Below are 55304 nucleotides of genomic sequence, written 5' to 3' on the forward strand. Positions count from 1 at the left end.
CAGAAGGTCCTCTCCGTCTTCTCCACCATCACCGCACCCGTCTCCGCAGGCGCCTCCCTCTACGCAACCGCGCGGTAAACCCGCGAGCGCAATGAATAAGAGGGGCGCCGATCGCGGCGCCCCTCTTCCTTCGAACGACGGTCGAGACCGTCCTAGAAATACGACTTCAGCGTGCCCCGCCGACGGACGTCGAGGGTGGCGCAGTGGAACGAGCCGCCGAACGGACCGTAGGACAGGAACGGCGCCGGGATGGGATCGAAGCCCCAATCCTTGAGCGCCTTGATCAGGGTCGGCTGGCTCGCGTCGACGACGATCTTCTTCTCGTCGAGCGCCAGCACGTTGATCGAGGTCCAGGGCGAGCACATCGAGATCTTGCTCATGAAGCCCTCGACGGGGTCGGGACGGGGGGCGATCAACACGTCCCACTTCTTCAGCACGGCGGGAAGCTTCTCGACGTCGATGTAGTCCGGGTTCACCAGGACCTTGCCCGGGGCCAGGGGCATGAACGACGAGTCGATGTGCATCGGCTGCGGGCAGCGGCTCTCGATCTCATGGACCCGGAAGCCGGAGCCCAGGTGGCGGCGCAGCCATTCGATGCCCATCAGGTTCGTCACGTTGGAGCGCGTCACGAAGATGTCGCGTCCGCACCGGACGAAGTCGGCGGCATCGAAGACCGGCTCGAACTCGTTGACGGTGAACTGCATCGGCTCGCCGGCCTTCAGGTTCGGCACCCGGTAGTCGTAGTTGTAGAGCTCGTCCGTGAGCTGCGGCCGCGGCGCCGACGTCCAGCGCGCACCGTTGCGGAAATATTCCTTGAACAGCGAGCGGTAGGCGTCGCCCTCGAAGTAGCGCGAGCGCCAGCACATCGGGCTCTCGATGATCTCGTCGCCGATCACGAGGTACGGATCGCGGGGGCAGGCGACGCAGAAGCCGCGCGAGGACCAGCGCGGCGCCTTGTACTTGCGCGAGAAGTCCAGGGAATCGGGACGGCGGATCTTCACACCCTCGCCGGCCAGGATCGAGATGAAGTTGTCGAGCTCCTTCTGCGCGAGCTTCTTCATGAACTGCGGGTAGCGAAAACCCGAAGCGAAGCGATAGAACGGCTGCGCCGCTCGCGGAAGGTTGAAGATCACCGTCAGGTGGTGTGTCGGAATGGTCGCACCGTCGAGACTTCCGACGATGACCTCCTCCAGCGGATCCCACTCGTTCCAGGCCATGACCGGGGAGCTCGGGGCGGGATCCCGGGTCGCTCCGTAGACGCTCCCGGCATAGCGCTCCGCCTGCGCGTCATCGTGCACGACCTCGCCGGCCGTGATGTGTGATTCGCGGTCCATCTAAATCCGTTCCCCTGTCCGCCCCGACGGCTGATTCGCGGGCCTTCCGCCCTGTGCCGCTTTGGTTCTGACTGTGTCTCCGGGGTGATAGACAACGGTTCCCAAAGCTGCAACTTCCGGAGACGTTCACCGTTTCCGACGGTTTTTTCCGGTCGGAAACACGGCGGATCTAAGCTCAGACCCGCTGTGCTGTCGGCCGAAAGGGGCCCATGAAACGTCTCACGACACTGGCCCTGATCGTCGGCCTCTGCACGGTCGTCGGCCTGTTCCTGTCCTCGGGACTGGAAGACGTCGCGGCTGCCGTGGTCAGCGCCGGTTGGGGTGCCCTGATCGTGGTCGTGGCCCGTGGCTTCGCCGTGGCCTGGGCCGGCCTCGGCTGGTACGTGATCTTCCCGAAGATGGCGCGTCCGACCCTGTGGGACTGCATGACGCTGCGCTTCGTGCGGGAGGGCATCAACACGCTCCTGCCGGTCGCCCAGGTCGGCGGCGATTTCGTCGGTGCCCGCCTGCTGACCAAGCGCGGCGTCCCGGGTGGCGTCGCCGGAGCCAGCATGTTCGTCGACTTGATGACCCAGGCGGTCACCCAGTTCCTGTTCACCGTGGCGGGCGTGCTGCTCCTCGTCTGGATCGCCGGCGACGGCCCCATCGTCCGGACCGTCGCGGGCGGCCTCGCCTTGGCGGCCCCTGCCCTCGGCGCCTTCTACCTCATCCAGCGCCGCAGCGGACACAAGGTCATCCAGGCTCTCGTCAGCCGCTTCGCCGGCTCGCGCGAGTGGCGGGCGCTCGGCGCCATCGACGTGCTCTACGACAGCCTGAAGCGCCTCTACGGCCATCGCGGCCGCGTCGCCGGCGGCCTCGGCATCCATCTCGTCGGCTGGTTCATCGGCACGATCGAGGTCTACGTCGCCCTGCACTTCATGGGATACCCTGTCAGCATCGTCGAGGCGGTGGTGATCGAGAGCCTGGCCCAGGCGGTTCGCGGAGCGGCCTTCGCCGTCCCGGGCGCCCTCGGGGCCCAGGAGGGCGGGTTGATCGCGCTCTGCGCCATCTTCGGCATCCCGGCCGAGGCGGCCCTGGCTCTCTCGCTGGTCAAGCGTCTGGCCGATCTCCTCGTCGGTGTCCCCGGGCTCTTCGCGTGGCACGCTCTCGAGGGCAGCGATGCCGCGGCGCCCGTGGTGGCGCCCGAAATCCGAAACGAGCCCGTTCTGCGCCACGACCTTCTCGTTCCGGTGCTCGCCAACGATTTCGGCGGCCGCGCCCGGGTCGAGACCGATCTGGGAGACCTCAAGAAGTGCGCCTGAATCGCGTCGTTCTCGCCGGCCTCGTCATCGGGCTGCTGCACCTGAGCCCGGCCGCTCGCGCGGCGGACGATCCGGCCGTGGATTCCGTCACGAAGGTCTACACGATCTTCGAGTCGGCCCTGAAGGAGGCTCCGAAGGATGTCGGAGCCCGCGCGGCGAGCATCGGCTCGACCCTGAGCGAGACCTTCGATTTCCCTGCCATGATCCGCCTCGCCGCCGGACTGAAGTGGAAGACCTTCACGCCCGAGCAGCAGGGCGCCCTGACGGAGGCCTTCGGTCGCTACTTCACCGCGACCTACGCCACGCGCCTCGCCCAGGCGTCCGGCGGCAAGTTCACCGTGAAGCCGCAGAGCGAGGCCCGCGGCCCCAACCGCGTCGTCCAGACGGAAGTCGCCAACAAGGATGGCGACACCTCCCAGGTCGACTTCCTGGTGGGTCCCGGCAACCGCGTGCAAGACGTCTATCTGAACGGCAATGTCAGCGAGGTGGCGAGCCTGCGCGGCAGCTTCGCCGAACCGCTGAAGACCGGCGGCGCGGACGGCCTGCTGACATTCATGCGCGATCGCACCACGGGGATGCTCGCCGCCAAACCAGCGCCTTAGAGTCCGGCCAGACACCCCGGACTTTGTTCCTCTTCCGACCCGTTGCGATTCGCGCCGCTCGCTACCGCGGCACTCTCACGAGACCCGTGACCGAGCGATGCCCTTCATGGACCTGACCTGGCTCTCGCACCTCCTGCCACTGATCGCCCTGGTCGGCTGCCTCTACGGCCTGACCGCAGCGGCCCTCGCGAGCCGCTTCGCGCGGAAAGCTGAGCCGGTGCTCGGGGCCGAGGCGCCGTCGGTGACGATCCTGAAGCCGCTCTGCGGTATCGAATCGAACCTCTACGAGAACCTCGAGACCTTCTGCCAGCAGGCCTATCCGGGTCCGGTGCAGATCGTCTTCGGCGTCCAGAACGCCGCCGACCCGGCGATCGCCGTGGTCCGCCGCCTCCAAAAGGCCTATCCGGCCGCGCGGCTCGACCTCGTGATCGATGCACGCCAGCACGGTTCGAACCGAAAGGTCTCGAACCTCATCAACATGTCGGCCCGCATCGCCCATGAGGTGATCGTGCTCGCCGACAGCGACATGGTGGTGAAGCCCGACTATCTCGGGCGCGTGGTCGCCACCCTGAGCCAGCCCGGCGTCAACGGCGTCACCTGCCTCTACCACGGCGTGCCGGCGCATCGGGGCATCTGGGCTCATCTCTCGGCGCTCGCCATCGACGTCCAGTTCCTGCCGAACGTGGTGATGGGCACCTCCCTCGGCCTCGCCAATCCCTGCTTCGGCTCGACCATCGCGTTCAGCGCGACTGCCCTCGCCGCGATCGGCGGCTTCGAGACGTTCCGGGACGATCTCGCCGATGACTATGCGATCGGCGAGGCCCTGCGCGCCCAGGGTGGACTCGTGGCGATCCCGAGCTTCACCATCGGCCACACCTGCGTCGACACCGACCTGGCCAGCCTCTGGACTCACGAACTGCGCTGGAACCGCACCATCCGCAACGTCGATCCGGCGGGCTATGCCGGGTCCTTCGTCACGCATGCCTTTCCGCTCGCCCTGATCGGCGCCCTGATTCCCGGCGCAGGCACCACGGCCCTGGCTGTGGCGGCCTTCGCGCTGGCCTGTCGCATCGTCCTGTGTGTCCGCCTGGAGCGGGCCTTCGGTCTCGCCCCGCACCCCTACTGGCTGTTGCCGATTCGCGACATCCTCTCCTTCATGAACTTCACCTGGAGCTTCGTCTCAGGTGCGGTGACATGGAAGGGCCATGATTATCGCGTGGTTGCGGACGGTACCTTGATCCCCGAGACGACCCTCGGCCGCGATGCTGGTGCATCGTCGCTCTGATCTTCGCCTCGACCCTCGCTTCACCTTTCCCCTGATCTCGCTGAGGCCTTGAACCCCATGCGCACCCTTTTCCTGCAGGCTCCCACCTTCGACGGCTTCGACGGCGGCGCCGGCTCCCGCTACCAGGCGAAGCGCGAGATCAAGTCGTTCTGGTACCCGACCTGGCTCGCCCAGCCGGCCGCGCTCGTGCCGAACTCTAAGCTCATCGACGCGCCTCCGCACAACATCAAGCTCGATGAGATCGTCGCCCAGGCGCACGATTTCGACCTCGTCGTGCTCCACACCTCGGTGCCGTCGTTCAAGTCCGACGTGAAGACCGTCGAGGCACTCAAGGCCGCCAACCCGAAGCTCATCGCCGGTCTGATCGGCGCGAAGGTCGCGGTGGATGCCGCCGGCTCCATGGCGCAGGCCCCATGCATCGATTTCTGCGCCCGCAACGAGTTCGACTTCACTGTCAAGGAAGTTGCCGACGGCACCCCGATGTCCGAGATCAAGGGGCTGTCCTATCGTGATGCCAACGGCGTCGTGGTCCATAACGAGGACCGCGAGATCATGACGGACATGGACCAGCTTCCGTTCGTGACGTCCGTCTACAAGCGCGACCTCGAGATGGAGAAGTACTTCATCGGCTACCTGAAGCACCCCTACATCTCGTTCTACTCGGGCCGTGGCTGCAAGTCGCGCTGCACCTTCTGCCTCTGGCCGCAGACGGTCGGCGGTCACACCTACCGCACCCGCTCGGTCGCGCACGTGATCGAGGAGATCAAGTACTGCCTGAAGGAGTTCCCGCAGACGAAGGAGTTCTTCTTCGACGACGACACCTTCACGGACAACCTGCCGCGCGCCGAGGAGATCGCCCGCGAGCTCGGCAAGCTCGGCGTGACCTGGTCGTGCAACGCCAAGGCGAACGTGCCCCGCGAGACGCTGAAGGTCCTCAAGGACAACGGCCTGCGCCTGCTCCTGGTCGGCTACGAGTCCGGCAACCAGAAGATCCTCAACAACATCAAGAAGGGCATGCGCGTCGAGGTTGCCGAGAAGTTCACCAAGGACTGCCACGAGCTCGGTATCGCCATCCACGGGACCTTCATCGTCGGCCTCCCAGGCGAGACGAAGGAGACGATCCAGGAGACGATCGCCTTCGCCAAGCGCATCAACCCGCACACGATCCAGGTCTCGCTGGCTGCGCCCTATCCCGGCACGTTCCTCTACAAGCAGGCCGTCGAGAACGGCTGGCTCGACGTCGAGAATGCCGAACTGGTGGATGAGAACGGCGTTCAGATCGCGCCGCTGCACTACCCGCACCTGTCGCACACGGAAATCTTCGCGGCCGTCGAGGAGTTCTACAAGAAGTTCTACTTCCGCGCGCCGAAGATCGCCTCGATCGTCTCCGAGATGGTCCGGTCGCCCGACATGATGAAGCGCCGCCTGCGCGAGGGCGTGGAGTTCTATCGCTTCCTCAAGGAGCGCCAGACCAGCGCCGCCGCCTGAGCGCGACGTCAAGTCCCTGTGAGGCGGCCGGGCTGGAAAGCCCGGCCGTTTCGCGTTTCGGGAGAGAAATCTCTTTCAAGGGGACAGGATCCCCCCGCCAGCCGGAGCCGCGACGTGAAGCGATTGGTTGTCACGGCCGATGATTTCGGTGTGAGCTTCGAGGTCAACGAGGCGGTGGAGCAGGCTCACCGCTACGGTATCCTCACCGCCGCGAGCCTGATGGTCTCGGCGCCGGCCGCCGCCGATGCGGTGGCACGGGCCAAGCGCCTGCCGTCCCTGCGGGTGGGCCTACACCTCGTGATGGTGGAGGCTTGGCCGACCTTGCCGCCGGCCGAGCTGCCGGATCTCGTCGGGCCGGACGGTCTCATCCGCAGCGACATGGGACGCCTCGGCCTCGACCTCGCCCTGAAGGGCTCGGCGCGGCGCCAGCTCGCCGCCGAGATCGAGGCGCAGTTCCGGGCCTATGGGGCGACGGGGCTGCCCCTCGACCATGTCAACGCCCACAAGCATTTCCACGTGCACCCGCTGATCGCCGGACTGGTCCTCGCCGCCGGCGCGCGGTACGGCATGCGAGCGATCCGCGTGCCCCGCGAAACCCGCGCGGTGCTGCGTGCGGCCGAACCGAGCACCCGTGCGAAGGCGGCCTTGGACACGGCGCCCTGGGCAGCTCTGCTCGCAGTGCGGGCGCGCCAAGCCGGACTCCTGATCCCCGATCGAACCCTCGGCCTCGCCTGGTCGGGCGCGATGACGCCGGCCCGGGTGGCGAGCCTTCTGGCCCATCTACCGGACGGCTTCACCGAGCTCTATACCCACCCGGCGACCGGAGGCGGTTTCCCGGGCGAGGCACCGGGCTACGCCTATGCGGCCGAGCTGGACGCGCTGCTCGCACCTGAAAGCCGTGCGGCCGTTGCCGGCATTCCACGCGGCGGCTTCTCGGATTTTCTGACCTGACCGCCTGGGCAAGCCTCGGGCAAGATCGCCCTCCGGATATGAGAACGGACGCGGACTCGGCCCGCGCCCGTTCTCATAAATGCGCTGGAGGCGGTGGCCTACTTGGCCGGCACCGCTTCAGCGACGGGGGCCCGTGCCGTCGGCGGCAGGGCTGCATCGCCCTCGGGACGCTTCGGGTCGGGATGCTTCGGCGGCGGGCCGAGGAAGGCCGGAACCACGAAGAACGCAGCCACCAGGGTGAAGAACAGCGATAGGGCGAGGAGCTTGCCCATGCTGGCGGTCCCTGGATGGCTGGAGAGCACCAGCGAGCCGAAGGCGGTGCCGGTGGTCAGCGCCGAGAAGAAGATCGCTCGGGTCAGGCTGGAAGCCAGCATGTCCGTGACGCCGGCCCGCCAGGCGATGACGTAGTAGATGTGGAAGGCCACACCGACGGCCAGCATCAGCGGCATCGCGATGATGTTGGCGAAGTTCAGCGGCATCCCGACGATGTGCAGGGCCATCAGGGTCCACAGGGTCGCCAGGACCAGCGGGCCGAGGGTCATCGCCACATCCCACGGCTTGCGTAGGGCCACGGAGAGGATGATGAAAATCAGCACGAGGGCGGTGACCGCCGCCTGCAGGAAGGCGCCGAGGATGGTGTAGCTCGACGAGGTCGTGGCGACGGGGGCACCGGTCGCGTGGGGCGCGACGTTCTGCACCTCCTTCGCGAAGTTGCGCAGGACCCGGTTGTCGTTGGCATCCCCGCTCGGATGGACCTCGATCCGCGAGCGTCCATCGGCGGCGACCCACTCCGCCTTGAGCTTCGGCGGTAGGTTGTCGAGCGTCACCTTTTCGGGGTTCAGCAACCCGGAAAGACGCGTGAGCAGCGTCTTGAGGTCGGTGGTCAAGGCGACGCTGGCGGCTTCACGGGTGGCGACCGGCGCGGCCGCGAGCTTTTCGAGATCGGTGGCGAGGTCGCCGGCCGCCTTCGCGCCGGGGGCGCTGGAGCTGGAGGCAATGCCCCGCAGGGCCGTCACGGCTTCCTTGATCGCCTTGACGTTGTCGGCGTCGGTCGGCGGTGGCGGCTTGCGGCCCGGGTTCAGCACCGGACCCAGGAGCTGCGCGGTCTCCGCGATGGTCGCGAGCTTCTGATCCTGATCGGGCGGCACGAAGGTGTTGATGTCGATCACCTTCGCCACCGATTTCAGCTTCGTCAGCTTGTCGGCCAGGCCGGGCACCGCATCGACCGACGGCGCCATCACGTCGATGATGTTCGGGCTCGTCGCCGGGTCCTTGATCAGGTCGAGATAGGTCGAGATCGATTCCACCTTCGGGCTGCGCAGGTGCATCGGGTTGGAATCGAAGGGCAACTTGAAGAGAAGCGGGATGCCCGCCAGCGTGATCACGCCGACGCCGATCAGAATCGGCTTGCGGTTGCGGATGATCCACGGGTCGACGCCGGCCAGCCAGGTGGTCTCGACGGCCTCGCGCTCTCCCTTCGGCCTGAACACCGCGATGAGCGCGGGCAGCAGGGTGAGGGCGAACAGGTAGGCCACGATCATGCCGACGCCAGCAATGAGACCGAGTTCGGAAACGCCGCGGAATGCGGTCGGCAGGAACGCGAAGAACCCGGCGATCAGCGAGATGGCCGCCAGCGTCAGCGACCAGCCGACCCCGCGCGCCGCCGCCCGCATGGCCGAGGGAAGATCGGGCTGCTCGAAGCGGTCGGCACGATAGCGGACCGCGAACTGGATGCCGAAATCGATACCGAGCCCGACGAAGAGCGCGGCGAACGCCACCGAGATAGGATTCAGCTCACCGACCATGAGAAGGCCGAGGCCGGCCGTGACGATCAGTCCCGCAAAGGTGGTGATCAGGACCGCACCGATCAGCGGCGCGGAGCGTAGGGCGAGCCACAGGAACAGGACGATCGCGCCGACGGTGACGCTATAGTTCAGCAGCGCATCCTCGGAGAGGGTCGCGAACTCGTCATCGGCCACGGCCACCGGTCCGGTCAGCCGCATGCGCGGAGCGCCGGCGAATTCAGGGCCGCCCAAGGTGTTGATCTTGAGATCGGAGGCGACCTTGCGCACGACCTCGGTGGCGTTCGCACCTGGCTGAAGGGCATTGTAGTCCAGCACCGGCTGGATCATGACGAACTTGCGCAGATCGGTGCTCTGCGTCTGTCCGTCCGACAGCAGCATCTGCCAGGACATCCGCGCGGGCTCGCCCGCCAGCACCTTGCGCACGGTCGCGTCGATCTGGGTCATCGGCCGCTCGAGATCTTCGAGCTTGGCGTCGCCGCTCTTGATGCCGCGGGCTCCCAGACCGAGGACGCGCATGATACCGCGCAGCGAGGGATCGGCCGCCAGCGGGCCGAGGAGGCCCTGCTGCTGAACGAGCTTTTCGGTGGTCTTGGTCAGCTCCTCCTGCGACATCAGCAGGAAGCCGTTCTTTTCGTAGAAGGCACCGCCGTCCGGGCGATAGACGGACTCGATCATGTCCTTGTGGCTGGCCAGAGCCGCGGAGAATTCGGCGGCCGCTTCCTCCGCCTCCTCGGGCGTCTTGCCGTCGATCACCGCCACGAGGGTGCCGGTGCGCTGCGGAAACGCCTTCTCGTAATTGATCTCGTCCTGGCGCCAGGGCACATCCTTGTCGATCAACCGCTCGACGTCGGTATTGATCTTGAAGAGATGAGCCGCCACACCGGCACTTGCCGCGGTGACGAGTGCGACGAGAGCTATGACCAACCAGCGACGCTGGACGGAAAACGCGACGAGCCGTTCGATCACGAGTGTCCTACCTGCCTGAGCGATCCAGTTCCCGTCCGGCCGCGCGGATCATCGGCGTAGCGGATGGTGAGGGCCGCGGAACGGGAACCGATCTGTCGAGTGACGCCGGTTATCACCTGTTGGTGCAAATCCCGAATCCAATGCCCGAGCCTGGTCGCGAGGAACCTAGGCGCGAAGGGGTCGGAGATGATCGACCGAATCGCATCGCTCACACGAATTTGCTTTACCGACCCGCCCACCTAGCGGCCCGGAGGCCGTAATGCAACGCAACCGCACCCACGCAACACCGGTTCACCCGACAGTGTGATTTCGCACCGCAACGACCGAAGAATCCAGGCTTTGCTCGCCCACGACAGACTTGACGTACAGTCAAGCTGCGGCCCTGGCATGCAGTCACCGACTAGGAATAAGCGCTCCCGGCTGAGTTATATGCCGCTGGAGCGCCCCGGCCGTTCGACGGTCTGGAGTCCTGGTCTGTGGCCGGATTGTTTCAGCGCCGGAAGAACGTGCGCGAACGGCGCCCATTCGAGGTCTTTCGGATTGGTTCCAGTCTAGCTCGCTGGAATTTGGCCTTTTTTCACGCTAAGCAGCCCGATACATCGGGGCCAACAACAAGGAGCCGCGTCTTGGGCATCCCTATCCGGTACGTCGCGAAGATCGGCGGCTACATCCTGAAGCAGCACCTCACTGGTCGCAAGCGCTACCCACTGGTGATGATGATGGAGCCGCTGTTCCGCTGCAATCTGGCTTGCGCCGGTTGCGGGAAGATCGATTACCCGGACGAGATCCTGAACAAACGGCTGCCGGTCGCGGACGCGCTGGAATCGGTGCGCGAGTGCGGTGCACCCGTCGTCGTGATCGCCGGCGGCGAGCCCCTGCTGCACAAGGATCTGCCCCAGATCGTCGAGGGCATCATCGCGCAGAAGAAGTTCGCCATCGTCTGCACGAACGCGCTTTTGCTCGAGAAGAAGATCAAGGAGTACAAGCCGAGCCCGTATTTCACTTGGTCGATCCACCTGGATGGCGACAAGGAAATGCATGACCAGTCGGTGTGTCAGCGCGGCGTCTACGACAAGGCGGTGGCGGCGATCGCCAAGGCCAAGGAGATGGGCTTCCGCGTCACCATCAACTGCACCTTCTTCAACAACTCCTCCGCCGACAAGATCGCCGACTTCTTCGACAGTGTCACGAAGATGGGCATCGACGGAATCACGGTCTCGCCGGGCTACGCCTATGAGCGGGCGCCCGACCAGAAGCACTTCCTGAACCGCAAGGCGACGAAGGAGCTGTTCCGCGGCGTGTTCCGCCACGGCAAGGAGAAGGGCCGCGAAAAGTGGACCTTCCAGCAGTCGGGACTGTTCCTCGACTTCCTGGCCGGCAACCAGACCTATCATTGCACGCCTTGGGGCAATCCGACCCGGACGGTGTTCGGCTGGCAAAAGCCCTGCTACCTGCTCGGCGAGGGCTACGCGGCGACGTTCAAGGAGCTGATGGAAGAGACCGACTGGGACTCCTACGGCACCGGCAACTACGAGAAGTGCGCCGACTGCATGGTCCATTCGGGCTACGAGGCTTCCTCCGTGGTCGACTCCGTGAAGAAGCCCTGGAAGCCCCTGGTGCATGCGCTCCGCGGGATCAAGACCGAGGGCGAGATGGCCCCGGAGGTCAGCCTGGAGAACCAGCGTCCGGCCGAGTTCGTGTTCTCGCGCAACGTCGCCCAGAAGCTGTCCGAGATCAAAGCGTCGGGCGTCGACACCAAGCGCGAAGCCCGCAACCGTAGCGCCGCCTGAGTCGTCTCAGCGCAGCACCCGCAACACCAAAAACCCCGCCCTGCGCATGCAGGACGGGGTTTTTCTTTGTCGCGCAGGATAGCGTCGCCGGGAAGAGTGCCGAGGCGCGGCTTCAGAACGAGGAGATGCCACGCTTCCGCGAGCGCACGCCGATGCCACCGCCATCCACTTCGACAGGCGTCGAGGGGTCGGCCGGTGGATCGATCGCGGGCGCGGTCGGTGCGGGCGTCGCAGCGGATGGCGGGACCTTGCCGACCCGTTCGATGCGAACCCCGACGAAGTCGCCGCGCCGCCACGCGATCCGGACGAGGCAGAGGAAATCGCGCCCGATGATCCGCAGCATGAAGACGGGCGGAAGATCCTGACTGGCACCGACGCAGATTCGTGCGCCGGATTTCGAGACGTCCTTCACACTACACGGGATCTCGGTGCCGTCCCGGAATCGGATCGTCGCGATCCAGTTGGTCGGATTACGCTCTTCTCGCCGCTGGATTGCCGTCGGTGGCTCGGATTGCTCCAGGTTAGTCGTCACGGGTTCTGTCTCCGCGCCCCACGTGCGTTGAAAAGACATAGCAACCTAATCCTTTACAGACGGATATCGGCAGCCTCTCGCATCGGATTACAAGTGATTGACAAGCCGGCCAATGGTCACGAAAGCGCGAATGTCTCGATGGTGTTCCCCGTTGATCTGCCGGCTCGAGGAAGCGTAAAAGCCGCGACCCCGCCTCAGCTTCGGAGCCCGAGGGAGGACTTTCCGGCGAAGCTTCCGCTCGGAATGGTCCCGAACGCCTTGCCTTGCCTGCGCGAATCCTGATATGGCAACCGCCTTTCCGCGATGCATCGACACATCGCCGAGGCCGCCGTCAGGTGCCTCGTTCCCGAGACCCTATGGACAGGCGGCGGGTTCGTTCCCGACCGACGTGAGACCGATGAAGATTCGCAACTCCCTCAAGTCCCTGCGTGGCCGTCACCGCGACAACCAGCTCGTGCGTCGCAAGGGACGTGTCTACGTCATCAACAAGACCCAGAAGCGCTTCAAGGCGCGTCAGGGCTGAAGCGCACGGGGCGCTTCGCCGCGAGACGCGGCAAGCGCACACGTTGACGTCGCGATCCGAGGCGAGGAAGCTCCGCCCATGTCGCGCCCTTCATCCGATCGATCCTGCCTGAAAGCCGCGCTCGTCGCGGCTTTCTGCGTTGTCCTCGCCCCCTCCGCCGGTGCGCGGCCGACGGCCGAACCGCAGCCGCCGAAGAAGGTGCAGCCGCTCAGCCTCGACGATCTCTACGCGCGCCTCAAGGCGGCCGGGGACGATGCCGAGGCGAAGGGGGTCGCGCGGCTGATCGAGCAGCGGCTCGGGCGGTCCGGCAGCGCGACGGCCGACCTCCTGACCGAGCGCGCCCGCCAAGCCATGTCTAGTCAGGACCTGCCCCTGGCGGTCGAGCTGATGGACCGGGCCACCACCCTGGAGCCCGGCTGGTCCGAGGGCTGGAACCGGCGCGCGACGGTCTTCTGGATGCTGTCGGACCCCTCCGCGGCGATCGCCGACCTGCAACGCACCCTCGTGCTGGAGCCGCGCCATTTCGAGGCCTGGGCGGCCCTGGGGCGGATCTACCAGACCCTCGAAGACAAGCGCCGCGCCCTCGAGGCGTTCCGCCGGGCGGCCGCGCTGTATCCACGGATGGACCGGCTGCAACAGGCCATCGACCGCCTGGCGCCGGACGTCGACGGCCGCGACCTGTAGACGACCATGCTCCTCCTCAAGCTGATCGCCGGCCTCCTGGCCGGTGGGATCGTCCTCGCGCTCGTCGCCGCGGGCATCACCCTGCTGATCGCGGCGCGGATCGACGCACGCTATCCGCCGGCAGGCCCCTTCGCGTCGGTGACCGGCGGGCGCATCGCCACGATCCAGGCCGGCCCGAACCTGTCCGCGCGCGGCACCGTCGTCCTGCTGCACGGCGCCTCGGCCAATGCCGCCGACCCGATGGCGGATCTCGGCCGTCGCCTCGCGGCGGACGGGTTTCGCGTCGTCGCCCTCGACCGGCCGGGCTTCGGCTGGAGCGACCGCCTGACCGGCGGCGCCATGGCGACGCCGAAGGCCCAGGCCGCGGCGATCGCCGAGGCGCTGAAGGCGCTCGGGGTCGGACCCGCCCTCATCGTCGGCCATTCCTGGGCCGGGGCGCTGGCGACCGCACTCGCCCTCGATCATCCCGACCGGGTCGCGGGCCTCGTCCTCCTCGCGCCGGTGGCGATGCCGCTGCCCGCGCTCGGCCCGCTCCCCTGGTATTATCGGCTCGCCCTGGTGCCGCCGGTGACTTGGCTCCTCAGCCGCACGGTGGCGACGCCGATCGGGCTCACCTACCTCGCGCCCGCGGGCCGCTCGGTGTTCCGGCCCCAGGACGCGCCGGCCGGCTACCTGGAGGCGAGCCGGGCCGCCCTGGTCCTGCGTCCGTCGACGATGCTCGCCAACGTGCAGGACCTCATGGCGCTGCCGGAGGCCCTGCAGCGCCAGAGCGCCGAGTACGGGCGCATCACCGCCCCGACGGTCATCGTCACCGGCGACCGCGATGCGATCGTCCCGGCCGAGCGGCACGCCAGACCCCTGGCGGACCTGATCCCCGGTGCCCGGCTCGTGGTCCTGCCCGGGATCGGGCACATGGTCCACACCGTCGCCACGCAGGCCGTGGTCGACGAGGTCGCGCGCCTCGCCGAATCGCTTCCGGTGCCCTGAGGCGCGCCGGGCCGCGGGGCCCGGACGCGCCTCGGCGGGATCACGCCTTGGCGGCGTGCTCGCGGGTGACGAAGGCGATGCGCACGAGGTTCGTCGCGCCGGGCGTCCCGAACGGAACGCCCGCCACCACGATGATGCGCCCGCCGATCTCGGCGAAGTTTTCGCGAACGGCGAACTTCGCCGCGCGGAACGCCATGTCGTCGACGTCGCTGGCATCCTTGGTGACGATCGGGTGGGTGCCCCAGCACAGGGCGAGGCGCCGGGCCGTCTCGCGCTTCGGCGTCAGCGCGATGATCGTGGCGTTGGGCCGGGATCGGGCGAGGCGCAGGGCGGTCGAGCCGGAATGCGTCCAGGCCATGATCGCCGTGAGGTTCAGGGCGTCGACCATCTGGTGCGCGGCGGCCGCGATGGCGTCGGAGGCGGTGGCGTCGGGCTCGGAGCGCTGGGCCGTCAGGATCGTCCAGTACAGGGCGTCGCGCTCGACCTGCTCGGCGATCCGGCTCATCATCGAGATCGCCTCGATCGGGAAGCTGCCGGAGGCGCTCTCGGCCGAGAGCATCACCGCATCGGCCCCCTCGTAGACCGCGGTGGCGACGTCGGAGACCTCGGCGCGGGTCGGCACCGGGGCAGTGATCATCGATTCGAGCATCTGGGTCGCGACCACCACCGGCTTGCCCATGCGGCGGGAGGCGCGGGTGATGCGCTTCTGCACGCCGGGCACCTGCTCCAGGGGCATCTCGACGCCGAGATCGCCGCGGGCCACCATCAGGCCGTCGGAGATCTCGATGATCTCATCCAGGCGGGTCAGGGCCTGCGGCTTCTCGATCTTGGCCATGATCAGGGCCCGGCCCGCCGCGACCTTCTTCACCTCGGCCACGTCCTCGGGACGCTGCACGAAGGAGACGGCGATCCAGTCGGCGCCCGCCGCGAGGCCGGCCTCGAGGTCGCCACGGTCCTTCTCGGTCATGGCGGCGACGGGGATCACGGTGTCGGGCAGGGAGACGCCCTTGCGATTCGAGATGCGGCCGCCGACCTCGACGCGGGTCACCGCGCGACCCTCGGACACCTCGGTCACGGTCAGCCGCAGCTTGCCGTCGTCGATGATGACGACGTGGCCGGGCTCCAGGGCCGAGAGGATCTCTGGATGGGGCAGGTAGACGCGCGAGACGTCGCCGGGGGTCGGGTCGCTGTCGAGCACGAAGGTCGCGCCGTTCTGCAGGATCGCGGCGCCCTCGGCGAAGGCGGCCACGCGCAGCTTCGGACCCTGGAGGTCGACGAGGATCGCGATCGGATGCTTCAGCTCGCGCTCGATCGTGCGGATGACCTCGATCTTCTCGGGCAGCTTCTCGCGGGGCAGGTGGCTCATGTTGAGCCGGAAGACGTCCGCGCCGGCGCGAAACAGCTTCTCGATCATCTCCGGCGTGTCGGAGGCCGGACCCAGGGTCGCGATGATCTTCGTGCGGCGTGAACGTTTCAAGGCAGTCTCCATCCCCGGATTGGGCTCCGCCGGCTTCGAAGCGACCGGATCTCGAGCGAGGGCCACAAGCACCGAAGCGGCCGGGAGGTCAAGAACGCCGCGCTCGGCCGGCGGACGCCCGGTCGGACGCGATGCGGCCAGCACATGGGCGACGGGACCCGTGCGGATGCGGGCACGGGCGTGCGTCCCCGCCGCCGTTTCCGGCGCGGGATGCGAGAGGTGGGAGACGCGGGACGCCGCGAAACCACGTGAACAAGACGAATGCCGGTTTCCCGGCGTCCCTGAGCCCGGCCCCGGAGGCCCGAACCCGTCACGTCACGGCGTCTTTGCACTGCGCCGGCGACTCGGCTTGCGGCGGCCCCCCTCCGGTGCCCCGATCCCTCGCGGGATCGACGGCCCCGGCGGCCGGCTTATCATGGCCCACGGCCCCGGACCCGCCTCGTAATGGGCAGGCCGTCCGTTGTCTGGGGGTGCCCCAGAAACCGCACCGACGAATCGGCCCGCTCCGGAACACCTTGCGTCGCGCGGTGCGGCTCGGGGCGATGGCGAAACCGGGCCATCGACGCGAGCGCCGTCTCCTCCTCCAAACCCGCCGGCCCGGTCCGCCGACGGGCCTCCCGTCGAGGGAGGCGAGTGGCGGCAAGAAAGCACGGAATAGGAATATTGTCAAGAATTGTCGGGCGGCGCCCTGGTGTCCGCAGACCCTTCGCGGTGACGCACCGCACGGATCCGACGCCCGCGCGCCTTTCGCCTCGTCGCAGAACCGGGGGACGTCCGCTCGCAACCGTCGTCGCAGCGGCGGCCAACGACTGCGCGGCGTTGGGATCCGCCCGTCCGCTCTATGACCGAATTGGGTGGATTCCTGCCTGACCGCTTCCGGACGGGTGAAGTAACAGGGCGAACGTTGCCCCGTCTCCGTCTGCAACCCTAGTCGTCATGGAATGCTACCTGATCCCACAGATCGCAGTCTCTTTCCCTTTGTTATTCGTGGGCAGCGGTCAGGCTATCGGAGAACTTGTTCATCAGCCGCACCAACTCGGTGACATCGTGCGGCTCCCAGCCGGAGAAGATCGCCGCGCCCATCCGCTCCCGAGCAGCGTCGATTGCATCCGTCATGGCTTTGCCCTCGGGCGTTACCACCGCCTCGCGCACTCGCCCGTCCGTTGCGCCTGCTTGGCGGTCCACCAGTCCGAGTTCGCCGAGTTTGGCGACCTGCCGGCTGACCGTCGTGTAGTCGCGGCCGATCCGGTCCGCGAGGTCCACGACGCCGATGGGGCCGCGTCGCTCGATGACGACCAGCAGCGGGAACAGTGCTCTGTCGAGGGGAATGCCCGCCGCGCGCACCATCGCCTCGTCGCGCTGTGGCTGGTTCATCACGGCCACGATCTCCAGCAGCGCTGCGTGAAGTTGGCGGATCTGCGAACCGATATGTGTATTTTGCACATTTTGACTTGACATCGCCGCAGTCCCCCATTTATGTGCATAATACACATAAATGGGCTGTCATGACAGACTTTTCCAGCACCGACGTTCTGATCTGTGGGGCCGGCGCGGCGGGCCTGACGCTTGCCGTCGATCTGGCCCGGCGAGGCATCAGCTTCCGCCTCGTCGAGAAAGCACAGGCCCCGTTCGGCGGCTCGCGTGGCAAGGGCATCCAGCCTCGCACGCTCGAAATCTTCGAGGACCTCGGCTTCGTCGATCGTATCGCAGCGGTCGGCGGCCGTTATCCCAACCAGCGGACCTACCGTCCGGATGGCACCCACACGGACGAGGAGATGTTTACCGACGCGAAGCCCGCCCCTGACGAGCCATACCGGGTTCCGCTGATGGTGATGCAGGGGCGCACCGAGCAGGTGATGCGTGAGCGTCTGGCTGAACACGGACGCCAGCCGCACTACGGCTGCGCACTGACGGGCTTCAGGCAAGATGCTGAGGGCGTCACAGCCAACGTGATCGATCAGAGCGGCGCGTACACCATCCGAGCGCGCTACCTCGTGGGCGCTGACGGAGGCCGCAGCTTCGTGCGCCATGCTCTGGGCATCGGGTTTCCAGGCAAGACGCTCGGCGTGCGTGCCGTGGTCGCTGACCTGCGGCTGTCGGGGCTCGACCGCACGATCTGGCACCGTTTCAACGAGGGCGATATGGCCCGCCAGTTGGCGCTGTGCCCGCTGGCCGGAACGGATTTGTTCCAGTTGCAGGCCCCGATCTCTGCCGAAGGCGAACCGGACCTATCCATCGCGGGATTGCAGGCGTTCATCACAGCTCGCGCCCCGGATGGGTTCGTCATCATGGTGCACGACGTGCCCTGGGCCTCTGCCTACGCCATGAACGCGCGATTGGCCGACAGCTACCGCTCGGGGCGGGTGTTCCTGATGGGGGACGCCGCGCACATCCATCCACCGACAGGCGGACAGGGCCTGAACACGAGCGTACAGGACGCCTACAATATCGGCTGGAAGCTTGCAGCGGTACTGGAGGGCGCGCCTGCCGCCTTGCTGAACACCTATGAGGAAGAGCGTCGGCCGATCGCGGCGGCGATGCTGGGGCTATCCACGGGGCTGCTCGAAGCGGCCAAGCGCGGTGACATGCGCCGCGGCCGCGAGGTACAGCAACTCGATCTTGGTTATCCGACTTCCTCTCTGGCCTTCGAGGCCTCCGAGCGCAACCGCCGCATCCTCGTGGGTGATCGCGCACCGGATGCGCCGCTGACGGGTGCTGCCGGGCAGGTTGTGCGTGTATTCGACCTTCTGAAAGGGCCGCACTGGACCCAGATCGGCTACATGGTGGACCGGGCCACCCACACCCCGCGACCCGGGCTGCACATCCACCACATCAGTCCCCGCGGCGACCTGATCGATACGTTCGGGCACTTCCGTACCGCCTACGGGCTCGAAGAAGGGGACTGGGTGCTGGTGCGTCCTGATGGGTACATCGGCGCACTCGTCGCGGCCGACCATCTCGGTGAGCTGGATGGCTATCTCGACCAGATCGGCCTCGTCGCTAAGGCTTGAGCCGTGGAGCGTGGCTGACCGTCCGCAGCTATCTGTTCTGAATGACCGGTTTCCGGCGCATCAGAAGTCGCATCGAACGACCGGGTTGGGTCGAAGGCGGAACATCCGCCCCCCGGTCAGGAACCGCGATCCCGTGGCCGTCCCGAACGGACCACCGGCGTCGGTCCCGGGACGCGGGGGAGGGCGCCCCGACAGGCAGCGGATCTCCGGCGTGAGACCCGCGCCCGCCCCGGCCGCGCCTCACGGCGCCGGCGTCACCGGCTGATTCGGGTCGGTGAGCTGGATCGTCCAGCTCTTCTGTTCGCCGGTATCGACCTCGTAGAAGCCGTTGCGGTCGAGCCCGCGGGCGAGGCAGTCCTCGACGCCCCGGATCGTGAATTCGCGATCCTTCGTGCACATCAGCGAGCGTCCGCTCCACTCGCCGCCGCGCGTGTAGTCCACCGCGTAGACGTAGTAGAACCGCGCCGCGAGGGAGCCCTTCAGGAGCGTCTCGCAGACCTTCGGCGCCACGTCCCACCAGCCCTCGGTGACCCAGCCCTGGGGGTCGCGGTAGCCCAGCGCGATGCCGACCTTGCTGGCGGTCTGGTTGCACATGCGCAGGTCCGCGCGGGCGGGGGCGGGGAGCAGCGCGAGCATCGCCAGGGCCGCGCCCGCGAGTCCATTCCTGCAGCGGAGGATCCGGACGCCGCTGCGCGCAACGAGGTCCGGCCCGTGCCTTCGGGCGATGGGCTGCACGCTCAGCCGCCACGGGCCGGTCGCCGCGTGGGATGGATCGATCGACCCCCGGCCCGAGACGCCACGGGGCTCCCTCTCCTGGAAGGAGAGGGTTGGGGTGAGGTGCGTGACCTCTCCGGACGACCCACGCACCTCACCCTGTCCCTCTCCGTCCCGGAGAGGGGACCCGCGAAGCCCGCGACAGGCGCGAGGCCCGTCGGCCATTCGGTGAGGCGCCGGCTGTGTGATCGGTCCGATGTCCCGTTCGATGGGGTGGGCGGACGCGCCACGCTCGATCCGGCCCTCTCCCTGCGGAGGGGAGAGGGGAGCGCGCGCCGGCAGGGACCGGAAACGCGTGCGTCCCATCGGGCGCGCGAGGCCCCTAGCCGACGAGGATGATGCGGCAATCGTTGACATTGGTGCGTGTCGGACCCGGCTGCACGAGGTCGCCGATGGTGGCGAAGAACTTCGTCGAATCGTTGTCGGCCAGCATCGCGGCGGGATCGAGCCCGGCCTCGCGGGCGCGGGCGAGGGTCGTCGGGTCGACGAGGCCGCCGGCCGGATCGGTGGCCTCGCCGCGGCCGCCATCCGTGCCGTCGGTGTCGGCGGCGATGCCGAGGATGTCGTCCGCGCCGTCGAGCGCGAGGGCGAGCGCCAGGGCGTATTCCTGGTTCGGACCGCCATGGCCCTCGCCGCGGATGGTCACGGTGAGCTCGCCGCCCGAGATGATCGCGACCTTGCGGCCGGCCTTCGCCAGGTCGAGCGCCATGCGGGCATGCTCGGCCGCGACCTCGCGGGCCTCGCCCTCGACGTCGGGTCCGAGCATCACCGGCTCGTAGCCGGCCGCGGACGCGGCGGCCGCCGCCGCCTCCAGGGCGTCGATCGGACGGGCGATGATGCGGTACTCGGCCCGGGCGAAGGCGGGGTCGCCGGCCTTCGGGGTCTCGTTGATCGGATCGTCGAGGAGCGCCTTGGCGGTCTCGGGCAGGGGGATGCCGCGGCGCTCGCAGATCTCGCGGGCATCGGCGAGCGTCGTCGGATCCGGCACGGTGGGGCCGGAGGCGATCACGGCCGGGTCGTCGTGCGGCACGTCGGAGACGGCCAGCGTCAGGATCGAGCGGGCGTTGCGCGCCATCATGGCGAGGCGGCCGCCCTTGATGCGCGAGAGGTGCTTGCGCACGGCGTTGATCTCGTTGATCGGCGCGCCGGAGCGCAGCAGGGCCTTGGTGATGGCCTGCTTCTCCGTGAGGGTGAGCTCCCCGGCCGGGGCGATCCAGTTGGCCGAGCCGCCGCCCGAGAGCAGCACCAGCACGTCGTCGTCCGGCCCGGCATCGGCGGCGATCTTCAGGGCGTCGATGGTCGCGTCGATGCCGGCCTGGTCCGGCACCGGGTGGCCGGCCTCGACCATGCGGATCATCGGCGCCTCCTCGCCGTAGCCGTGGCGGGCGACCGCGAGGCCGACGATGCGGCTCGGATCGACGCCGTGCTCCTCCCGGTAGAACCGGCTGGCCACCGCCGCCATGCTGCCGCCGGCCTTGCCGGCTCCCAGGATGATGAGGCGGCCCGGACCCGGGGCGGGCAGGTGGGGCACGAGGCAGCGCACCGGGTGAGCGGCGGCGATGGCCTCGTCGAGGCAATGGAGGAGGAGGGCGCGGCGGGTCCCGGTCGAGGCGGGTGCGGTCATTGCGGGTGCGGTCATGGCGTTTCCGTATTCCGATGGTCGATCGCAAAGGCGGCCCGGTGGTTCTCCTCCGGATTGTTGTGCCCCCGGCATGGTGCCGGATTGTTGCCGTCGCGGCGCGATCCGCGATACGTGCTGTGCCCGACGCTCGCCGCCTCGGCAAGCCGCGCCGTCGCGGGACCTCCGCCCGCGACGCGGCCGGCGGCTTGCATCGCCTCCGTCGTCCCGATGCCGCCCGCGCCCAACCGGACCGTGCCTCCCATGCAGCCACCGCATCCCGTCGAGACCATCCCGGGCGATCCCGCCGGGGGCCTGCTCCTGATCTGCGACCATGCCTCGAACCACGTTCCGGAGGACCTGGCGCAGCTCGGGGTGCCGGAGCACGAGTTTGCCCGCCACATCGCCTACGACATCGGCGCCGCCGGGGTGACGCGCCGGCTCGCCGCCGCGCTCGGCGCCCCGGCGATCCTGACCCGCTTCTCGCGGCTGATCATCGACCCGAACCGGGGCCGGGCCGACCCGACCCTGGTGATGCGCCTCTCCGACGGGGCCGTGGTGCCGGGCAACGCCCGCATCGACGAGGCCGGCAAGGCCGAGCGCATCCGGCGCTTCTACGCGCCCTTCGACGTGGCGATCGAGGCCGGGATCGCGCAGGCCGAGGCGACCGGCATCCGGCCCGCCATCGTCACCATCCACAGCTTCACGCCCTACTGGCGCGGGGTGCCCCGCCCCTGGGAGGTCGGCATCCTGTGGGACCGGGACGACCGCATGAGCGCGCCCCTGATCGCCGGCCTCCGGGCCGACCCCGCCGGCCTGACGGTGGGGGACAACGAGCCCTATGGCGGCGGCCTGCCCGGCGACACCATCGACCGCCACGCCATGGCCCGCGGCCTGCCGAACGCCCTGGTGGAGATCCGCCAGGACCTCATCGTGGGGGAGGCCGGCCAGGCCGAGTGGGCGGAGCGATTCGCGCGCCTCCTGCGGCCGATGCTGCCGATCCGCGCTTGACGGGAGGCCGCCGCGCGCCGACCTCAGGCCTCGACTGGGAGAACGACCATGACCGAGATCGACGACGCCACCCGCACCGAACTCGAGGCCGCCGTGTTCCGGCGCCTCGTCGCCCATCTGCAGGCCCGCACCGACGTGCAGAACATCGACCTGATGAACATGGCCGGGTTCTGCCGCAACTGCCTGTCGAACTGGCTCAAGGACGCCGCCGATGCCCGCGGCCTGCCGATGGACAAGGAGGAGAGCCGCGAGCGCGTCTACGGCATGCCCTATGCCGAGTGGAAGCGCCTGCACCAGCCGGAGGCGACGGCGGAGCAACAGGCGGCCTTCGCCAAAGCCGCGGCGGAGCCGCACTAAGGTCCCGGTAAGCTTGACGGCTTATCGAGGCGGTTCCGGCGCGGCCCCACGCGCCTCGCAGATCAGGGACACGAGACGACCATGGCCGCATCCGCCGCACCCGCCGTCGACGCTTCCTCCGTCGCCGCCGACCAGCTGAAGAGCTTCATCGAGCGCATCGAGCGCCTCGAGGAGGAGAAGGCCGGCCTCGCCTCCGACATCAAGGACGTCTACGCCGAGGCCAAGGGCACCGGCTTCGACACCAAGGCCCTGCGCAAGATCATCTCGCTGCGCAAGAAGGACCATGCCGAGCGCCAGGAGGAGGAGGCGATCCTCGAGCTCTACATGCAGGCGCTCGGGATGGTCTGACCGACGGGACCGCCGCGCTAGGGCAGCGCCTTCGGCGGTGGCGCGCCATGGGCCGCCCCGGCCGGGTCCGCGTCGCGCAGGCCCGCCCAGTGCTTCCACTCGGTCCAGGCTTCCGCCAGGGCCGCCACCGCCGCGTCGCGCGACGAGACCGTCGCGCCCCGCCGGAACGGCGCCGCGCCGATGTCGAGGTGCAGGCTCCAGGTCCATTGCGCGGCGGGGGCGGGCGCCTCGCTGATGCAATCGACCCGACCGACGATCAGCGCCCCGCTCGTGATGACGTAGGTCTCGCGCGGGTGGTCCTCGAGGCGGGTGTAGATCAGCTTCGCCACGACGCTTCCCGCCTCGATCCCGGACGGGGTCTCCGCCCCGTCACATCCCAACGCCCACCGGCGCGCCGGGTCCCCGGACGACGAAAGAAGCCCCGGAAGCGGGTCCGCCGTCCGGGGCTCCTTCGTGGGTGGCCGGGACCGGCCTCAGAGGCGGGCGGTCTCGCGGCGGTTGAAGGCGAGGGCGCACAGGGTCGCGACGGCGCCGGACAGGAGGTAGACGCCGACCCAGGACAGGCCGAAGCGGCTCGACACGCCGAGCGCCACCAGGGGCGCGAAGCCGGCCCCGATCAGCCAGGCGAGATCCGAGGTCAGGGCGGCGCCGGTGTAGCGGTAGCGCGTGCCGAGATTGGCGGTCACCGACCCCGAGGTCTGGCCGTAGGACAGGCCGAGCAGGCCGAAGCCGATCAAGACGTAGATCGTCTGGCCCAGTTCGCTGTCGCCGAAGATGATCGGCGCGGCGATGCTCGCCAGGGCGAACAGCCCGATCAGGCCGGCGGCGACGCCCACCAGGGTGCGCCGGCCGATGCGGTCGGCCAGGACGCCGGAGAGCACGATGGTGCCGGCGGCGAGGAAGGCGCCGGAGCATTGCACCAGCAGGAACTCACCCGCCGAGCGCTGGGTGAAGAGGTGGATCCAGCTGATCGGGAACACCGTCACGAGGTGGAACAGCGCGAAGCTCGCGAGCGGCACCACCGCGCCGATCAGCACGAAGCGGCCATGGCTCCGCAGCAGCTCCAGGATCGGGGTCGGCTCCAACTCCTGCATCGCCAGCATGCGCGAGAATTCCTCGGTGGCCACGAGGCGCAGGCGGGCGAAGAGCGCGACGACGTTGATCGCGAAGGCCACGAAGAACGGGTAGCGCCAGCCCCAGTCGAGGAAGTCGGCGTTGGAGACGTTGCCGAGGAAGAACGCGAACAGGGCGCTCGCCAGCATGAAGCCGACCGGGGCGCCGAGCTGCGGGATCATCGCGTACCAGCCGCGCTGCTTCTCGGGCGCGTTGAGCGCCAGCAGCGAGGCGAGCCCGTCCCAGGCGCCGCCGAGGGCGAGGCCCTGGCCGAAGCGCAGGGCGGCGAGGATCCAGATCGAGAGCGCGCCGAGCTGCTGGTAGTTCGGAAGGAAGCCGATCGCCATGGTCGAGCCGCCGAGCAGGAACAGGGCGATGGTGAGCTTGGCCGCGCGCCCGTGGCGCCGGTCGATCTCCATAAAGATCACCGAGCCGATCGGGCGGGCGATGAAGGCCAGGGCGAACAGCGCGAAGGCGTAGAGCGTCCCGGTGAGCGGATCCGCGAAGGGAAAGAACACGCCGGGGAAGATCAGCACCGAGGCGATGCCGTAGACGAAGAAGTCGAAGTACTCGGCAGCGCGGCCGATCACCACGCCGATGGCGATCTCGCCCGGCGCGACCCGGTGGTCGCTGGAGGCCTCGTGCGCATCGCGTTCCAGCGACGTGGAGGATGGCACTGCGTATTCTGCGCTCATCGAGGAAACCGTGCTCGCTTCGTGCGTTCGGGGCCGAATCGGGTGCGCCGCAGCGCGCCGGGCCCAGGGATGGGAGACACGTGTACGCCCTGCGTTTCGTCTGCGTCAAAGCGCAGCGTGACGCGCCCCCTGACAAATAGCGCGGTCCCTTCACGCCTTTCGTCAAATGATGGGATCTGTCTATAGCGCGCTTTGTCTTGTGCCCGCTATGAGCCTAGCGCTGATCAGACGCGCCGCGCGCGACTTGTCAGATTGATGCAATGCAGCGAATTGAGAGCCGACGATTCCTCCCTCGGTCAATCGGGGCCGGGGGACGTCGCTCATCCGAGATGGTGCCAGACGAGTCCATGCCGGTCAAAACCCTCCGTACGCTCGCGCTCCTCCCCCTGTTCGGCCTGCTGTCCGGCTGCAACATGGTCCTGATGCAGCCCTCCGGCGACATCGCGGCCCGGCAGCGCGACCTGATCCTGGCCTCAACCGGCCTGATGCTGCTCATCATCATCCCGGTCATCGCCTTCACACTCCTGTTCGCGTGGCGCTACCGCGCCTCGAACACCGAGGCCGAGTACGATCCCGACTGGCACCATTCCACGCAGCTGGAGGTCCTGATCTGGTCGGCGCCCCTGGTGATCGTCATCGCCCTCGGCGCGCTCACCTGGATCAGCACCCACACCCTCGATCCGTACCGCCCCCTGAGCCGCCTCGATGCGGACCGGCCGCTGCCCGCCGGCGTGAAGCCGCTGACGGTCGAGGTCGTCGCACTCGATTGGAAATGGCTGTTCTTCTACCCAGATCAGGGCATCGCCACCGTCAACGAACTGGCCGCGCCGGTCGACGTGCCGATCTCGTTCAAGATCACCTCCGCCACCGTCATGAACTCGTTCTTCATCCCCGCGCTCGCCGGGCAGATCTACGCCATGGCCGGCATGGAGACGAAGCTCCACGCGGTGATCAACAAGGCCGGCACCTACGAGGGCCTCTCGGCCAATTACAGCGGCTCCGGCTTCTCGCGGATGAACTTCAAGTTCCACGGCCTCGACCAGGCCGGGTTCGACCAGTGGGTCGCCAAGGTGAAGGCCGAGGGCAAGCCCCTCGACCGCCAGAGCTACCTCGCCCTCGAGAAGCCGAGCGAGCGCGAGCCGGTGCGCTACTTCTCCAGCGTGGAGAACGGCCTCTACGGCGCGGTGCTGAACATGTGCGCCGTGCCGGGCAAGATGTGCATGAACGAGATGATGCACATCGACGCCATGGGCGGCGCCGGCAAGGAGAGCCACGCCAACCGGGCGCGGCTCGAATACGACACCCGCTACGCCGAGCAGGGCATCGAGGCCCCGGCGGCCACGGTGGGCGGCTCGGGCCGCGAATCGCGCAGCAAGGAGCAGCCCGAGGGCATGAAGCCGAAGTCGATCGCCCCCGAGGTGAAGCCCGGCTCGGCGCCCGAGCATTCCGGCCACGGCGCGATGGGACATGACCATTCGGGTCAAGGCCATTCGGGTCAAGGCCATTCGGGTCATGGCGGCCCCGCCGGCGACGGGAAGGACTCGAAGGGGTCCGACCCGGTGGCGCCCGGCCAACTCAATCGATAGCGCGGACGCCTCGGACGCCCGCGCCCCCCCCGTTCGGCACTCTTCTCTCACGAGCAGGTCCCATGTTCTCCAATCCGGATCTCCAGAAGCTCCTGTTCGGGCGCCTGACGCTCGACGCCGTGCCGCTTCATGAGCCGATCCTCCTCATCACCTTCGCGATGGTCGGCCTCGGCGGCGTCGCGGTGCTCGGCGCGCTCACCTATTTCCGCCTCTGGGGTCCCCTCTGGCGCGACTGGTTCACCTCCGTCGATCACAAGAAGATCGGCATCATGTACATCGTGCTGGCCCTGATCATGCTGCTCCGGGGCTTCGCCGACGCGCTGATGATGCGCGCGCAGCAGGCGATGGCCTTCGGGCCGAACGAGGGCTACCTGCCGCCGCACCACTACGACCAGATCTTCACCGCCCACGGGGTGATCATGATCTTCTTCGTGGCGATGCCGCTCGTCACGGGCCTGATGAACTTCGTGGTGCCGCTGCAGATCGGCGCCCGCGACGTCGCCTTCCCGTTCCTCAACAACTTCAGCTTCTGGATGACGGTGAGCGGCGCCGTGACCGTGATGGCCTCGCTGTTCGTCGGCGAGTTCGCCCGCACCGGCTGGCTGGCCTATCCGCCGCTCTCGGGACCCGCCATGAGTCCGGGGGTCGGCGTCGACTACTACATCTGGGCGCTGCAGATCGCCGGGATCGGGACGCTGCTCTCGGGCATCAACCTCATCGCCACCATCGTGAAGATGCGGGCGCCGGGGATGACCATGATGAAGATGCCGGTCTTCACCTGGACCGCGCTCTGCACCAACATCCTCATCGTCGCCGCCTTCCCCATCCTCACGGCCGTTCTCGCCCTGCTGTCGCTCGACCGCTACGTCGGCACGCACTTCTTCTCGAACGACCTCGGCGGCAACCCGATGATGTACGTGAACCTGATCTGGATCTGGGGGCACCCGGAGGTGTACATCCTCATCCTGCCGGCCTTCGGCGTGTTCTCGGAGATCGTCTCGACCTTCTCGAGCAAGCGCCTCTTCGGCTACGCCTCGATGGTCTACGCCACCGTCGTAATCACGATCCTGTCCTACCTCGTGTGGCTGCACCACTTCTTCACGATGGGCTCGGGCGCCAGCGTGAACTCGTTCTTCGGCATCACGACGATGATCATCTCGATCCCGACGGGCGCCAAGATCTTCAACTGGCTCTTCACCATGTACAAGGGCCGCATCCGCTTCGAAGTGCCGATGCTCTGGACGGTCGGCTTCATGGTGACCTTCGTCATCGGCGGCATGACCGGCGTTCTGCTCGCCGTGCCGCCGGCCGACTTCGTGCTGCACAACTCGCTGTTCCTGATCGCCCACTTCCACAACGTGATCATCGGCGGCGTGCTGTTCGGCATGCTCGCCGGCATCACCTACTGGTTCCCGAAGGCCTTCGGCTTCAAGCTCGATGAGTTCTGGGGCAAGGTGTCGTTCTGGTTCTGGCTGACCGGGTTCTGGTTCGCCTTCATGCCGCTCTACGTCCTCGGCCTGATGGGCGTGACCCGCCGCGTCCAGCACTTCGACGACCCGTCCCTGCAGATCTGGTTCGTCATCGCGGCCTTCGGCGCGCTGCTGATCCTCTGCGGCATCGCCGCCTTCGCGGTCACCCTGGTGGTGAGCTTCCTGCGCCGCGACCAGTTGCGTGACACGACCGGCGACCCGTGGGGCGGCCGGACCCTGGAATGGGCGACCTCGTCGCCGCCGCCGGACTACAACTTCGCCTTCACGCCGGTGATTCATGATCACGACGCGTGGTGGGACATGAAGAAGCGCGGCTACGCCCGCCCCCTCCAGGGCTTCAAGCCGATCCACATGCCGAAGAACACCGCGGCCGGGCTGATCCTCGGGGTGCTGAGCATCGTCTTCGCCTTCGCGATGATCTGGTACATCTGGTGGCTCGCGGCCTTCAGCTTCGCCGCGATCGCGGTCGTCTCGATCGGCCACACCTTCAACTACAACCGCGACTTCTACATCCCGGCCGACGAGGTCGTCCGGACGGAAGCCCAGCGGACCTCCCTGCTGGCGGAGCGCGTCTGAGATCATGGCAACCCACGCTTCTCCCGCCATGAACTTCGAGCCGGGCCGAAGCCCGTCGGTGGCGATCCCCCAGGTCGACCCGACGGCCTTCTACGACGCGAAGGGCGAGCATCACCCGGAAGGGAGCACGATGCTCGGCTTCTGGCTCTACCTGATGAGCGACTGCCTCATCTTCGCGGCCCTGTTCGCCACCTACGCGGTGGTGGGCCGGAACTACGCCGCCGGACCGTCGCCGAAGGACCTGTTCGACCTGCCGCTGGTGGCGCTGAACACGTCGATGCTGCTGTTCTCCTCCATCACCTACGGCTTCGCCATGCTGGAGATGGAGAAGGGCGACCTCAGCCGGGTACAGATCTGGCTGGCGGTGACCGGCCTGTTCGGCCTCGCCTTCGTCGGGCTCGAGCTCTACGAGTTCCACCACCTGATCCACGAGGGCGCCACGCCCCAGCGCAGCGCCTTCCTGTCGGCCTTCTTCACCCTGGTCGGCACCCACGGCCTGCACGTCAGCCTCGGCATCGTCTGGCTGGTGACGCTGATGGCGCAGGTGCACAAGCGCGGGCTGGTGCCCGAGAACAAGCGCCGGCTGCTCTGCCTTAGCATGTTCTGGCACTTCCTCGACGTGATCTGGATCGGCGTCTTCACCTTCGTGTACCTGATGGGAGTCCTGCAATGAGCGCTGCGTCGAAGGCAGGACACGACGACCACGGGCACGCCGACGGCGCCAGCCACGGCACCTTCAAGGACTACATGACCGGCTTCGTGCTGTCGGTCATCCTGACCGCGATCCCGTTCATCCTCGTGATGGGCAACGTGATCGGCAACGACCGGATCACCGGCATCGTCATCATGATCTTCGCCGTGGCGCAGATCGTCGTGCACATGATCTACTTCCTGCACATGAACACGAAGTCGGAGGGTGGCTGGACCATCCTGGCGCTGATCTTCACCCTGACGCTGGTGATCATCACCCTCGCCGGCTCCCTGTGGGTGATGTACCACCTCAACACCAACATGATGCCGCAGCACATGCATATGGGCTGATGGCCGGCCCTCGACCGGCGGCGCGGCGCTCTCCCCTGGCCCTCGCCGCCATCGCCATCGCGGGGCTCGTCCTGGCGACGGGTCTCGCGGCGCTGGGGACCTGGCAGGTCCAGCGCCGGGCCTGGAAGCACGACCTCGTCGCCCGCGTCGAAGCCCGTGTGCGGGCCGATCCGGTCGACGCACCCGGCCCCGGCACCTGGGACGGCCTGACGGGGGAGGCCGATGCCTATCGGCGCGTGCGGGCCTCCGGGCACTTCCGCAACGATCGCGAGACCCTGGTCCAGGCCGTCACCGACCTCGGTGCCGGATTCTGGGTCCTGACGCCGCTGGCGCGCGGCGACGGCACCACGATCCTGGTCAATCGCGGTTTCGTCCCTCAGAACCGGCGCGATCCCGCCACCCGGGCGGACGGGCAGCTCGGTGGCGAGACCACGGTCACCGGCCTGCTGCGCCTGACCGAACCGGGCGGTGCCTTCCTGCGCAGCAACGCCCCCGAGGCCGGGCGCTGGTATTCCCGCGACGTCGCGGGCATCGCGGCGGCACAGGGTCTGACGGGGGTCGCCCCCTACTTCATCGATGCCGACGCCGCGCCGAACCCCGGCGGCTGGCCCGTGGGCGGGCTGACGATCGTGCACTTCCCCGACAACCACCTCGTCTACGCCCTGACCTGGTACGTCCTCGCCCTGATGGTGCTGGGCGCGGTCGGCTACACCCTGATCGATGCCCGCCGCGGCGGGCGGCGGGCATCGGCCTGAGGTCAGGCGGCGGCGAGGCCCGCGAGCCAGGCGCCGGCCCGGGTCACATCCGCTTGCGAGAGGCCGTGCCCGACCGGCAGGGTCTCGTGGGTGACGGCGGCGCCGTCGGCCCGCAGGCGTTCGGCGAGCGCCCCCGCATCGGCGGCCGGCACGATCGGGTCGGACGCGCCCGAGAGCATGAGCACCGGCCGTCCGGCGAGGTCCACCGGCGGCGTCTCGCGCAGCGGCACCATCGGACGCAGCAGCACCGCACCGGAGAGCACCTCCGGATGCAGCAGGAGCAGGGCCGCGGCGATGTTGGCGCCGTTCGAGAACCCGACCGCCACCGGCGCGGCGAGGCCGTAGGCCGCGCGCGCTTCGGCGACGAAGCCCGCGAGGTCGGCCGCGCGCCGGCGGATGTCGGCCTCGTCGAACACGCCCTCGGCGAGGCGGCGGAAGAAGCGCGGCATGCCGTTCTCCAGCACGGCGCCGCGCGGCGAGAGCAGGGCGGCGCCGGGCAGCAGGGTCCGACCGAGGGGCAGGAGGTCGGCCTCGTCGCCGCCGGTTCCGTGCAGGAGCAGGAGCGGCGGCCGGCCGGGCGCGGCGGCGGGCACGAAGCGATGGACGAAGCCCAGGGATGTCTCGGTCATGGCAACCTCGCGGATGTCGGGGGAGGGCGCGCCCGCTCCGGGGGGAGCGGGCGCCTGTCGCGTCAGGCGATCTCGGGCAGGTGCCCCGCGATCTGGGCCCGGTGAGGCTCCAGGAAGGCCGGCAGCTTGAGGGCGCGGCCCAGGGATTCTACCGGCTCGTCGACGGCGAAGCCCGGCACGTCGGTGGCGATCTCGAACAGGACGCCCCCCGGCTCGCGGAAGTAGACCGAGCGGAAGTACTGCCGGTCCCGCTGCTCGGTGACGCCGAGCCCGTGGGTCCGGGTCAGCACCTCCACCATCCGCGCCTGCTCCGCATCGTCCGCCGCCCGGAAGGCGATGTGATGCACCGAGCCGGCGCCCTGACGGCCGGGCAGGAACCTGCCCACCGCCCGCAGGGTCACGAAGCCGCCCTCCGCGGCGCCGCTGGCGTAGCGGGTCGCAGCCCCCTCGCGGCCGGCCTCCCGGAAGCCGAACACGCCGGTGAGGACCGCCGCCGTGGCCTCCGCCTCCTCGAGGAGCAGGGTGACGCCGTGGAAGCCGCGGATCGCGGACTCCGCCGGGATCTCGGCGCCGCTCCAGGGCGCGTCCGTGTCCGCCGTCTCGGTGCCGACCAGGGCCAGCATCATGCCATCGGGGTCGCGGAAGCGCAGGGTCGGTTCGCCGTGGACCTGGACCAGGGCCTCGTGGGTGACGCCCTTCTCGATGAAGCGATGGGTCCACCAGCCGATCGCGGCGCGCGGCACCCGGAAGGCGGTCTCCTGGGTCTCGCCGATCCCGACCCGGCCGGGTGCCGCGTGCGCGATCGGGAAGAAGGTCAGGATCGTGCCGGGGCGGCCGGTCTCGTCGCCGTAATAGAGGTGGTAGGTGCCCGGATCGTCGAAATTGACGGTCTTCTTCACCAGGCGCAGGCCGAGCACCCGGGTGTAGAAATCGACGTTGCGCGCCGCGTCGCCGGAAAAGGCCGTGACGTGATGGATGCCGTTCGGGGACATGGGACGAACTCCTTCGGGGCCGCACCGCGCCGGGGACCGGCCGTGCTGCGATGACCGGAAGATGCCCCTTGCCTCGCCTTTCGAAAATGGAAACGATGGAAAGGCATCGTTTCCGAAAGCCAGCGTATGAAGCTCCCTGATTTCGAGGCCTGGGCCATCTTCTCGAAGGTGGTCGAGACAGGTGCCTTCAATCGAGCGGCCACGGAACTCGGCATCACCACCGGCACGGTGTCGAAGGCGGTGACCCGCCTCGAGGCGCGGATCGGTGCGCGGCTGTTCCATCGCACCTCGCGCAAGCTGGCGCTGACGGAGGCCGGTGCCGCGGCGCGGGCGGCCGCCGCCCGCATCCTGGCCGAGGGTGAGGCGGCCGAGGCCCAGGCCCGGGACGCGGCGGCGCAGCCGCGCGGCAAGGTCCGGCTCGCCGCGCCGATGTCCTTCGGGGTGCTGCACGTGGCGCCTCGCCTCCCGGACTTCCTCGCGACCCATCCGGGCTTGAGCATCGACCTGCATCTCGGCGACGACCTGATCGACCTGGTCGGCGGCGGCTTCGACCTCGGCCTGCGCATCGCCGCCCTGACCGATTCCTCGCTCCGGGCGCGGCGGCTCTGCACCATCCACCGCTCCCTCGTCGCCACGCCGGACTACCTCGCCCGGTACGGCCGCCCGGCCCATCCGCACGACCTCGCGGCCCATGCCTGCCTCGGCTACGCCTACCTGCCGAGCCCGGATCGCTGGCGCTTCCTCGGCCCGGCCGGCGAGGAGGCCACGGTGGTGCCGGACGGCCCCCTGCGGGCCAACAATGCCGACGCCCTGGCGCCGGCCCTGCGCGCCGGCCTCGGCCTCGCGGTCCAGCCGGATTTCATGGTGTGGGAGGACCTGCGCGACGGGCGGCTGGTGCGGGTCCTGCCGGGCTGGACGCCGCCGCGGATCGATCTCCACCTCGTGACACCGCCGGGCGATCCGCGCCCGGCGCGGGTCACCGCCCTGATCGCGTATCTGGCCCGGGCGCTCTCGGCCGCACCCTGGGCCGAGGGGCAGGGGGCGGCGTGAGCCCGGCTCTCAGGCTTCCGCGATCTCCAGGGTGAGGCCGCGTCCGCGCAGCACCTTGTCGATGCGCTGGCGCATTTCCGGGCACAGCCGGTTCACCCGCAGGTGCAGGGTGTCGCCCTGCGGCGTTCCGGTGACCCAGAGCCGATAGCGCAGGCCTTCGTCCCGTAGCTGCTCGAGCAGACGCTCGGAGGCGATTCGGTTGGCCTCGTTGTTCATCGCGATGAGGCGTGCATCCATCTCGAACTCTCCTGCTTGCAGGAGTGCAACGCGCAGCGCGGCACTTTTCGTCCCTTCGACCTAGATTCGTGGTGAAGCCAAGCGATTCCAGCCTCCCGGCCGGGGCCGTACCCCGGGGGAACAGAGCCCGAGCACCGAGGTTCTCGCGGGTGAAACCGCTGAGGAGGGTGTGATGAGACGCATGGCCATGATCGCCGTCACGGTGCTGCTCGCGGGACCCGCGGCGGCGCAGTCGGTGGGCGAGAAGACGGGGGTGAATTCGCTGATCGGAGTCAGCCCCTCCACGGCGGATTTCGTGAGCCAGGCCGGGATCAGCGACCTCTTCGAGATCCGGACCAGCCGGCTCGCGGCCGAGCGCAGCGACGCGGCGACCAAGGCCTACGCCCAGCAGATGATCGCCGACCACGAGAAGACCACGGGCGAGATGAAGGCGATGGTCCAGGGCGGGAAGGTCCAGGCCACCCTGCCGACGGCCCTCGACAGCGCCCACCAGGGCAAGCTCGACAGCCTGAAGGCCCTTCAGGGTGACGCCTTCACGAAGCAGTACCATGGCGATCAGGTGAAGGCGCACAAGGACGCCGTCGACCTGTTCCAGCGCTACGCGAAGGGCGGCGACAACCCGGACCTGAAGGCCTGGGCGGCCAAGACGCAGCCGGCCCTCGAACATCACCTGAAGATGGCCCAGGACCTCGACAAGTAGGGGAGGCCCCGCCGGGGCGGGGCGGGGCATGCCTCGCTCCGGCGCAGCGGCGGGATCAGAAGACCTCGTCGGTATGGACGTCGAAGCGGGCGAGATGCGCGTAGCCGAAATTGGTGGTGATCGCGACGTCGGTCGCGTCGCGCCCGCGCGCCATCACGATCCGGCCGATGCGCGGCGTGTTGTGGCGCGCGTCGAAGGTGTACCAGGTCCCGTCGAGATAGGCCTCGAACCAGGCCGAGAAATCCATCGGGTCGGGCACCGGCGGAATCCCGATGTCGCCGAGGTAGCCGGTGCAGTAGCGGGCCGGGATGTTCATGCAGCGGCAGAATGCGACCGCGAGATGCGCGAAATCACGGCAGACGCCCTGGCGCTGCATGAAGCCGTCCCAGGCCGTGCGGGTGGCGTCGGCGCACATGTAGTCGAAGCGGATCCGGTCGTGGACGTAGTCGCAGATCGCCTGCACCCGGCCCCAGCCCATCGGCGTCCCGCCGAACAGCGACCACGCCGTCTCCGAGAGCTTGTCGGTGTCGCAGTAGCGGCTGCCCAGGAGATAGACGAGCACGTCGTTGGGCAGGTTCTGCACCTCGATCTGCTGCGCGTACGGCGCGTAGGCGTCGGGTAGACCGGAATCCTGGACCACGAAGTCGGCCGAGATCGTCAGGCGACCGGGAGGCGTGACGATGCGCGTGCAGATGTTGTCGAAGACGTCGCGGTAATCCTGGGACGGGATCGGCGGATCGAAACTGATCACGTGGGGGGTCATCACGTCCGGCATCCGGGAGGGATGGACACTCAAGGCGAGGATCATCGGCGTCGGCTGAACCGATTCGAAGGCGATGTCGAACCCAGTCCTGATTTTCATGTCGACCACCTGATCCTGTCCAGAAACACACGCTCTTCGTCTTCGACCGGGCAGCGGGTGCCGCGCGGTGCGTCAACGCGCCAAGTTCGGATCAGTCACGCGAGGCCCCCCGGCTCCCGGCTCGACTTCATCGACATGTACGCTCACCGTCATGCCCAGGTCGTCCGCCGGAAACCCGAAGAACGATCCGTGCAGCGGCACCGCCTGACGCGGGTCCCGCGCCACCGCGACCCGGATGAGGTCGCGATTCCCGACGATACCGTTCGTCGGGTCGAACTCGATCCAGCCCGCGCCGGGCAGGTAGACCTGCACCCAAGCATGAGTCGAGCCACCGCCCACGTGCCGGTCGCGATCCCCGCGTGGGTTGTAGAGGTAGCCGGAGACGAAGCGCGCCGCCATGCCGAGGGCGCGCACGGCCTCGATCATCAACACAGCGAAATCACGGCAGCTTCCGCGCTTCAGGCGCAGGGTGGTGACGGGATCCTGGACGCCCTTCTCGGAGCGGGCGAGATACGCGAAGTTGCGCCGGACGCTGCGGGTCATCTCCGCCAGGAGCTCCTGGGTGCCGATCCGGCCGGCCGGCGGCACGAAGCTGCGGGCCCAGGCATCGACCTCGTTGCGGGGGTCGGAATATTGCCGCTCCATGGAGCGGCTGAGATCCGGGATGTCGTCGGCGCCGTAGCCGAACGGATAATACGCCGCGTGGGCCGCGATCGGGAAGTTCGGTGCCGATTCCGGCGTGTGGTCGAGGGTGATCGCGCATTCGAAGGTCAGCTGCGCGGCGCGGCCCGTGAAGGTCGCGACGGCGACGCAGTTGCCGAAGACGTCGTGGAGCCAGCGCAGACCGCTCGGCTCGGGCGTGATCTTCAGGGTGGCCGAGATCAGGCGCTGGTCGTAGCTGTCGCGCGGTCGGAACAGGATGCGGTGCTCACCGAAGGCCACCGGCTGCCGGTAGCGGTAGGTGGTGAGGTGGCGGACGGACAGGATGGGCAAGGCGAGGGGCTCCACCACGCGGACTCGGCGCGGTCTGGTCGGCACGGACGCTGGGTTAGGGAATGCAAGTCGTGCGCCGGGGCTCGCGCACCGGGCTTCATGTTTCGGGCTTCATGCGCCGGGACGCGCCCGGAGTCATCCGCCGAGCGCTGGCTTCGGGACCGGAGGCCCGACGATGGGTCCGCTTCGCGTCAGGACACGATCGGCTGCGGCGCGCTCGTCGCCAGTTCGGCCTCGGTCAGGAGGTCGAAGGGCCGCCAGGGCTTCGCGATGAAGACCGCCTGCTCCGGCAGGGTGCCGGGCCGCTCGGCCCGCCGGCCCGAGGTCACGACCATGCGGGTCGCCGGCCAGAGCAGCGCCACGGCGGAGGCTAGTTGCACCCCGTCCATCGCGCCCGCGAGGCTGACATCGGCGAAGACCAGGGCGACGTCGCCACCGCGCTCGCGCATGATGTTCAGGGCTGCCTCGGCGCTGTCGCACCCGATCGCGGTGAGTTCGGTATCGCTCAGAAGGGCCTCGGCGAGGGAGCGCGTGGCGGCGTCGTCCTCGACCACGAGGGCGAGCTTGGACGAGCGTGCCTTGTCCACGTCCGGACGGGCCTCGGGCTCGGGCTGGACCTTGCGGACGAGAACGGCGAGGTGCTCCGGAACGCCCTCGGCGATCAGGTCGTCGTAGAAGGCGGCGAGGGCTTGGCCGATCCGGTCCAGCGACATGCCGGGACTGAGGCTGTCCGCGAGCGATGTCCGGCTGACGGCGGATGGTGAATCCGCGTTCGTACCTTTCGGGTCCGGCAAGCAGGGCCTCCGCGGTTCGTGTCTCGGGACGAACCCGGAAACGGGCTCGCCGACATTAAAGCCGGGAGGACACGGTCAGTTGCGGTAAATCATCCGCGACGCCGTTCGCCCTGTGCGTTTCGGCATCCGATTTCGGCTCGATGCGGTCGCGACGACGGCATGCGGCTTCGCTCGGACGGACGCCGCCGTCTCAGTCCACCGTCGCGTCGGCGTAGGCGAGGATGCCGGCCACCGAACGCACGTCGCGGTAGCGTTCGCCGCGGGTGCTCATCATCGCCTCGAACTTCTCGTGCACCTGCGCCACCGACAGGCTGACCGCCTTCCGGCGCCCGCGCTGGGCGGCGAAGAAGATCGTCTTGTTGGCGCGGGCCGGGCCGGGCAGCATCGAGGCGGCGGCGGCCTTCGGCTTGTCGACCACGCTGGCGAGGAAGTCTTCGGCATCGTCCGGGCCGAGGAAGTGGGCGAGGTAGACCTCGCCGAGGGTGAGTTCGCGGCCGATGCGCAGGGCGATGCGGGCGGCGTCGCGCTTCAGCATCTCGCCGGCCAGCAGGGCGGAGAGGTAGGGGTCGCGGCGCATCTCGAGGATGCGGGTGCGCTCGGCGGCATCGAGGACGGTGGGACGGCCGTTGTCGCCGGCGACCACCAGGGCCGCATCCGCGGCGAGGCCGTATTTCGGCCCGAAGTCGCGCACGACGCCGAACCAGGTCCGCTCGATGAACTGGAACAGGCCGGTGGCCGAGGAGGTCTGGGCCTGGACCTCGGTCTTGAAGCTGGATTCCTTGTCGGCCACCGCCATCAGCAGGACAGGGTCGGTCTGTACCGCCTGGGCGGCGCGGACGATCTTCTGCACCAGGTGGCGCCGGATCTTCATCGGCCCGAATTCGAGCACCTCGTTCGGGTCGCCCACCGAGCTCTCGGTCAGAAGGTAGTCATAGGAGACGCGGTCGACGGCGTTGGAGCCGAGTTCGGTGTCGAGGTCGTGCACCGGGGCGAAGGCCGAGGAAGCCGTGATGACGGCGCGCGACGCGGGGGCGATCGCCTGGGCGGAGGCCTGCAGGATCACCGGCACCGGCTGGATGCGCGGGCGCGGCATGGTGATCTCGGTCATCGCGTGGGCCGACTGCACCACGCCGGTGTCGGGGCCGACGCCGTAGGACAGCACGGCGCCCAGGCCGCCGGCCAGCAGCAGCATGGACAGGACGGAGCGGGTAAGCGCGGGGCGGCTGCCATGGTCACGGCCGACGCGGCCCCCGAGGGTCAGGGCATCCGAGGCCGGCGAACCGGGGCCGAAACCCGAGCGCGGCGCGAGCGAGCCCTTGGCGAAGACGGTCCGTGACGATCCGACATTCCGACCCTGCATCTGCGCGACCCAACCCCGTTCCCTGGCGACGGATTGAGATTAGCTTGACAGATGTGGCGACAACACGGCCCAGTTTGGGGCAATCCCGTGGCAAGTTTGGCACGGTGTCCAGAGCGTTTTCGCACATCGCGGCCCGGGCGCGGGCCATGGCGAACGCCGAACGCGGCCATGCCCGAGCACGACCGCCGCAGAACAATCATCGGATGGGAATGGTACCACTGCCCCGGCTCGAACGGGGGACCTCTTGATCCACAATCAAGCGCTCTAACCAACTGAGCTACAGCGGCACTGCGGGCGATCTATCCCGAGCCGCGCCGCATTTCAAGCCGCCTTCGGCCGATCGTCGGCAAAAGTGTCGGCCATCCCCCGCCGGATGCGGCGGGGCGGGCGTGCCGAAGGTAGACCTGTCAAAGGTGGACCTGCCGAAGGGCAGAGCTGTCGACGCAGAGCGGGCGGGCAGGCTAAGCAGGGCGCGGGTCCGTCTCCCGCGCGCTCTCCTCCCAGCGCCCGCCCCCGACACCGGTCGATGCCACCGCCACCCGTCTCCTCCCGCCCGCCGCTCGCCCAACAGGTCCTCGTGCAGGCGCCCGGACAGCTTCGTGCCCTGGTGCGCGGCAGCGAGATCGGCCTGATCGTGCTGGCCGCCCTGATCGGGTGCTGCGGCGGCGTCGCGGTCGCGGCCATGAACCTCGCGACCCAGAGCATGCGCGAACTGCTCTACGGCCTGCCGCCCGGCCTGCGCCTCAGCGCGGCCACAGGCCTGCCGCCCCTGGTGATGCTGCTGGCGCCGGCCTTCGGGGGCGTATTGCTGGCGCTGTTCACGCTGGCCCTGCGCTGGCGCGGCCGCCCCCGCCGCGCCGTCGTCGACCCGATCGAAGCGAACGCCCTGCATGGCGGCCGGATGTCGATCCGCGATTCCACCGTGGTGGTGATCCAGAACACCATCTCCAACGGCAGCGGCGTCTCCGTGGGGATGGAAGCGGCCTACACCCAGTTCTGCGCCGGCCTCGCCTCCCGCCTCGGCCTGTCGTTCGAGCTGCGCCGGGCCGACCAGCGCACCCTCGTCGGCTGCGGGGCGGCGGCCGCCATCGCGGCGGCCTTCGGCGCGCCACTGACGGGCGCGTTCTACGCCTTCGAGCTGATCATCGGCACCTACTCGATCGCCACCCTGACCCCGGTCGTGGTCGCCGCCCTCTGCGGCAGCGTCGTCGCCCGCGCCCTGGTGGCGCAGACCTCCCTCGTCGCCGTCGAGCGCGCCGACGCCATCACCACGACGGTGCTCACCACCCTCGACACCGTGCCGAGCCTCGTCCTCGGGCTCGTCTGCGCCGGCCTCGGCATCCTGATCATGCGGGGCGTGACCCTGGTGGAGGCGGCCTTCCGCGCCACCCGCCTGCCGACCCTGTGCGTCCCGATCCTCGGCGGGTTCTGCGTCGGCGGCCTGGCGCTCCTCGCCTCGCCGCAGGTGCTCTCGGGCGGCCACGGGGCGCTGCACCTGCACCTCGACGCCCACGGCACCACCTCGAGCCTGTCCGCCCTGATCCTGCTCTTCGTCGCCAAGGCGACCGCCTCGGCGATCTCGATCGGGTCGGGCTTTCGCGGCGGCCTGTTCTTCGCCTCGCTGTTCCTGGGGGCGATCGCGGGCGAGATCTTCGCCGCCGGGATGCCGCTGATCCTGCCCGGCCTCGCGGCCTTCGGGCTGACCCCGCTCGCCTACGCGGTGATCGGGATGAGCGCCCTGGCGGTGGCGGTGATCGGCGGGCCGCTGACCATGACGTTCCTCGCCCTCGAACTCACCGGGAGCTTCCCGATCACCGGCCTCGTGCTCGTGGCGGTGATCGCCTCGTCCCTGACGGTGCGCAAGACCTTCGGCTACTCCTTCGCCACCTGGCGCTTCCACCTGCGCGGCGAGAGCATCCGCAGCGCCCACGACGTCGGCTGGATCCGGACCCTCACCGTCGGGAAGCTGATGCGCCGCGAGGTCCCGACGGCCAGCCTCGATCAGACCCTGGCGAACTTCCTGCGCAAGCACCCGCTCGGCTCGCCCTCGCGGGTGGTGATGGTGGACGGCGACGGGCGCTATGCCGGCATCATCCTGGTGCCGGAGGCCCACGCGGCCCTGCGGGAGGCGGCGGACGGCTCGCCCGACCTCGCCGGGCTGCTGCGGCACGCGGACGACGTCCTCACCGCCGACATGAACGCCAAGGTCGCCACGGCGATCTTCGACCGCACCGAGAGCGAGGCCCTGGCGGTGGTGGAGGACCTCAAGACCCGCAAGGTCATCGGCCTCCTCACCGAGAGCCACACCCTGAAGCGCTACAGCGAGGAGCTGGACCGGCAGCGCCGGGCGGTGCTGGGCGAGACCGGCTGACGGCGCTCAGGTCGTCCGGCCGGTGACGCGGCGCCAGCCGACATAGCCGCAGGCGAGCAGGCTCGCCCCGCCCATCATGACGAGGCTCCAGCCCCAGTCGCTCGGCAATTGCCCGTCCACCGGATGCAGGACGAGCCCCGAGGCGAGCACGAGCCCGAAGCCGGTGACGATGGCGGAGACCAGAAGCCCGAAACGGATCCCGATTCCCATGGGAAGACTGCCTTGTCGATCGAAACGGGCCGGCCACCCTCGCGAGGCGGCCGGCGGGTCGGAGCTTCACTTCTGCGGCGCGCTCGAGGCCGTCGCGGCGGCCGGGGTCGCGGTCTTCTGCGGGGTGCCGAGCACGTCGACCACGTCGAAGCGGACGCCGTCCTCCACCTTCTTCAGGAGGGCGTTGCCCTCGTAGTACTGGCCCTGGCCGATCAGCTTGGCGGCCTGGTCGACCTCGGTCGTGGTCTGGTTCAGGGGCACGACGGCGAGGACGAAGTTCACGTCGACGCCGGCGAGCTTCAGCCCATCCATGGCCGCTTTGCGGTCACCCTTTTCCAGGCTCTTGTTGGCGGTCGCCACCGCGGCGGCCTTGGTCGGCGTCGCCACGAAATCCTCGCCGAGGGTCAGCTGCCCGTCGACCGGGAGCCAGGCGGTGGGCTGGGTGGACGCCTTGGCCGGATCCGCCGGCTTGGTCGTGTCGGCCTTCCTGGTCGTGTCGGCCGGCTGGGCCGGAGCGGTCGGCTTGGCCGGGCCGCGCAGGTCCGCCTCGGCCTTGGTGTAGACCGCCTCGTCGGTCTTGGCCTTGGCCAAAGCGGCCTGGGCCTTTCCGATCAGGTCCTTGGCCAGGGTCGGATCGGCGTCGAAGATGGCGATCCGGGCGAGATGCAGGTCGCGGAAGGCCTGGGCGCCATCCTTCGACAGCTTGCCCACGTCCGTGTCGGCCGCCTGCTGCGCGGCGCCGACCGGCGCGGCGACCGGGGCCTTCACGGCGTCGTTGGCGAGGGCGACTCCGCCGAGGAGGGAGGTGGCGGCGAGGAAAGCGGCGACTGTTCTGGTCTTTGTCATGGCAATACCTCCGAAGATGAGCGGCGCCAAGCATCTCAGGCCAACTTGACCTGTCCGCGCCGAAGCTCTCTTCTGATCTCGACTGTGATCCCGCCCGTTTTCGAAGTCACCTTAAAGAATCGTCAGGTTCGGTTCATGCGATCCGGCTTGACAGGGGCCGGGATCGGGAGGCCGCCCTCGCGCGAACGGGCGGCCGGCGGCGCCCGGAAACCGGGCATGAAAAAAGCACGCGGTGCGCCGGCACCGCGTGCTCCCGGGGTTCGAAAAGATCGGCGTCTCAGGCGGCCGAGAGCCGGGTCTTGCGCATCAGGGCCTCCTCGACGGTGCCGTCGCCGTCGAGGTAGCCGTGCCGCTTCGGGTTCGGCATGATCAGCGAGCCGATGAAGGCGATGCCGAGCATGACCGTCACGTACCAGAAGAACGTGCTCTCGGAGCCGACCTGCTTCAGGTAGAGCGCGACCATCTCGGCGGTGCCGCCGAACAGCGAGTTGGCAATGGCGTAGGAGAGGCCGACGCCGAGCGCCCGCACCTGCGTCGGGAACAGCTCGGCTTTCACGATGCCGCTGATGCCGGTGTAGAAGCTGATCACGATCAGCCCGATCATGATCAGGGCGAAGGACAGGACCGGGTTCTGGGTGGACCCGATCGCCGTCATCAACGGCACCACCATGAGGGTGCCGAGGCCGCTGTAGAGCAGCATGTTGGCCTTGCGGCCGATCCGGTCGGAGAGCCAGCCGAAGAACGGCTGGATGATCATGTAGACGAACAGCGCGGCCGTGGAGATCTGCGAGGCCGTGACCTTGTCGATATGCGCCGTGTTGAAGAGGTATTTCGGCATGTAGGTGGTGAAGGTGTAGAAGCTCAGCGAGCCGCCGGCGGTGTAGGCCAGCACCACGCAGAACGCGCGCCAGTGCTTGAACAGGGCCGAGAAGGTGCCGGAATCCTTCTTTGCCATGTCCTCCTTGGTCGCCGTCTCGTCGAGGGACGAGCGCAGGTAGAGGGCGACCACCGCCGCGATGGCACCGATCACGAACGGGATGCGCCAGCCCCAGGCGGTCAGTTCCTGGGCGGTGAGGAAGCTCTGGAGGACGATCAGCACCAGCGAGGCGAGGAGCTGGCCGCCGATCAGGGTGACGTACTGGAACGAGGCGAAGAAACCGCGCCGGCCCTTCACGGCGATCTCGCTCATGTAGGTGGCGCTGGTGCCGTACTCGCCGCCCACCGACAGGCCCTGGATCATCCGGGCGAGCAGCAGCAGGGCCGGCGCGAGCTGGCCGACCGTGGCGTAGGTCGGCAGCACCGCGATCATCAGCGACCCGGCGCACATCATCAGCACCGAGATCAGCATCGACGTCTTGCGGCCGAGGCGGTCGGCGATGCGGCCGAACAGCCAGCCGCCGATCGGGCGCATGAAGAAGCCCACCGCGAACACCGCGGCCGATTGCAGGAGCTGACTGGTGCTGTCGCCGGCCGGGAAGAACACCGGCGCGAAGTAGAGCGCGAAGAACGCGTAGCAGTAGAAGTCGAACCACTCGACGAGGTTGCCCGACGAGGAGGCGACGATCGCCTTGATCCGACGTCGGTTGTCGGCGGCTTCTTCCGCCTTCGTTGTGATGGTGCCGGCCCCACCTGTCATCCGTTCCGTCCCTGTGCTCTGTGCAACGCCGTTCCGCGGCTCGCTTTGGCGGGACGTTACCGCCTGAGCCGAATTTCACAAGGGCGATCAGCAGGTTGCAGGAGACAGACAAGCTCATCATGAAACCAGGCTGTGGAAGACGCGAGCTTGAGCTTGGCTGGACTGATCCGACAGGTTCGACATCTGGGTCGCAAAGATCAGCGCAAGAAAACCGGGAACGGTTTGTCGAAGATGCCCGTTGCGGGGGGCATCGACGTCGAGCGGCGTCTGGCGGCAATGAGAGTGGAATCGATCCCATGAGCAAGCTCTTTCGGAGCACGGTGACGGCGGCAGCCCTGGTGATTGGTGCAGCGAGCGCATTCGCGCAGGGCGGACCCGGCGGTGCCGGCGGCGGAGCGGGCGGCGGCGGTGGCGCTGGCGCCGGCGGGGCCGGGATGGGTGCCGGCGGCGCCGGGGCAGGCGGCGGAGCCGGTGGAGGCGCTGGCGGTGGAGCCGGTGGCGGCGGGATGCGCGGCGGTGCGGGTGGCGGCGCAGGCGGGGCCGGGATGCGCGGAGGTGAGGCCGGCGGTGCCGGTGCGGCCGGTGGCGCACAGCGCGGCGAGGCCGGCGGAGCCGGTGCCCGTGGCGCCGAGGGCGGCGCGGGTCGCCAGGACGGCCGTTCGGGTCCGGCGGCCGGCGAACGCGGTGGCCGCGAGGACGGCGGAGCCGCGGCGCGGGGTGATCGTGACGGCAAGGCCGACCGGGATGGCAAGGCCGATCGGGATGGCAGAGCGGACCGCGATGGCAAGGCCGATCGGGATGGCAAGGCCGATCGGGATGGCAAGGGCGTTCGCGGCGACCGGGACGACCGCGGGGGCCGCGACGGCCGGGCGGATCGCGAGGGCCGAGGCGGTCGTGGCGACCGCGGCGATCGCGGTGCGGTCCGGGGTGCCTATGGCCGCCTGGGTGCGCCGCAGCGGACGGAATTCCGCCAGAGCGTGTTCCGCCGCGGCATTCCGCGCCTCGCCGCCGGCGCCTTCGCGCTCACCGTCGGCACGGCCATCGCCCGCAGCTACACCCTCTACGACCTGCCGCCGGACATCGTCCGGATCGCGCCGGAATACGAGGATTACCGCTACGTGCTGGTGGACGACGACATCGTCATCGTCGATCCCGATACATACGAGATCGTCGACGTGATCCGCGGCTGATCCGAGCGATCAGGATTCGGGGGGGCGGGGCTTCGGCTCCGCCCCTTCGCGTGTCCGCTCAGCGCTTGCGGTCGAGGAGCCCGGAGACCACCCGGGCGGTGTAGTCGACCATCGGCACGATGCGCGCGTAGTTCAGGCGCGTCGGGCCGATGACGCCCACCACGCCGACGATCTTCTGCGAGCCGTCTCGGAAGGGCGCCGCGATCATCGACGAGCCGGAGAGCGAGAACAGCTTGTTCTCCGAGCCGATGAAGATCCGCACGCCCTCGCCGCCCTCGGCCCGGGACAGGAGCTCGATCACGTCCTTCTGGGTCTCGAGGTCGTTGAACAGCAGGCGGATGCGCTCGAGATCCTCCGCCGCGCGCAGGTCGTCGAGGAGGTTGGCCTGTCCGCGCACGATGAGCTGGCGGGCATCCGAGGGGCCGACGCTCACCGCGAGGCCGGCATCGACCAGGCGCTCGGTGATGACGTCGAGCTCGCGCTTCATCGCCTGCCGGCCCGATTCGATCTCGGCCCGCAACGTTCCGAGGGTCCGGCCCTGCAGGCGGGCGTTCAGGTAGTTCGAGGCCTCCTGGAGCGCGCTGGCCGGCAGGCCCGGCGGCAGGTCGAGGAGGCGGTTCTCCACCGAGCCGTCGTCGGAGACGAGCACGACCAGGGCCCGCGTCGGATCCAGGCGCACGAACTCGATGTGCTTGAGATGGACGTTGGTCTTGGTGGTCAGGACCACGCCGGCGCCGCGCGAGATGCCCGAGAGCAGCATCGAGGCCTCGGCGAGGGCGGAATCGAAGGTGTGGCCCGAGGCGGCCGCGCGCATCTGCGCCTCGATCCGCTCCTGCTCCTCGCGGCCGACATCGCCGAGCTCGAGCATGGCGTCGACGAAGAAGCGCAGGCCCTGCTCCGTGGGCAGGCGGCCGGCGGAGGCGTGCGGCGCGAAGATGAGCCCGGAATGCTCCAGGTCCGCCATGACGTTGCGGATCGAGGCCGGCGACAGCGCCATCGGCAGGATGCGGGCGAGGTTGCGCGAGCCGACGGGCTCACCGGTCGTGAGGTAGCTCTCGACGATCTGCCGGAAGATCTCGCGCGAGCGCTCGTTCAGCGCACTGAGCACCTGCATCTGCTGCGATGTCGAGAAGGGGCGGGCGGGCTCTGTCACGATCCATTCCTGAGGCGGAGAGTGTGACGATCTCCAGTGCTTTACACAATGCTTCCCGCGGTCGCCCCCCGGGGGAGATCACGCGGCGCCGAAGAAACAGCTTGGCCATGTGAGGCGTTCCGCGGGGTTCGTGCGTTGCTCAAGCCCATCGTCGAAGGCGGGCCGCGAGGCCGGGCCGACGACGACGGGACCCTGCCGATGTCCAGCTTGCGCGTTTCGCACAGAGGAGTGACCATCCCATGAGACCCACCGCCCGATCCGGTCTGATCAAGTCCCTTGCCATCGTCCTGGCGATGGTCGGTGCGATGCTCTTCGGGTCACCGCAGGGCGCCCAGGCCGCCCCCGCCATCGTCTCGTCCGAGGTGGCCGGCCCCGCCGCCACGATCACCGACGTGCAATACGGCGGCCACTGGCGCCACCACGGCCGCGGCTTCCGCCACCATCACCACCATGGCCGCCACTTCGGCCATCGTCACCACCGCCACTTCGGCCACCATTACGGCCGGCGCCACGGCCACCATTACGGTCATCGCCGCTACCGCTACTGATCCCAAGCGCGCGCCGCGGATTCGCGGTCCGTCCGCCGGGCCCTGCTCGCCAGGCACCACGCCTGGCGAGCAGGGGCGGCTCTTCCCGGATCGGGGCGACCCTTCCCGATAGGGGCGACTCTTGCCGGACGCCCCCCCGAACCGTAAAGCCGCTCTCCATCACATCCGGAAGGAGAGCGGCATGCGGCACTCGAAGCGTGCGACCGACGAACTGCGCAACGTCACCCTGGAGCGCGCCGTCTCCCGCCACGCCGAGGGCTCGTGCCTCGTCAGCTTCGGCGACACGAAGGTGCTCTGCACGGCCACCCTGGAGGAGCGCGGCCCCGGCTGGCTGCGCGGCTCGGGCAAGGGCTGGGTCACGGCCGAATACGCCATGCTGCCCCGGGCCACCCACGAGCGCACCCGGCGCGAGGTGAATTCCGGCAAGCCGTCCGGCCGGACCCAGGAGATCCAGCGCCTGATCGGCCGATCCCTGCGCGCGGTCACCAACCTTCCGGCCATGGGCGAGCGCCAGATCACGGTCGATTGCGACGTGATCCAGGCCGATGGCGGCACCCGCACCGCCGCGATCACCGGGGCCTGGGTCGCCCTGCACGACTGCTTCGCCTGGATGCGCGGCCGCTCGATCATCTCGGTCGACCCCCTGCGCGACCACGTGGCGGCGGTCTCCTGCGGCATCTACAAGGGCAAGCCCGTCCTCGACCTCGACTACGCCGAGGATTCCGGGGCCGAGACGGACGCCAACTTCGTCATCACGGGCACCGGCGGCCTCGTCGAGGTGCAGGGCACCGCCGAGGGCAAGCCCTTCTCGGAGGAGGAGCTGTTCGAGCTGATGCGGCTCGCCAAGGGCGGCATCCAGTCCCTCGTCGCCCTCCAGAAGCAGGCCGTGGCGTCGGGAGCCTCCGCATGAGCGGGCATCGCATCCTCACCGGCCGCGTCGTCATCGCGACCCACAATGCCGGCAAGCTCGTGGAGATGCGCGAGCTGCTGGCGCCGTTCGGGGTCGAGGCGGTCTCGGCGGGCGAGCTCGGGCTGGCCGAGCCCGACGAGACCGGCACGATGTTCGCCGAGAACGCCGCCATCAAGGCGCTCGCCGCCGCCACGGCCTCCGGCCTCCCGGCCTTCGCCGACGATTCCGGTCTCTGCGTCAACGCGCTGGACGGGGCGCCTGGGCTGTTCTCGGCGCGCTGGGCCGGTCCGTCCAAGGATTTTTCCGGCGCCATGACGCGCATCGCCTCGGAGCTCGACAAGCGCGGCGCCACCACCCGGCGGGCGCATTTCGTCTCCGCCCTGGTGATCGCCTGGCCGGACGGGCATACCGAGACCTTCGAGGGCCGGGTCTTCGGCGAGCTGGTGCCGCCGCGCGGCGCGAGCGGCTTCGGCTACGACCCGATGTTCCTGCCCGACGGCCACGACCGCACCTTCGGCGAGATCTCCTCGGAGGAGAAGCACGGGGTCGACTGGCAGACCGGCAACGCCCTATCGCACCGCGCCCGCGCCTTCGTGCTCCTGGCCCAGACCTGCCTGCGGCGTCCCTAAGACCGGCGCCGGGATTGCCAAACGGCGGCCCCGCGCGCACATCCGCGGCATGACCGAACCCACAGGCCCGGACCATCCGACCCGCGACGCGGGCTTCGGGGTCTACGTGCACTGGCCCTTCTGCGCCTCGAAGTGCCCCTATTGCGACTTCAACAGCCACGTGCGCCACGCGCCCGTGGACGAGGGGCGCTTCCTGAAGGCCTTCCGGACCGAGATCGCCCACGTGGCCGCGCGCACGCCCGGCCGGACCGTGTCCAGCGTCTTCCTCGGCGGCGGCACGCCCTCCCTGATGCAGCCCTCCACCGTCGCGGGGCTGCTCGACGCCATCGGGGGCGCCTGGGCCGTGGCACCCGGTGTCGAGATCACCCTGGAGGCCAACCCGACCAGCGTCGAGGCGACGCGCTTCCGCGGCTACCGGACCGCCGGCGTCAACCGCGTCTCCCTCGGCGTCCAGGCCATGGACGACCTCTCGCTGAAGCAGCTCGGGCGCCTGCACAGCGCGGCGGAAGCCATGGCGGCGGTGCGGGTCGCGGCGGCGCATTTCGAGCGCTACTCGTTCGACCTGATCTACGCGCGCCCGGACCAGAGCCCGGCCGCCTGGCGGGCCGAGCTCGAGGGCGCCATCGCCCGGGCGGCGGAGCACCTGTCGCTCTACCAGCTCACCATCGAACCGGGCACGCCGTTCTTCGGCCTCGCCGCCGCCGGCAAGCTGGTGCCGCCCGACGACGATTCCGCGCGCGCCCTCTACGACGTCACGCAGGAGGTCTGTGACCGGGCCGGCCTGCCGGCCTACGAGATCTCCAACCACGCCCGGCCGGGCGCGGAATCCCGCCACAACCTGCTGTACTGGCGCTACGGCGAGTATGCGGGCATCGGCCCCGGCGCCCATGGCCGCCTCCTCGGGGAGACGGGCCGGATCGGCACCGTCACCGAGCGGGCCCCGGAAGCCTGGCTCGCCCAGGTGGAGGCCCAGGGCCACGGCATCGTCGAGACCGAGGCGCTCGCGGCCTCCGACCAGGGCGACGAGTTCCTGATGATGGGCCTGCGCCTGCGCGAGGGGATCGACCCGGGGCGCTACGCCGCCCTCAAGGGGCGCGCCCTGGATTCCGCCCGGATCGACGACCTCGTCGCCGAGGGGCTGATCGCGCGCCGATCCGACGGCCGCATCGCCGCGACGCCGGCCGGCGCGCCGGTGCTCAACGCCGTGGTGGCGGCGCTCGCCGCCTGATCAGGTCCCCGAGGGGCCGAGCGTGCGGGGGGCCGGGCTGACGATCGCGGGCGCGCCGGAGCGGATCTCGTAGACCGCCAGCGCCCGGTCGCTCGGGCCGTCCGGCCGGAACCGGAAGGTCCCGTCCACGCCGGAGAAGCCCGAGGGGTTGGTCAGCGTGCTGTCGGCGAAGCGCTGCGAGCCGAACTGGCGTGACAGCGCCGCCATCAGCGACACCGCGTCATAGGCCAGGGTGGCGACCCGCGGCGGCACCGCGCCGAAGCGCGCCTGGTAGCGCTGCGAGAAGCCGTTGAAGCCGCCCGCGTCCGGCGCCGCGAACCAGCCGCCCTGGAGGGCGGGCAGCGCGAAGACGCGGGGATCGTTCCAGACGGCGGTGCCGATCGGCCGGACGCGGCCGGGGACGAACCCGGCCTTGGTCAGGGCGGGAGCGACGGTGGCGAGACCGTCCGGCGTGTCGGGGATGAAGAGCGCGTCGGCCTGGGCCGCCGGCCCGGTGATCAGCCCGCCGAGGCGCCCGATGGCCGCGGCCGGGTTGCCGACGGGATAGCGCTCGATCGCCACGAGCCGCTCGCCCTTGCGGGCCACCGCCTCGCGGAACTGGGCCTCGACGGCGTTGCCGTAACTCGAATCCGGGATCATCGCCGCGAAGGACTTGCGCCCGGACGCGACGGATTCGTCGACCACCCGGTCGACCTCGGCCTGGGGCAGGAAGCTCAGGAGGTAGGTGCCGCGCGCGGCCACCCCGGCATCGGTCGAGAAGGCGATGAGGGGCTTGCCCGCCGCGCGCACCACGCCGGCCGCCGCCTGGACGTTGGCGGCGAAGAGCGGGCCGAGGACGAGCTCGGCCCCGTCCGCCACCGCCGCCTGCGCGGCCTCGCGCGCGCCGTCCGGCGCGCCGCGATCGTCCTTCACCAGGATCTGCAGGTCGGGCTTCTGGAAATCCTCGATGGCCAGTTCGGCCGCGTTGCGCATCGCAAGGCCCACCGCCGAGCCCGGCCCGGTGAGCGGCACCACCAGGGCGACCTTCACCGATCCGGTGCCGATCCGTCCCCCCGCGGCGGGAACCGGCGCTTCCGCGGCCACGGCGTCCGGCTGGGGCGGCGGCACACGGTTCGAGAAGCGCCCGCCGCCATCGGGACCGCCGACGCAGGCTGCGAGCAGGAGCAGGGTCGAGATCCCGACGAGCCCCGATTTCAGCCTGTTCGCGCGCGTCATCGATGGCCCCCCTGTCGCCGGCTGACGACCCACGCTTGCAGTCTAGGGACCAAAAGTAAATGTGAGCCGACGCCCTCCCGTGCATTCCGCAGCGGGGGCCGATCGTGGCAAGGTCCGGCCATGACCCAGAAGATCGATCCTCGTCCCCGGCGGCGCCGCGACCCGGCCGCCACGGGCTCCGGCGCCCGCCCGCCCGCCACCTTCACGGCCTTCGGCCTCGCCGCGGAGGCCGAGGCGATCGAGCCCGGCCTGCACGTGGTGGCGACCCCGATCGGAAACCTGAAGGACGTCTCGTTCCGCGCGCTGGCGACGCTCGCCGCCGCCGATGCGGTCCTGGCCGAGGACACCCGCGTCACCCGTACGCTGCTGATGCATTACGGAATCACCACGCCACTGGTGGCCTATCACGAGCATTCTAACGCGGCGGTGCGCGAGCGGATGGTCGCCCGGATGCAGGCCGGCGAGGCCCTGGCCCTGGTCTCCGACGCGGGCACGCCCCTCGTCTCCGATCCCGGCTTCAAGCTGGTCCAGGCGGCGATCGAGGCGGGCCTCGCGGTCACGCCCATCCCCGGCCCCTCGGCGGTGATGACCGCCATCGTCGCCGCGGGCCTGCCCACCGACCGGTTCTTCTTCGAGGGATTCCTGCCGGCGAAATCGGGTGCCCGGCGCAACCGCCTGGAGGCGCTGGGGGGCATCCCCGGCACCCTGGTTCTGTTCGAATCCCCCCATCGCCTGCCCGAGATGCTGGTCGATGCCGTCGAGGTCCTCGGGGCGACCCGCCCGGCCGCCGTCGCCCGCGAACTGACCAAGCTCTACGAGACGGTCCGGCGCGGCAGCCTCGGGGATCTCGCCGCCCTCTACGTGGAGGAGGGCGCGCCCAAGGGCGAGGTGGTGGTGATCATCGGCACGCAGGACGAAGTCCCCGACGAGGCGCGGACCGATGCCGGCATCGACGCGGCCCTGACGGCGGCGCTCGCCCGACACTCGATCAAGGACGCCGCGACCCTGGTGGCGGAGGAGACCGGCCAGCCCCGCCGCGTCGTCTATGCCCGTGCCCTGGCCCTGGCCCGGCGCGACGATGAGGGATGAGGGCCGCGCCGCCGAGCGCCGGCGCAGCACCGAGTTGCGCGGCCGCACGGCCGAGACCTTGGCGCTCCTCGCCCTGATGCTGAAGGGCTATCGCCCGCTCGGGTCGCGCTTCCGCGCGGCGGGCGGCGAGATCGACCTGATCGTCCGGCGCGGGGCGACGATCGCGTTCGTGGAGGTGAAGGCGCGGGGGACGCTGGAGGCGGCGCAGGGCGCCATCGACGCCCGCAAGGTCGCGCGCTTCTCGCGCGCCGCCCGGGCCTGGATCAGCCGGCATCCGTCGACCGACGCCGCGACGTTCCGGGCGGATGCGGTCTTCGTCTCGCCGCGGGCCTGGCCCCGGCACGTGGCCGACGCCTTTCCGATCCGGTGAGGTCAGGCGCGCGCGGCGGCCACCGCGGCGATCAGCGTCCGCTTGAGGTCGGCCTGGCTGAACGGCTTCTGGACGACCGGGCGCTCCCGAAACGGCTCGCGGATGCCGGCGCCGCCATAGCCCGTCGAGAACACGATCGGAAGGTTGCGCTTCACGATGGCCTCGGCCACCGGGTAGATCGGCTCGCCGGCGACGTTGACGTCGAGGATGGCGACCTCGAAACTCTCGTTCTGTGCCATCTCGAGGGCGGTCGACAGACGCGCGGCGGGTCCGACCACGGTGCAGCCGAAATCGAGCAGCATGTCCTCGAGCAGCATCGAGATCGCAGCCTCGTCCTCGACGACAAGCACGCGAGCCCCGTTGAGAAGGTCTTCGTCCACTTGAGCACTCACGCCGGGGCTTCTTCCCTTCGATCCGTTCGGAATTCCGAAAACCCTTCCGCGGAAGGTCTTCGGATGTTCGCTCCCACCGTGTGCAAACGGCCCCGCGTCTCGCGAACGATCCAGGGTCCGGGCGAGACCGCAAGGCCCGCTGACCGGCCCGGCACAGATCGAGCCGTCGCCCGTTCCGCGGGGCGTGTCAAGCACCTGACGGTTGCCAGAGGCCGTCGGAGAGCATGCAATGTTACGGTCTGAAACATTTCCGCGTCGCCGACACCCATCGGTAGGCAGCGCCCCCTCGCACGCCAACAACCTATGTTAATCGGACGGGCTCCGGTGCGAGACCCGACCCGACGCAGGGCGCTGCTCTGGCTCGGCCTTGCCGGGGCGGCGGCCGGTCCGGCCGCGGCCGACGCGCCGCTCGTCGTGGCCTCGAAGAGCGACACCGAAGGGGCGCTCACGGGCGCGATGATCGCCCGGGTCCTGGAACGTCTCGGACTGCCGGTCCTGCGCAAGCTCGGGCTCGGGCCGACCCTGATCGTCCGCAACAGCCTGCTGTCGGGCGAGATCTCGATCTATCCCGAATACACCGGCAACGGCGCGTTCTTCACCGGGACCGAGACCGACCCGGTCTGGAAGTCGCCGCAGGGCGCCTACGAGACGATCCGGCGGAGGGATGCCGAGCGCGGCCTCGCCTGGCTGACGCGGGCGCCCGCCAACAACACCTGGCTCATCGCCGTCAACGGGGCGCTCGCCCGGCGCGAACATCTCGCGACGATGGCCGACTTCGCCGGGGCGGTCCGCCGCGGCGTGATCACGCTCGCGGCCTCCACCGAGTTCGTGGAGAGTCCGGCGGCCCTGCCGGCCTTCGAGGCGGCCTACGGCTTCGCCCTGCCTCTCGACCGCATCGTCAGCCTGCCCGGGGGCGACACCTCGGTGACCGCACGGGCCGCCGCGCAGGGCATCAGCGGCGTGAATGCCGGCATGGTCTACGGGACGGACGGGGCGCTCGCGGCCCTCGACCTCGTCGTGATGAGCGATCCCCTCGGCGCCCAGATCGTCTACGAGGTCGCCCCCGTGATCCGGCAGGCCGACCTCGCCCGCCACCCGGAGATCGCCCCTGCCCTCGCGCGGGTCTTCACGCGCCTCGATGCGGAGACCTTGCGGCGGCTCAACGCCCGCATCACCGTCGACGGCGCGGTCGCCGAGGCGGTAGCGGAGGACTTCCTGTCCACGAACGGATTGCTGCCGTGATGGCGAGCCTCCGACAGGGCAGGGCGCACCTGCCCGGCATTCGCCCGCTCCTCGCGGCGACGGCGTGGCTCGGCGCCCTGGTCCTCGCCCTGGCGCATCTGCCCCTCCTGAGCGTCGCCGAGAACCGGCTCGCCCTCGGACACCCGGTGACGGGTCTCGCGGCCCTCGGCACGACGGGCCTCGTCGTGCTGGCGCTGGCGGCCGGCGCCATCGGCCTCACCGCCGCTTCGCGGCGCAGGGCCGGCGCCGTGGCGGCCGTCCTGCTGCTGATCCTCGCCACGCTCCTGCTCGGGCAGGGGCTCGGGAGGGGCGCCGCCCTCTCCCTGGCCGGCCTTCCCCTGGCGGCCCGGGCCAGCCTCGGTTCGGGATGCTGGCTGTCGCTGGCCCTCCTCGGCGGCGCCCTCGGCCTCGCGGTCCGGCGCGCACGCCTCCTCGGCCTCGGCCTCGCCGCAGGCGTGCTCCTGAGCCTCGCCCTGGCCGCGATGGGCCGAGCGGGTGCCTTCGACGCCCTCTCGCTCGCCGTCGAGTACGCGGCCCGGCGCGGCACGGTGAACGCGGCGATCGGAGAACACGTCGCCCTCGCGGGCGCCGCGCTGGTCCTCGCCAGCCTGCTGGCGGTCGGATTGTCGCTGGCATCGCGCGGGCAGGGGCTGGTGGCCCTGGTCCTCGGCGGGCTCCAGGTCGTGCCCGCCGTCGCCCTCCTCGGCGCGATGGTCGCCGCGACGTCGGCCCTCCTGCGCGCCGTCCCGGCCCTGCGCGACCTCGGCCTCTCGGCCCTCGGTCCCGTTCCGGCCGTCGTCGCCATCGCCGCCTACCTGGCTCTGCCGCTCTGGCGCGGCCTCGCCCTGGCCCTGCGGGCGCCCGACGCCGACACGCTCCTGGCCGCCGAGGCTCTCGGCCTCTCGCGCAGGCAGATCCTGGCCCGGATCCGCCTGCCGATCGGGGCGCCGGTCCTCGTCGGCGCCGTCCGGGTCGCCGCCGTGCAGGGCCTCGGCCTCGCCACCCTCGGCGCCTTGGTCGGCGCCGGCGGCCTCGGACGCATCGTCTTCGACGGCATGGCGCAGTTCGCTCCCGACCTGATCCTCCTCGGCGCGATCCCCGTGGTGGTGCTCTCGCTCCTGGCCGAACGGGGACTCGGCCGGCTCGAGGCGGCCGCGCGGCGGCGGTGGCACGCATGAGGATCCGAGACCTGAAGAGAACCCGGGACAGGAAGCGTCTCCGGATGTCGCCCGCCCTCGGTTTCGCCCTGACGGGTCTGGCCCTGGCGGCCGCCAGCCATCCCGCCATCGCCGGCTGGATCACCGAGGCGCTGGGCGAGCCCGCCCGCCGCCCGCTGGCGGTGGGACGCCTGCTCGAGCTGGCGCGCGCGCACCTCGTCCTGGCCGGGACCGGCCTCGCCCTCGTGGCCGTCCTGGGCATCGGCCTCGGAATCCTGGTGACCCGGCGCTTCGCCGAGCCGTGGCGCCCCGCCATCGACGGCCTCGCGGCGGCGGCGCAGGCGGTCCCGCCGGTCGTCGTCGTGGCCCTGGCCCTGCCGGTGCTCGGCTTCGGCGGGCCACCGACGCTGCTCGCCCTCGTCGCCTACGGCATCATGCCGGTGCTGCGCGGGACGGCGGGCGGAATCGCCGGCGTGCCTCCCGAAGCCCGCGAGGCCGGGCGGGCGATCGGCCTGAACCGGCTCCAGATCCTGTGGCGGATCGAGTTGCCCCTCGCCGCGCCCGACATCGTCGAGACCCTGCGGACCGCGCTGGTGCTGGCCATCGCCACGGCCGCCGTCGGCGCCCTGGCTGGCGCCTCGACCCTGGGCACGCCCATCGTGGCCGGCCTACAGAACCAGAACACCGTGGCGATGCTCCAGGGCACCGCCGCCACGGCCGCCCTGGCCTTCCTCGCCGACGCCGCGCTCCTGGCGGGCGTCGGCCGGTGGCGGTCTACTCGTCCTTGAACACCACCTGCGTGCCGCGGCTGACGCGGTTGGCGAGATCGCGCGCGTCCCAGTTCGTCAACCGGATGCAGCCGTGGGATTCGGTCTTGCCGACCTTCTCCGGCTCCGGCGTGCCGTGGATGCCGTAGGACGGGATCGACAGGTCGATCCAGACCACGCCGACCGGGTTGTTCGGCCCCGGCGGGATCGTGAACTTGGTCTTCGCCTTGACCCCGGCGAACTGGTATTTCGGGTTGTAGGTGTAGGTCGGCGCGTAGGCGACGCCCTCGACCTTCGCCTCGCCGGACGGCGCCGGCTTCTCATCGCTGCCGATCGAGGCGGGGTAGAACGCCACCAGCTTCCCGTCCTTGTCGAAGGCCCGCACGTTGCGGCTCTCCTTGTCGACCTCGATGCGGGTCACGTCCTTGGTGTCGCGATCCTTGAGGTCGGGCGCCTGGGCGCCGGCATCCTTCGCCTCCGCGGCCTTGCCCTCGTCGCGCCTGGCGTCCTTGCTCGGTTCCTTCTTGCTCGGTTCCTTCTTGCTCGGTTCCTTCTTGCTCGCCTCCTTCTTGCTCGCCTCCTGGGCCTGCTTCTTGGCGGCCTTCTCCTCCGCCGTCGGCTTGCCGGTCTCCAG

At 69.6% G+C, this 55304-nt stretch carries 55 protein-coding genes and 1 tRNA gene (1 of these 56 running past the window's edge); 31 read left to right on the forward strand and 25 right to left on the reverse strand.

Annotated features, from left to right (window positions below):
• Window positions 1-152: 152 nt before the first annotated feature.
• On the reverse strand, window positions 153-1334 hold the full coding sequence (locus AC0IWM_RS14750) for an amidinotransferase (protein WP_471756176.1): 1182 nt from the start codon (window positions 1332-1334) through the stop codon (window positions 153-155).
• Window positions 1335-1543: 209 nt separating this feature from the next.
• Between AC0IWM_RS14750 and AC0IWM_RS14755 the strand changes: the two genes are divergently transcribed.
• The 5 genes from AC0IWM_RS14755 (at window position 1544) to hpnK (ending at window position 6961) form a co-directional block, all read left to right on the forward strand.
• Window positions 1544-2635: a flippase-like domain-containing protein gene (locus tag AC0IWM_RS14755; protein ID WP_471756178.1), complete on the forward strand. Its 1092-nt coding sequence runs from the start codon at window positions 1544-1546 to the stop codon at window positions 2633-2635.
• Window positions 2626-3237 carry an MlaC/ttg2D family ABC transporter substrate-binding protein gene (locus AC0IWM_RS14760; RefSeq protein ID WP_471756180.1) on the forward strand — a complete coding sequence of 204 codons (612 nt, stop codon included), beginning with the start codon at window positions 2626-2628 and terminating at the stop codon, window positions 3235-3237. Before AC0IWM_RS14755 ends, AC0IWM_RS14760 begins: the two co-directional genes overlap by 10 nt.
• Before the next feature lie 106 nt (window positions 3238-3343).
• Window positions 3344-4522 (forward strand): bacteriohopanetetrol glucosamine biosynthesis glycosyltransferase HpnI, encoded by a 1179-nt coding sequence (hpnI, locus tag AC0IWM_RS14765; protein ID WP_471756182.1) that lies wholly within the window; start codon window positions 3344-3346, stop codon window positions 4520-4522.
• Between the two features lie 57 nt (window positions 4523-4579).
• Window positions 4580-6010: a hopanoid biosynthesis associated radical SAM protein HpnJ gene (hpnJ, locus tag AC0IWM_RS14770; protein WP_055951775.1), complete on the forward strand. Its 1431-nt coding sequence runs from the start codon at window positions 4580-4582 to the stop codon at window positions 6008-6010.
• 114 nt (window positions 6011-6124) lie between these two features.
• A complete protein-coding gene (hpnK, locus tag AC0IWM_RS14775) occupies window positions 6125-6961 on the forward strand; it encodes a hopanoid biosynthesis-associated protein HpnK (RefSeq protein ID WP_471756184.1) in 837 nt (278 codons plus the stop codon).
• Window positions 6962-7059: 98 nt separating this feature from the next.
• Here the strand turns inward: hpnK and AC0IWM_RS14780 are convergent, their stop codons facing one another.
• A complete protein-coding gene (locus AC0IWM_RS14780; protein WP_471756186.1) occupies window positions 7060-9732 on the reverse strand; it encodes an MMPL family transporter in 2673 nt (890 codons plus the stop codon).
• A gap of 626 nt (window positions 9733-10358) precedes the next feature.
• Between AC0IWM_RS14780 and hpnH the strand changes: the two genes are divergently transcribed.
• Entirely contained in the window at window positions 10359-11522 is a 1164-nt protein-coding gene (gene hpnH / locus AC0IWM_RS14785) for an adenosyl-hopene transferase HpnH (protein WP_055951783.1), read from the forward strand.
• 112 nt (window positions 11523-11634) lie between these two features.
• Here the strand turns inward: hpnH and AC0IWM_RS14790 are convergent, their stop codons facing one another.
• Window positions 11635-12054 (reverse strand): PilZ domain-containing protein, encoded by a 420-nt coding sequence (locus AC0IWM_RS14790; RefSeq protein WP_471756188.1) that lies wholly within the window; start codon window positions 12052-12054, stop codon window positions 11635-11637.
• Window positions 12055-12451: 397 nt separating this feature from the next.
• Here AC0IWM_RS14790 and ykgO point away from each other — a divergent pair, with 397 nt between their 5' ends.
• From ykgO to AC0IWM_RS14805, 3 genes are all read left to right on the forward strand, one after another.
• The gene (gene ykgO / locus AC0IWM_RS14795) at window positions 12452-12577 is read left to right on the forward strand and encodes a type B 50S ribosomal protein L36 (RefSeq protein ID WP_003601867.1); all 126 of its coding nucleotides are present in this window, start codon (window positions 12452-12454) and stop codon (window positions 12575-12577) included.
• A gap of 78 nt (window positions 12578-12655) precedes the next feature.
• Window positions 12656-13261 carry a tetratricopeptide repeat protein gene (locus AC0IWM_RS14800; protein ID WP_471756190.1) on the forward strand — a complete coding sequence of 202 codons (606 nt, stop codon included), beginning with the start codon at window positions 12656-12658 and terminating at the stop codon, window positions 13259-13261.
• Between the two features lie 6 nt (window positions 13262-13267).
• A complete protein-coding gene (locus tag AC0IWM_RS14805) occupies window positions 13268-14248 on the forward strand; it encodes an alpha/beta fold hydrolase (protein WP_471756192.1) in 981 nt (326 codons plus the stop codon).
• A gap of 40 nt (window positions 14249-14288) precedes the next feature.
• On the opposite strand, the gene pyk is transcribed toward AC0IWM_RS14805, so the two are convergent.
• Window positions 14289-15725 carry a pyruvate kinase gene (gene pyk / locus AC0IWM_RS14810; RefSeq protein WP_471756194.1) on the reverse strand — a complete coding sequence of 479 codons (1437 nt, stop codon included), beginning with the start codon at window positions 15723-15725 and terminating at the stop codon, window positions 14289-14291.
• Window positions 15726-16706: 981 nt separating this feature from the next.
• Window positions 16707-17183, reverse strand: a complete 477-nt coding sequence (locus tag AC0IWM_RS14815) for a MarR family winged helix-turn-helix transcriptional regulator (RefSeq protein ID WP_471756195.1) — start codon at window positions 17181-17183, stop codon at window positions 16707-16709.
• A gap of 47 nt (window positions 17184-17230) precedes the next feature.
• Between AC0IWM_RS14815 and AC0IWM_RS14820 the strand changes: the two genes are divergently transcribed.
• Window positions 17231-18736 carry an FAD-dependent oxidoreductase gene (locus tag AC0IWM_RS14820; RefSeq protein WP_471756197.1) on the forward strand — a complete coding sequence of 502 codons (1506 nt, stop codon included), beginning with the start codon at window positions 17231-17233 and terminating at the stop codon, window positions 18734-18736.
• 240 nt (window positions 18737-18976) lie between these two features.
• Here AC0IWM_RS14820 and AC0IWM_RS14825 read toward each other — a convergent pair whose 3' ends face one another.
• The 3 genes from AC0IWM_RS14825 to AC0IWM_RS14835 form a co-directional block, all read right to left on the reverse strand.
• Window positions 18977-19372, reverse strand: coding sequence for a DUF1036 domain-containing protein (locus AC0IWM_RS14825; RefSeq protein ID WP_471756199.1), 396 nt, complete (start codon window positions 19370-19372; stop codon window positions 18977-18979).
• A 460-nt stretch (window positions 19373-19832) separates the two neighbouring features.
• Entirely contained in the window at window positions 19833-21149 is a 1317-nt protein-coding gene (locus tag AC0IWM_RS14830; RefSeq protein ID WP_471756201.1) for a glycerate kinase type-2 family protein, read from the reverse strand.
• Complete coding sequence (locus AC0IWM_RS14835) at window positions 21146-21394, reverse strand: hypothetical protein (RefSeq protein WP_471756203.1); 249 nt, start codon at window positions 21392-21394, stop codon at window positions 21146-21148. The genes AC0IWM_RS14830 and AC0IWM_RS14835 overlap by 4 nt, the downstream gene beginning before the upstream one ends.
• On the opposite strand from AC0IWM_RS14835, the gene AC0IWM_RS14840 reads away from it, so the two are divergent.
• From AC0IWM_RS14840 to AC0IWM_RS14850, 3 genes are all read left to right on the forward strand, one after another.
• Complete coding sequence (locus AC0IWM_RS14840) at window positions 21393-22139, forward strand: N-formylglutamate amidohydrolase (RefSeq protein WP_471756205.1); 747 nt, start codon at window positions 21393-21395, stop codon at window positions 22137-22139. The genes AC0IWM_RS14835 and AC0IWM_RS14840 overlap by 2 nt on opposite strands.
• A 48-nt stretch (window positions 22140-22187) precedes the next feature.
• Window positions 22188-22496 (forward strand): DUF1244 domain-containing protein, encoded by a 309-nt coding sequence (locus tag AC0IWM_RS14845; protein ID WP_471756207.1) that lies wholly within the window; start codon window positions 22188-22190, stop codon window positions 22494-22496.
• 81 nt (window positions 22497-22577) lie between these two features.
• Entirely contained in the window at window positions 22578-22844 is a 267-nt protein-coding gene (locus tag AC0IWM_RS14850; protein WP_056180857.1) for a DUF2312 domain-containing protein, read from the forward strand.
• Window positions 22845-22861: 17 nt separating this feature from the next.
• Here the strand turns inward: AC0IWM_RS14850 and AC0IWM_RS14855 are convergent, their stop codons facing one another.
• Entirely contained in the window at window positions 22862-23173 is a 312-nt protein-coding gene (locus tag AC0IWM_RS14855; protein ID WP_471756209.1) for a hypothetical protein, read from the reverse strand.
• Window positions 23174-23317: 144 nt separating this feature from the next.
• A complete protein-coding gene (locus tag AC0IWM_RS14860; protein ID WP_471756211.1) occupies window positions 23318-24652 on the reverse strand; it encodes an MFS transporter in 1335 nt (444 codons plus the stop codon).
• Window positions 24653-24999: 347 nt separating this feature from the next.
• Between AC0IWM_RS14860 and cyoA the strand changes: the two genes are divergently transcribed.
• The 5 genes from cyoA (at window position 25000) to AC0IWM_RS14885 (ending at window position 30100) form a co-directional block, all read left to right on the forward strand.
• A complete protein-coding gene (gene cyoA, locus AC0IWM_RS14865) occupies window positions 25000-26238 on the forward strand; it encodes a ubiquinol oxidase subunit II (protein ID WP_471756213.1) in 1239 nt (412 codons plus the stop codon).
• A gap of 62 nt (window positions 26239-26300) precedes the next feature.
• On the forward strand, window positions 26301-28304 hold the full coding sequence (gene cyoB, locus AC0IWM_RS14870; RefSeq protein WP_471756215.1) for a cytochrome o ubiquinol oxidase subunit I: 2004 nt from the start codon (window positions 26301-26303) through the stop codon (window positions 28302-28304).
• Window positions 28305-28332: 28 nt separating this feature from the next.
• Entirely contained in the window at window positions 28333-28977 is a 645-nt protein-coding gene (cyoC, locus tag AC0IWM_RS14875) for a cytochrome o ubiquinol oxidase subunit III (RefSeq protein ID WP_243214495.1), read from the forward strand.
• Window positions 28974-29345, forward strand: coding sequence for a cytochrome o ubiquinol oxidase subunit IV (gene cyoD, locus AC0IWM_RS14880; protein ID WP_471756217.1), 372 nt, complete (start codon window positions 28974-28976; stop codon window positions 29343-29345). The genes cyoC and cyoD overlap by 4 nt, the downstream gene beginning before the upstream one ends.
• A complete protein-coding gene (locus AC0IWM_RS14885) occupies window positions 29345-30100 on the forward strand; it encodes an SURF1 family protein (protein ID WP_471756219.1) in 756 nt (251 codons plus the stop codon). The genes cyoD and AC0IWM_RS14885 overlap by 1 nt, the downstream gene beginning before the upstream one ends.
• 2 nt (window positions 30101-30102) lie before the next feature.
• On the opposite strand, the gene AC0IWM_RS14890 is transcribed toward AC0IWM_RS14885, so the two are convergent.
• Window positions 30103-30729 (reverse strand): alpha/beta hydrolase, encoded by a 627-nt coding sequence (locus AC0IWM_RS14890; protein ID WP_471756221.1) that lies wholly within the window; start codon window positions 30727-30729, stop codon window positions 30103-30105.
• Window positions 30730-30791: 62 nt separating this feature from the next.
• Complete coding sequence (locus AC0IWM_RS14895) at window positions 30792-31721, reverse strand: ring-cleaving dioxygenase (RefSeq protein ID WP_471756223.1); 930 nt, start codon at window positions 31719-31721, stop codon at window positions 30792-30794.
• 126 nt (window positions 31722-31847) lie between these two features.
• Between AC0IWM_RS14895 and AC0IWM_RS14900 the strand changes: the two genes are divergently transcribed.
• Entirely contained in the window at window positions 31848-32771 is a 924-nt protein-coding gene (locus AC0IWM_RS14900; RefSeq protein WP_471756225.1) for a LysR family transcriptional regulator, read from the forward strand.
• 9 nt (window positions 32772-32780) lie between these two features.
• On the opposite strand, the gene AC0IWM_RS14905 is transcribed toward AC0IWM_RS14900, so the two are convergent.
• Window positions 32781-33008, reverse strand: coding sequence for a hypothetical protein (locus tag AC0IWM_RS14905; protein WP_056473294.1), 228 nt, complete (start codon window positions 33006-33008; stop codon window positions 32781-32783).
• 172 nt (window positions 33009-33180) lie between these two features.
• On the opposite strand from AC0IWM_RS14905, the gene AC0IWM_RS14910 reads away from it, so the two are divergent.
• A complete protein-coding gene (locus AC0IWM_RS14910) occupies window positions 33181-33708 on the forward strand; it encodes a DUF4142 domain-containing protein (protein ID WP_471756227.1) in 528 nt (175 codons plus the stop codon).
• Between the two features lie 55 nt (window positions 33709-33763).
• On the opposite strand, the gene AC0IWM_RS14915 is transcribed toward AC0IWM_RS14910, so the two are convergent.
• The 5 genes from AC0IWM_RS14915 to AC0IWM_RS14935 all read right to left on the reverse strand — a co-directional run bounded on the left by AC0IWM_RS14915 (window position 33764) and on the right by AC0IWM_RS14935 (window position 38004).
• Window positions 33764-34570, reverse strand: coding sequence for a transglutaminase-like domain-containing protein (locus AC0IWM_RS14915; RefSeq protein WP_471756229.1), 807 nt, complete (start codon window positions 34568-34570; stop codon window positions 33764-33766).
• Between the two features lie 72 nt (window positions 34571-34642).
• Window positions 34643-35563, reverse strand: coding sequence for a transglutaminase family protein (locus AC0IWM_RS14920; RefSeq protein WP_471756231.1), 921 nt, complete (start codon window positions 35561-35563; stop codon window positions 34643-34645).
• Between the two features lie 191 nt (window positions 35564-35754).
• Window positions 35755-36276 carry a response regulator gene (locus tag AC0IWM_RS14925; protein WP_471756233.1) on the reverse strand — a complete coding sequence of 174 codons (522 nt, stop codon included), beginning with the start codon at window positions 36274-36276 and terminating at the stop codon, window positions 35755-35757.
• Between the two features lie 271 nt (window positions 36277-36547).
• Window positions 36548-37717: a transglycosylase SLT domain-containing protein gene (locus AC0IWM_RS14930; protein WP_471756235.1), complete on the reverse strand. Its 1170-nt coding sequence runs from the start codon at window positions 37715-37717 to the stop codon at window positions 36548-36550.
• 210 nt (window positions 37718-37927) lie between these two features.
• Window positions 37928-38004, reverse strand: a tRNA-His gene (locus AC0IWM_RS14935).
• Window positions 38005-38243: 239 nt separating this feature from the next.
• Between AC0IWM_RS14935 and AC0IWM_RS14940 the strand changes: the two genes are divergently transcribed.
• Window positions 38244-40088, forward strand: a complete 1845-nt coding sequence (locus AC0IWM_RS14940) for a chloride channel protein (protein ID WP_471756237.1) — start codon at window positions 38244-38246, stop codon at window positions 40086-40088.
• A 6-nt stretch (window positions 40089-40094) separates the two neighbouring features.
• Here the strand turns inward: AC0IWM_RS14940 and AC0IWM_RS14945 are convergent, their stop codons facing one another.
• From AC0IWM_RS14945 to AC0IWM_RS14955, 3 genes are all read right to left on the reverse strand, one after another.
• Window positions 40095-40298 (reverse strand): hypothetical protein, encoded by a 204-nt coding sequence (locus AC0IWM_RS14945; protein ID WP_471756239.1) that lies wholly within the window; start codon window positions 40296-40298, stop codon window positions 40095-40097.
• Window positions 40299-40364: 66 nt separating this feature from the next.
• A complete protein-coding gene (locus AC0IWM_RS14950; protein WP_471756241.1) occupies window positions 40365-41144 on the reverse strand; it encodes a YfdX family protein in 780 nt (259 codons plus the stop codon).
• 277 nt (window positions 41145-41421) lie between these two features.
• On the reverse strand, window positions 41422-42780 hold the full coding sequence (locus AC0IWM_RS14955) for an MFS family transporter (protein ID WP_471756243.1): 1359 nt from the start codon (window positions 42778-42780) through the stop codon (window positions 41422-41424).
• Window positions 42781-43076: 296 nt separating this feature from the next.
• On the opposite strand from AC0IWM_RS14955, the gene AC0IWM_RS14960 reads away from it, so the two are divergent.
• Window positions 43077-43970, forward strand: coding sequence for a DUF1236 domain-containing protein (locus tag AC0IWM_RS14960; protein ID WP_471756245.1), 894 nt, complete (start codon window positions 43077-43079; stop codon window positions 43968-43970).
• Between the two features lie 58 nt (window positions 43971-44028).
• On the opposite strand, the gene hrcA is transcribed toward AC0IWM_RS14960, so the two are convergent.
• Complete coding sequence (gene hrcA, locus AC0IWM_RS14965; RefSeq protein ID WP_200930057.1) at window positions 44029-45084, reverse strand: heat-inducible transcriptional repressor HrcA; 1056 nt, start codon at window positions 45082-45084, stop codon at window positions 44029-44031.
• A 278-nt stretch (window positions 45085-45362) separates the two neighbouring features.
• Here hrcA and AC0IWM_RS14970 point away from each other — a divergent pair, with 278 nt between their 5' ends.
• From AC0IWM_RS14970 to hemW, 4 genes are all read left to right on the forward strand, one after another.
• Window positions 45363-45671, forward strand: coding sequence for a hypothetical protein (locus tag AC0IWM_RS14970; RefSeq protein ID WP_471756247.1), 309 nt, complete (start codon window positions 45363-45365; stop codon window positions 45669-45671).
• A gap of 181 nt (window positions 45672-45852) precedes the next feature.
• Window positions 45853-46581, forward strand: coding sequence for a ribonuclease PH (rph, locus tag AC0IWM_RS14975; RefSeq protein ID WP_471756249.1), 729 nt, complete (start codon window positions 45853-45855; stop codon window positions 46579-46581).
• On the forward strand, window positions 46578-47210 hold the full coding sequence (rdgB, locus tag AC0IWM_RS14980; RefSeq protein WP_471756251.1) for an RdgB/HAM1 family non-canonical purine NTP pyrophosphatase: 633 nt from the start codon (window positions 46578-46580) through the stop codon (window positions 47208-47210). The genes rph and rdgB overlap by 4 nt, the downstream gene beginning before the upstream one ends.
• A 49-nt stretch (window positions 47211-47259) precedes the next feature.
• The gene (gene hemW / locus AC0IWM_RS14985; protein ID WP_471756253.1) at window positions 47260-48438 is read left to right on the forward strand and encodes a radical SAM family heme chaperone HemW; all 1179 of its coding nucleotides are present in this window, start codon (window positions 47260-47262) and stop codon (window positions 48436-48438) included.
• On the opposite strand, the gene AC0IWM_RS14990 is transcribed toward hemW, so the two are convergent.
• Window positions 48439-49653, reverse strand: coding sequence for a penicillin-binding protein activator (locus AC0IWM_RS14990; RefSeq protein ID WP_471756255.1), 1215 nt, complete (start codon window positions 49651-49653; stop codon window positions 48439-48441).
• A 120-nt stretch (window positions 49654-49773) separates the two neighbouring features.
• Between AC0IWM_RS14990 and rsmI the strand changes: the two genes are divergently transcribed.
• Window positions 49774-50742: a 16S rRNA (cytidine(1402)-2'-O)-methyltransferase gene (gene rsmI, locus AC0IWM_RS14995; RefSeq protein WP_471756257.1), complete on the forward strand. Its 969-nt coding sequence runs from the start codon at window positions 49774-49776 to the stop codon at window positions 50740-50742.
• Window positions 50732-51112 carry a YraN family protein gene (locus tag AC0IWM_RS15000; RefSeq protein WP_471756259.1) on the forward strand — a complete coding sequence of 127 codons (381 nt, stop codon included), beginning with the start codon at window positions 50732-50734 and terminating at the stop codon, window positions 51110-51112. Before rsmI ends, AC0IWM_RS15000 begins: the two co-directional genes overlap by 11 nt.
• Before the next feature lie 2 nt (window positions 51113-51114).
• Here the strand turns inward: AC0IWM_RS15000 and AC0IWM_RS15005 are convergent, their stop codons facing one another.
• Window positions 51115-51504 (reverse strand): response regulator, encoded by a 390-nt coding sequence (locus AC0IWM_RS15005; protein ID WP_055951890.1) that lies wholly within the window; start codon window positions 51502-51504, stop codon window positions 51115-51117.
• A 324-nt stretch (window positions 51505-51828) separates the two neighbouring features.
• Here AC0IWM_RS15005 and AC0IWM_RS15010 point away from each other — a divergent pair, with 324 nt between their 5' ends.
• Genes AC0IWM_RS15010 through AC0IWM_RS15020 form a run of 3 tightly spaced genes read left to right on the forward strand, consistent with a single transcriptional unit; the run spans window position 51829 to window position 54691 of the window.
• On the forward strand, window positions 51829-52746 hold the full coding sequence (locus AC0IWM_RS15010) for a glycine betaine ABC transporter substrate-binding protein (protein WP_471756261.1): 918 nt from the start codon (window positions 51829-51831) through the stop codon (window positions 52744-52746).
• Entirely contained in the window at window positions 52746-53924 is a 1179-nt protein-coding gene (locus tag AC0IWM_RS15015; RefSeq protein WP_471756263.1) for an ABC transporter permease subunit, read from the forward strand. Before AC0IWM_RS15010 ends, AC0IWM_RS15015 begins: the two co-directional genes overlap by 1 nt.
• Window positions 53925-53968: 44 nt before the next feature.
• Window positions 53969-54691 (forward strand): ABC transporter permease, encoded by a 723-nt coding sequence (locus AC0IWM_RS15020; RefSeq protein WP_471756265.1) that lies wholly within the window; start codon window positions 53969-53971, stop codon window positions 54689-54691.
• Here AC0IWM_RS15020 and AC0IWM_RS15025 read toward each other — a convergent pair.
• A protein-coding gene (locus AC0IWM_RS15025) for a L,D-transpeptidase (RefSeq protein WP_471756267.1) crosses the window boundary here: on the reverse strand, window positions 54678-55304 show its 3' portion. It continues 687 nt past the right edge of the window; only the last 627 of its 1314 coding nucleotides appear in the window; the start codon falls outside the window, past its right edge — the gene reads right to left on this strand; its stop codon occupies window positions 54678-54680. The two genes, AC0IWM_RS15020 and AC0IWM_RS15025, sit on opposite strands and share 14 nt — an antisense overlap.

The organism is Methylobacterium sp. AC433, from assembly GCF_979253015.1.

Excerpts from the sequence above, each read along its gene's own strand:
- AC0IWM_RS14950 (WP_471756241.1), bottom strand. The coding sequence starts at position 41,144 with ATGACAAAGACCAGAACAGTCGCCGCTTTCCTCGCCGCCACCTCCCTC.
- AC0IWM_RS14800 (WP_471756190.1), top strand. The coding sequence starts at position 12,656 with ATGTCGCGCCCTTCATCCGATCGATCCTGCCTGAAAGCCGCGCTCGTC.
- cyoB (WP_471756215.1), top strand. The coding sequence starts at position 26,301 with ATGTTCTCCAATCCGGATCTCCAGAAGCTCCTGTTCGGGCGCCTGACG.
- AC0IWM_RS14755 (WP_471756178.1), top strand. The coding sequence starts at position 1,544 with ATGAAACGTCTCACGACACTGGCCCTGATCGTCGGCCTCTGCACGGTC.
- AC0IWM_RS14915 (WP_471756229.1), bottom strand. The coding sequence starts at position 34,570 with ATGAAAATCAGGACTGGGTTCGACATCGCCTTCGAATCGGTTCAGCCG.
- AC0IWM_RS15000 (WP_471756259.1), top strand. The coding sequence starts at position 50,732 with ATGAGGGATGAGGGCCGCGCCGCCGAGCGCCGGCGCAGCACCGAGTTG.
- hpnJ (WP_055951775.1), top strand. The coding sequence starts at position 4,580 with ATGCGCACCCTTTTCCTGCAGGCTCCCACCTTCGACGGCTTCGACGGC.
- AC0IWM_RS14805 (WP_471756192.1), top strand. The coding sequence starts at position 13,268 with ATGCTCCTCCTCAAGCTGATCGCCGGCCTCCTGGCCGGTGGGATCGTC.
- AC0IWM_RS14940 (WP_471756237.1), top strand. The coding sequence starts at position 38,244 with ATGCCACCGCCACCCGTCTCCTCCCGCCCGCCGCTCGCCCAACAGGTC.
- AC0IWM_RS14835 (WP_471756203.1), bottom strand. The coding sequence starts at position 21,394 with ATGGGAGGCACGGTCCGGTTGGGCGCGGGCGGCATCGGGACGACGGAG.
- AC0IWM_RS14960 (WP_471756245.1), top strand. The coding sequence starts at position 43,077 with ATGAGCAAGCTCTTTCGGAGCACGGTGACGGCGGCAGCCCTGGTGATT.
- AC0IWM_RS14970 (WP_471756247.1), top strand. The coding sequence starts at position 45,363 with ATGAGACCCACCGCCCGATCCGGTCTGATCAAGTCCCTTGCCATCGTC.
- cyoA (WP_471756213.1), top strand. The coding sequence starts at position 25,000 with ATGCCGGTCAAAACCCTCCGTACGCTCGCGCTCCTCCCCCTGTTCGGC.
- AC0IWM_RS14955 (WP_471756243.1), bottom strand. The coding sequence starts at position 42,780 with ATGACAGGTGGGGCCGGCACCATCACAACGAAGGCGGAAGAAGCCGCC.
- AC0IWM_RS14900 (WP_471756225.1), top strand. The coding sequence starts at position 31,848 with ATGAAGCTCCCTGATTTCGAGGCCTGGGCCATCTTCTCGAAGGTGGTC.
- AC0IWM_RS14820 (WP_471756197.1), top strand. The coding sequence starts at position 17,231 with ATGACAGACTTTTCCAGCACCGACGTTCTGATCTGTGGGGCCGGCGCG.
- AC0IWM_RS14925 (WP_471756233.1), bottom strand. The coding sequence starts at position 36,276 with ATGTCGCTGGACCGGATCGGCCAAGCCCTCGCCGCCTTCTACGACGAC.
- AC0IWM_RS14905 (WP_056473294.1), bottom strand. The coding sequence starts at position 33,008 with ATGGATGCACGCCTCATCGCGATGAACAACGAGGCCAACCGAATCGCC.
- AC0IWM_RS14890 (WP_471756221.1), bottom strand. The coding sequence starts at position 30,729 with ATGACCGAGACATCCCTGGGCTTCGTCCATCGCTTCGTGCCCGCCGCC.
- hrcA (WP_200930057.1), bottom strand. The coding sequence starts at position 45,084 with ATGCAGGTGCTCAGTGCGCTGAACGAGCGCTCGCGCGAGATCTTCCGG.
- rdgB (WP_471756251.1), top strand. The coding sequence starts at position 46,578 with ATGAGCGGGCATCGCATCCTCACCGGCCGCGTCGTCATCGCGACCCAC.
- AC0IWM_RS14840 (WP_471756205.1), top strand. The coding sequence starts at position 21,393 with ATGCAGCCACCGCATCCCGTCGAGACCATCCCGGGCGATCCCGCCGGG.
- AC0IWM_RS14815 (WP_471756195.1), bottom strand. The coding sequence starts at position 17,183 with ATGTCAAGTCAAAATGTGCAAAATACACATATCGGTTCGCAGATCCGC.
- rph (WP_471756249.1), top strand. The coding sequence starts at position 45,853 with ATGCGGCACTCGAAGCGTGCGACCGACGAACTGCGCAACGTCACCCTG.
- ykgO (WP_003601867.1), top strand. The coding sequence starts at position 12,452 with ATGAAGATTCGCAACTCCCTCAAGTCCCTGCGTGGCCGTCACCGCGAC.
- AC0IWM_RS14845 (WP_471756207.1), top strand. The coding sequence starts at position 22,188 with ATGACCGAGATCGACGACGCCACCCGCACCGAACTCGAGGCCGCCGTG.
- hpnI (WP_471756182.1), top strand. The coding sequence starts at position 3,344 with ATGGACCTGACCTGGCTCTCGCACCTCCTGCCACTGATCGCCCTGGTC.
- AC0IWM_RS14860 (WP_471756211.1), bottom strand. The coding sequence starts at position 24,652 with ATGAGCGCAGAATACGCAGTGCCATCCTCCACGTCGCTGGAACGCGAT.
- AC0IWM_RS14895 (WP_471756223.1), bottom strand. The coding sequence starts at position 31,721 with ATGTCCCCGAACGGCATCCATCACGTCACGGCCTTTTCCGGCGACGCG.
- AC0IWM_RS14830 (WP_471756201.1), bottom strand. The coding sequence starts at position 21,149 with ATGACCGCACCCGCAATGACCGCACCCGCCTCGACCGGGACCCGCCGC.
- cyoD (WP_471756217.1), top strand. The coding sequence starts at position 28,974 with ATGAGCGCTGCGTCGAAGGCAGGACACGACGACCACGGGCACGCCGAC.
- AC0IWM_RS14910 (WP_471756227.1), top strand. The coding sequence starts at position 33,181 with ATGAGACGCATGGCCATGATCGCCGTCACGGTGCTGCTCGCGGGACCC.
- AC0IWM_RS14825 (WP_471756199.1), bottom strand. The coding sequence starts at position 19,372 with ATGCTCGCGCTGCTCCCCGCCCCCGCCCGCGCGGACCTGCGCATGTGC.
- AC0IWM_RS14990 (WP_471756255.1), bottom strand. The coding sequence starts at position 49,653 with ATGACGCGCGCGAACAGGCTGAAATCGGGGCTCGTCGGGATCTCGACC.
- AC0IWM_RS14930 (WP_471756235.1), bottom strand. The coding sequence starts at position 37,717 with ATGCAGGGTCGGAATGTCGGATCGTCACGGACCGTCTTCGCCAAGGGC.
- AC0IWM_RS14945 (WP_471756239.1), bottom strand. The coding sequence starts at position 40,298 with ATGGGAATCGGGATCCGTTTCGGGCTTCTGGTCTCCGCCATCGTCACC.
- AC0IWM_RS14885 (WP_471756219.1), top strand. The coding sequence starts at position 29,345 with ATGGCCGGCCCTCGACCGGCGGCGCGGCGCTCTCCCCTGGCCCTCGCC.
- cyoC (WP_243214495.1), top strand. The coding sequence starts at position 28,333 with ATGAACTTCGAGCCGGGCCGAAGCCCGTCGGTGGCGATCCCCCAGGTC.
- AC0IWM_RS14750 (WP_471756176.1), bottom strand. The coding sequence starts at position 1,334 with ATGGACCGCGAATCACACATCACGGCCGGCGAGGTCGTGCACGATGAC.
- hemW (WP_471756253.1), top strand. The coding sequence starts at position 47,260 with ATGACCGAACCCACAGGCCCGGACCATCCGACCCGCGACGCGGGCTTC.
- rsmI (WP_471756257.1), top strand. The coding sequence starts at position 49,774 with ATGACCCAGAAGATCGATCCTCGTCCCCGGCGGCGCCGCGACCCGGCC.
- AC0IWM_RS15015 (WP_471756263.1), top strand. The coding sequence starts at position 52,746 with ATGGCGAGCCTCCGACAGGGCAGGGCGCACCTGCCCGGCATTCGCCCG.
- AC0IWM_RS14850 (WP_056180857.1), top strand. The coding sequence starts at position 22,578 with ATGGCCGCATCCGCCGCACCCGCCGTCGACGCTTCCTCCGTCGCCGCC.
- AC0IWM_RS15020 (WP_471756265.1), top strand. The coding sequence starts at position 53,969 with ATGTCGCCCGCCCTCGGTTTCGCCCTGACGGGTCTGGCCCTGGCGGCC.